This window comes from Longimicrobium sp., from assembly GCA_036387335.1.
In the GTDB taxonomy this organism is placed as follows: domain Bacteria; phylum Gemmatimonadota; class Gemmatimonadetes; order Longimicrobiales; family Longimicrobiaceae; genus Longimicrobium.
Genome location: DASVTZ010000008.1, coordinates 1 through 47,795, shown reverse-complemented (window position 1 = coordinate 47,795; position 47,795 = coordinate 1). Strand labels below are relative to the sequence as shown.

Annotated in this window: 44 protein-coding genes; 21 read left to right on the top strand and 23 right to left on the bottom strand. The window is 70.6% G+C overall.

What is annotated here, in order from left to right; translation table 11 throughout:
* Positions 1-86: 86 nt before the first annotated feature.
* Positions 87-1,718 (bottom strand): cation acetate symporter, encoded by a 1,632-nt coding sequence (locus tag VF647_00890; protein HEX8450614.1) that lies wholly within the window; start codon positions 1,716-1,718, stop codon positions 87-89.
* Positions 1,715-2,065, bottom strand: a complete 351-nt coding sequence (locus VF647_00885; protein ID HEX8450613.1) for a DUF485 domain-containing protein — start codon at positions 2,063-2,065, stop codon at positions 1,715-1,717. The genes VF647_00890 and VF647_00885 overlap by 4 nt, the downstream gene beginning before the upstream one ends.
* 140 nt (positions 2,066-2,205) lie before the next feature.
* Here VF647_00885 and VF647_00880 point away from each other — a divergent pair, with 140 nt between their 5' ends.
* From VF647_00880 to VF647_00870, 3 genes are all read left to right on the top strand, one after another.
* Positions 2,206-2,829, top strand: a complete 624-nt coding sequence (locus VF647_00880; GenBank protein ID HEX8450612.1) for a cytidylate kinase-like family protein — start codon at positions 2,206-2,208, stop codon at positions 2,827-2,829.
* A gap of 121 nt (positions 2,830-2,950) precedes the next feature.
* On the top strand, positions 2,951-3,775 hold the full coding sequence (locus VF647_00875) for a menaquinone biosynthesis protein (protein HEX8450611.1): 825 nt from the start codon (positions 2,951-2,953) through the stop codon (positions 3,773-3,775).
* 110 nt (positions 3,776-3,885) lie between these two features.
* Entirely contained in the window at positions 3,886-4,446 is a 561-nt protein-coding gene (locus VF647_00870) for a hypothetical protein (protein ID HEX8450610.1), read from the top strand.
* Positions 4,447-4,474: 28 nt separating this feature from the next.
* Here the strand turns inward: VF647_00870 and VF647_00865 are convergent, their stop codons facing one another.
* From VF647_00865 to VF647_00830, 8 genes are all read right to left on the bottom strand, one after another.
* Positions 4,475-7,666: a PAS domain-containing protein gene (locus VF647_00865; protein HEX8450609.1), complete on the bottom strand. Its 3,192-nt coding sequence runs from the start codon at positions 7,664-7,666 to the stop codon at positions 4,475-4,477.
* Between the two features lie 536 nt (positions 7,667-8,202).
* Positions 8,203-9,126: an MlaD family protein gene (locus VF647_00860; protein HEX8450608.1), complete on the bottom strand. Its 924-nt coding sequence runs from the start codon at positions 9,124-9,126 to the stop codon at positions 8,203-8,205.
* A gap of 71 nt (positions 9,127-9,197) precedes the next feature.
* The gene (locus VF647_00855) at positions 9,198-9,974 is read right to left on the bottom strand and encodes an ATP-binding cassette domain-containing protein (GenBank protein ID HEX8450607.1); all 777 of its coding nucleotides are present in this window, start codon (positions 9,972-9,974) and stop codon (positions 9,198-9,200) included.
* Positions 9,975-9,988: 14 nt separating this feature from the next.
* Complete coding sequence (locus VF647_00850) at positions 9,989-10,843, bottom strand: ABC transporter permease (GenBank protein ID HEX8450606.1); 855 nt, start codon at positions 10,841-10,843, stop codon at positions 9,989-9,991.
* 424 nt (positions 10,844-11,267) lie between these two features.
* Positions 11,268-14,639, bottom strand: a complete 3,372-nt coding sequence (locus VF647_00845) for an efflux RND transporter permease subunit (GenBank protein HEX8450605.1) — start codon at positions 14,637-14,639, stop codon at positions 11,268-11,270.
* Between the two features lie 12 nt (positions 14,640-14,651).
* Positions 14,652-15,746, bottom strand: coding sequence for an efflux RND transporter periplasmic adaptor subunit (locus VF647_00840; GenBank protein HEX8450604.1), 1,095 nt, complete (start codon positions 15,744-15,746; stop codon positions 14,652-14,654).
* 11 nt (positions 15,747-15,757) lie between these two features.
* Entirely contained in the window at positions 15,758-17,401 is a 1,644-nt protein-coding gene (locus VF647_00835) for a TolC family protein (GenBank protein ID HEX8450603.1), read from the bottom strand.
* A gap of 27 nt (positions 17,402-17,428) precedes the next feature.
* Positions 17,429-17,908, bottom strand: coding sequence for a MarR family transcriptional regulator (locus VF647_00830; protein ID HEX8450602.1), 480 nt, complete (start codon positions 17,906-17,908; stop codon positions 17,429-17,431).
* A 308-nt stretch (positions 17,909-18,216) separates the two neighbouring features.
* Here VF647_00830 and VF647_00825 point away from each other — a divergent pair, with 308 nt between their 5' ends.
* From VF647_00825 to VF647_00800, 6 genes are all read left to right on the top strand, one after another.
* Positions 18,217-21,132 (top strand): PAS domain-containing protein, encoded by a 2,916-nt coding sequence (locus VF647_00825; protein ID HEX8450601.1) that lies wholly within the window; start codon positions 18,217-18,219, stop codon positions 21,130-21,132.
* Between the two features lie 218 nt (positions 21,133-21,350).
* A complete protein-coding gene (locus VF647_00820) occupies positions 21,351-22,157 on the top strand; it encodes an FtsX-like permease family protein (protein ID HEX8450600.1) in 807 nt (268 codons plus the stop codon).
* Positions 22,154-23,326 carry an FtsX-like permease family protein gene (locus VF647_00815; protein ID HEX8450599.1) on the top strand — a complete coding sequence of 391 codons (1,173 nt, stop codon included), beginning with the start codon at positions 22,154-22,156 and terminating at the stop codon, positions 23,324-23,326. The genes VF647_00820 and VF647_00815 overlap by 4 nt, the downstream gene beginning before the upstream one ends.
* 223 nt (positions 23,327-23,549) lie before the next feature.
* Entirely contained in the window at positions 23,550-24,248 is a 699-nt protein-coding gene (locus tag VF647_00810; GenBank protein ID HEX8450598.1) for an ABC transporter ATP-binding protein, read from the top strand.
* Positions 24,245-25,663 (top strand): hypothetical protein, encoded by a 1,419-nt coding sequence (locus tag VF647_00805; protein HEX8450597.1) that lies wholly within the window; start codon positions 24,245-24,247, stop codon positions 25,661-25,663. The genes VF647_00810 and VF647_00805 overlap by 4 nt, the downstream gene beginning before the upstream one ends.
* 399 nt (positions 25,664-26,062) lie before the next feature.
* Positions 26,063-26,251, top strand: coding sequence for a hypothetical protein (locus tag VF647_00800; GenBank protein HEX8450596.1), 189 nt, complete (start codon positions 26,063-26,065; stop codon positions 26,249-26,251).
* Between the two features lie 83 nt (positions 26,252-26,334).
* Here the strand turns inward: VF647_00800 and VF647_00795 are convergent, their stop codons facing one another.
* The 5 genes from VF647_00795 to VF647_00775 form a co-directional block, all read right to left on the bottom strand.
* Entirely contained in the window at positions 26,335-26,715 is a 381-nt protein-coding gene (locus VF647_00795; GenBank protein ID HEX8450595.1) for a DUF3221 domain-containing protein, read from the bottom strand.
* A 7-nt stretch (positions 26,716-26,722) separates the two neighbouring features.
* Positions 26,723-27,349, bottom strand: coding sequence for a YIP1 family protein (locus VF647_00790; GenBank protein ID HEX8450594.1), 627 nt, complete (start codon positions 27,347-27,349; stop codon positions 26,723-26,725).
* 194 nt (positions 27,350-27,543) lie between these two features.
* Positions 27,544-28,818: a DUF445 domain-containing protein gene (locus tag VF647_00785; GenBank protein ID HEX8450593.1), complete on the bottom strand. Its 1,275-nt coding sequence runs from the start codon at positions 28,816-28,818 to the stop codon at positions 27,544-27,546.
* 171 nt (positions 28,819-28,989) lie between these two features.
* Entirely contained in the window at positions 28,990-29,226 is a 237-nt protein-coding gene (locus tag VF647_00780) for a hypothetical protein (protein ID HEX8450592.1), read from the bottom strand.
* Complete coding sequence (locus tag VF647_00775; GenBank protein ID HEX8450591.1) at positions 29,223-30,329, bottom strand: DUF3616 domain-containing protein; 1,107 nt, start codon at positions 30,327-30,329, stop codon at positions 29,223-29,225. Before VF647_00775 ends, VF647_00780 begins: the two co-directional genes overlap by 4 nt.
* A gap of 135 nt (positions 30,330-30,464) precedes the next feature.
* Between VF647_00775 and VF647_00770 the strand changes: the two genes are divergently transcribed.
* A complete protein-coding gene (locus VF647_00770; GenBank protein HEX8450590.1) occupies positions 30,465-31,130 on the top strand; it encodes an HD domain-containing protein in 666 nt (221 codons plus the stop codon).
* Positions 31,121-32,026 (top strand): MBL fold metallo-hydrolase, encoded by a 906-nt coding sequence (locus tag VF647_00765; protein HEX8450589.1) that lies wholly within the window; start codon positions 31,121-31,123, stop codon positions 32,024-32,026. The genes VF647_00770 and VF647_00765 overlap by 10 nt, the downstream gene beginning before the upstream one ends.
* An 85-nt stretch (positions 32,027-32,111) precedes the next feature.
* Here the strand turns inward: VF647_00765 and VF647_00760 are convergent, their stop codons facing one another.
* Positions 32,112-32,348 (bottom strand): hypothetical protein, encoded by a 237-nt coding sequence (locus tag VF647_00760; GenBank protein ID HEX8450588.1) that lies wholly within the window; start codon positions 32,346-32,348, stop codon positions 32,112-32,114.
* Positions 32,349-32,490: 142 nt separating this feature from the next.
* On the opposite strand from VF647_00760, the gene VF647_00755 reads away from it, so the two are divergent.
* Complete coding sequence (locus tag VF647_00755) at positions 32,491-32,853, top strand: hypothetical protein (protein HEX8450587.1); 363 nt, start codon at positions 32,491-32,493, stop codon at positions 32,851-32,853.
* 119 nt (positions 32,854-32,972) lie between these two features.
* On the top strand, positions 32,973-33,800 hold the full coding sequence (locus VF647_00750; protein ID HEX8450586.1) for a DUF72 domain-containing protein: 828 nt from the start codon (positions 32,973-32,975) through the stop codon (positions 33,798-33,800).
* Positions 33,801-33,969: 169 nt separating this feature from the next.
* Here the strand turns inward: VF647_00750 and VF647_00745 are convergent, their stop codons facing one another.
* From VF647_00745 to VF647_00735, 3 genes are all read right to left on the bottom strand, one after another.
* On the bottom strand, positions 33,970-34,599 hold the full coding sequence (locus VF647_00745; protein ID HEX8450585.1) for a L,D-transpeptidase: 630 nt from the start codon (positions 34,597-34,599) through the stop codon (positions 33,970-33,972).
* Positions 34,600-34,870: 271 nt separating this feature from the next.
* Positions 34,871-36,322 (bottom strand): pitrilysin family protein, encoded by a 1,452-nt coding sequence (locus VF647_00740; GenBank protein HEX8450584.1) that lies wholly within the window; start codon positions 36,320-36,322, stop codon positions 34,871-34,873.
* On the bottom strand, positions 36,319-37,731 hold the full coding sequence (locus tag VF647_00735) for a pitrilysin family protein (protein HEX8450583.1): 1,413 nt from the start codon (positions 37,729-37,731) through the stop codon (positions 36,319-36,321). The genes VF647_00740 and VF647_00735 overlap by 4 nt, the downstream gene beginning before the upstream one ends.
* A gap of 279 nt (positions 37,732-38,010) precedes the next feature.
* Between VF647_00735 and VF647_00730 the strand changes: the two genes are divergently transcribed.
* From VF647_00730 to VF647_00710, 5 genes are all read left to right on the top strand, one after another.
* Positions 38,011-38,394, top strand: a complete 384-nt coding sequence (locus VF647_00730; GenBank protein HEX8450582.1) for an endonuclease domain-containing protein — start codon at positions 38,011-38,013, stop codon at positions 38,392-38,394.
* A gap of 81 nt (positions 38,395-38,475) precedes the next feature.
* On the top strand, positions 38,476-39,366 hold the full coding sequence (locus VF647_00725) for a deoxyribonuclease IV (GenBank protein ID HEX8450581.1): 891 nt from the start codon (positions 38,476-38,478) through the stop codon (positions 39,364-39,366).
* Positions 39,363-39,860 (top strand): CAP domain-containing protein, encoded by a 498-nt coding sequence (locus tag VF647_00720; protein ID HEX8450580.1) that lies wholly within the window; start codon positions 39,363-39,365, stop codon positions 39,858-39,860. Before VF647_00725 ends, VF647_00720 begins: the two co-directional genes overlap by 4 nt.
* Positions 39,857-40,111 (top strand): hypothetical protein, encoded by a 255-nt coding sequence (locus tag VF647_00715; GenBank protein HEX8450579.1) that lies wholly within the window; start codon positions 39,857-39,859, stop codon positions 40,109-40,111. The genes VF647_00720 and VF647_00715 overlap by 4 nt, the downstream gene beginning before the upstream one ends.
* A complete protein-coding gene (locus VF647_00710) occupies positions 40,108-40,569 on the top strand; it encodes a YhcH/YjgK/YiaL family protein (protein HEX8450578.1) in 462 nt (153 codons plus the stop codon). The genes VF647_00715 and VF647_00710 overlap by 4 nt, the downstream gene beginning before the upstream one ends.
* A gap of 22 nt (positions 40,570-40,591) precedes the next feature.
* On the opposite strand, the gene nadS is transcribed toward VF647_00710, so the two are convergent.
* Both nadS and VF647_00700 read right to left on the bottom strand, forming a co-directional pair.
* On the bottom strand, positions 40,592-40,876 hold the full coding sequence (gene nadS, locus VF647_00705; GenBank protein ID HEX8450577.1) for a NadS family protein: 285 nt from the start codon (positions 40,874-40,876) through the stop codon (positions 40,592-40,594).
* Between the two features lie 9 nt (positions 40,877-40,885).
* Entirely contained in the window at positions 40,886-41,215 is a 330-nt protein-coding gene (locus VF647_00700) for a hypothetical protein (GenBank protein ID HEX8450576.1), read from the bottom strand.
* A 321-nt stretch (positions 41,216-41,536) separates the two neighbouring features.
* On the opposite strand from VF647_00700, the gene VF647_00695 reads away from it, so the two are divergent.
* The 3 genes from VF647_00695 to VF647_00685 all read left to right on the top strand — a co-directional run bounded on the left by VF647_00695 (position 41,537) and on the right by VF647_00685 (position 44,628).
* Positions 41,537-42,529 (top strand): hypothetical protein, encoded by a 993-nt coding sequence (locus VF647_00695; protein ID HEX8450575.1) that lies wholly within the window; start codon positions 41,537-41,539, stop codon positions 42,527-42,529.
* Positions 42,526-43,566 (top strand): LLM class flavin-dependent oxidoreductase, encoded by a 1,041-nt coding sequence (locus VF647_00690; protein ID HEX8450574.1) that lies wholly within the window; start codon positions 42,526-42,528, stop codon positions 43,564-43,566. Before VF647_00695 ends, VF647_00690 begins: the two co-directional genes overlap by 4 nt.
* A 261-nt stretch (positions 43,567-43,827) precedes the next feature.
* On the top strand, positions 43,828-44,628 hold the full coding sequence (locus VF647_00685; protein HEX8450573.1) for a discoidin domain-containing protein: 801 nt from the start codon (positions 43,828-43,830) through the stop codon (positions 44,626-44,628).
* 443 nt (positions 44,629-45,071) lie between these two features.
* Here the strand turns inward: VF647_00685 and VF647_00680 are convergent, their stop codons facing one another.
* Together VF647_00680 and VF647_00675 are read right to left on the bottom strand one after the other, a co-directional pair.
* On the bottom strand, positions 45,072-46,166 hold the full coding sequence (locus tag VF647_00680) for a tail fiber domain-containing protein (protein HEX8450572.1): 1,095 nt from the start codon (positions 46,164-46,166) through the stop codon (positions 45,072-45,074).
* Positions 46,167-46,270: 104 nt separating this feature from the next.
* Positions 46,271-47,795, bottom strand: a 1,525-nt coding sequence (locus VF647_00675; GenBank protein HEX8450571.1) for a hypothetical protein, incomplete at its 5' end; no start/stop codon positions are given.

The following is a 47,795-nucleotide window of genomic DNA, read 5'->3' as shown; positions in this document are numbered from 1 at the left end:
CCCCCCCCCCCCCCCCCCCCCCCCCCCCCCCCCCCCCCCCCCCCCCCCCCCCCCCCCCCCCCCCCCCCCCCCCCCCCGCCCGCCCCCTACACCGCCCCCAGCCCCGTATTCGCCCGCACGTTCAGCTCGCTGTACGCGGCTTCGGACACCGGGTCGCGCGACAGGAGCGAGCCGAGGATGGCGGCCAGGAAGCCCAGCGGCACCGAGACCACGGCCGGGTTGTCCAGCGGGAAGATGGCGGCGGCCTGGATCAGGTGGCGGGTGGCGGCGGCCGGCGGGTCGACGCCCATGACGGCGGGGCTCAGGACGATCAGCACCACCGACGAGATCAGCCCCACCAGCATCCCCGTCACCATCCCCGTGGTGTTGAAGCGCCGCCAGTACAGCGTCAGCAGGATGGCGGGGACGTTGGCGCTGGCGGCCACCGCGAAGGCGAGCCCCACCAGGAACGCCACGTTCAGCGACCGCAGCGCGATCGCCATCCCGATCGACACGATTCCGATGAGGGCGGCGGCGATGCGGGCCACGCGTACCTGCTCCTTTTCGTCGTGCCCCTCGCCGCGCTTCACCACGCTGAACCAGATGTCGTGCGCGAAGGCGGATGACGAGGCAATGGTCAGCCCCGCGACCACCGCCAGGATCGTGGCGAAGGCGATGGCCGCCACGAACGACAGAAAGATCTCGCCCCCCACCTCCTGCGCCAGCAGCGGCGCGGCCAGGTTCTGGTTGGGGATGAGCTTTCCATCCTTCATCAGCCCGATGTTCGCCTTCCCCACCAGCGTGGCGGCGCCGAAGCCGAGAAAGGTGGTCATGATGTAAAAGGTGCCGATCAGGATCATCGCCCACACCACCGAGGTGCGCGCGGCGATGGCGGAGGGCACCGTGTAGAAGCGCACCAGGATGTGCGGCAGCCCCGCCGTGCCGAAGATCAGCGCCACGCCCAGCGAGATCAGCGAGAGCGGGCCCCACTTGCCGTGGTAGTACAGGCCGGGCTGCGTGAAGTCCTTTGTGATCGGCGCCCCTCCGCCGGGGCAGATGCCATTCTTCACCGCCCCGTCCGCGCACACCTGCCCCGTCACGCCCGCGACCGCGTCGAAGAACTGGATGAAGGAGAAGTTGAAGCGGTACATCACCAGCAGCGACAGCAGGATGGTGCCCATCATCAGGAGCACGGCCTTCACGATCTGCACCCACGTCGTCGCCAGCATCCCGCCAAAGATCACGTACACCAGCATCAGCGCGCCCACCATCACGATGGCGAGGTTGAAGGAGATCTGCGGGATCAGCAGGCTCACCAGCGAGCCGGCGCCCACCATCTGCGCGATCATGTAGAAGAGCGAGACGGTGAGCGTGGAGATGGCCGCGACGGTGCGCACCTTGGGGCTCCTGAGGCGGAAGGCCAGCACGTCCGCCATGGTGAACTTGCCCGTATTGCGCAGCGGCTCGGCGACCAGGAGCAGCACCGTGAGGTACGCCACCAGCCATCCCACCGAGTACATGAAGCCGTCGTAGCCGTAGAAGGCGATCAGCCCCGCGATCCCCAGGAACGAGGCGGCGCTCATGTAGTCGCCCGCCACGGCCCACCCGTTCTGGAAGCCGGTGATGCTGCGTCCCGCGCTGTAGAACTCCGCCGTGGTCTGCGTGCGGCGCGATGCCCAGAAGGTGATCCCCAGCGTCAGGAGCACGAAGCCCACGAACATCAGGAGCGAAGTGGTCACCTGGCACCTCCCGCGTGGGCGCGCGACGCGATCCGCTCGGCCTGGGCGTCGAAGTCGCGGGCACGGCGCACGTACATCACCATGAGGATCCACGCCATGAAGAACTGCGACAGGGCGAAGAGGTAGGCGACGTTCACGTTCCCCACCACGTCGCGTCCCATCGCCCGGGGGAAGTAGCCCACGAGCACCGGCAGGGCGAAGTAGTAGACCACGAAGAAGAGCGTGGCGGGGATGATGAAGCGGCGCTTGGCGGCCACCAGGGCGCGGAACTCGGGGTCGTTCTCCAGCCGCGCCCAGGCATCGGCGGTGAGCGGTTCAGGCGGCGGCGGTGTGGACGGACCTGACATGGAGGACCCCGGGTGGAGGGAACGGCGGGCACTTTCGCGAATCGGGATGGGTCGTGGGACGTTAGGCCGGTGCGCGCGCGTTGACAAGGGGACGCGGCGGGGGGCATTCTCAGCGCGCACCTTCGGCGGAGGCGTGACGGATGACGGTGGTCACGATTGCGAGGCAGTTCGGCGCCCGCGGCGAGGCGGTGGCCAACCGGCTGGCCGAGGCGCTCGGCTGGCGCCTGCTGGACCGCGCGCTGGTGGAGCGGATCGCCGCCGAGCTGGAGGTGGCGCCTGAGCAGGTGGAGGCCAACACCGAGCGCGTGGAGCGCTTCGTGGAGCGGCTGGGGCTGTATCTCTCCGAGAGCTTCCCGGAGTCGCTCGCCGGCGTCCCCGCCGCCCTCTCGCCCGAGGCGACGGCGAAGGCGGCGCGGCGCATCGTGGCCCAGGCCGCGGCGGAGGAGCCGGCGGTGATCGTGGGGCACGGGGCGCAGTGCATCCTGCGCGGCAACGCGGACACCTTTCACGTGCTGCTACATGCCCCGTTCGCGGCGCGGGTGGCGCGGGTGAGGGAGCACTTCGGCATCGACGAGCGCGTCGCCACAGAGCGCGTGCGCCGCTCGGACGCGGACCGGCGCGCGTACGTCCGCGAGCACTTCGGGCAGGACTGGCTCGATCCCGCCCTCTACCACCTCAGCGTCGACACCGCACGCTTCGGCGTGGAGGGGACGGCGGAGCTGATCTGGGAGGCCACCAACCGCGTGCTCCAGCGTCCGGGTTGAACCGGCTTCTACTGCGGCCTCACGCGGAGGCGCGGAGACGCAGAGGAGAGCACGCGAAGTTCTCTCAGCGCCTCCGCGTCTCCGCGTGAGACTGCTGTTTTCTTTTTGGATGGAGGGGGCGATGGAGGAGGAGAGGGCGCTCAGGCTGGGGCACATCACGTACAGCAACTGCTTTCCGGTGCACGCCGGGATCCTGGATGGCGGGCTGGGGGCGGGGCTCTCGGTGGTGGAGGGGGTGCCGTCGGAGCTGAACGGGATGCTGGACCGCGGCGAGATCGACGTGGCGCCGTCGTCCAGCATCGAGTTCGCGCGGCATGCGGATGAGTACGGCATCATGCCGGAGCTGGTGATCGGGTCGCGGGGGCCGGTGAGGAGCATCCTCTTCCTGGCGCGCCGCCCGCCCGAGTCGCTCGACCGCGCGCGCGTGGCGATCCCCACCGCGTCGGCGACTTCGGTGGTGCTGCTCAAGGTGCTGCTGCGCACGCGCTGGGGCGTGGAGCCCGCCTTCCACTGGTTCGACCAGGCCCGCGACGACCCCTTCGCCGCCGGCGCGGACGCGGCGCTCTTCATCGGCGACGTGGCGCTGCGCGGAGGGCTGCACCCCGGCCTTCCCTTTCGCTTCGACCTGGGCCAGGTCTGGTGGGAGCAGACGGGGCTCCCCTTCGCCTTCGCCGTATGGCAGGTGGCGGGGGGCAGCCCGGACGCGCTGCGCCGCCTGCACCGCACCCTGCTGGCCTCGCGCGAGTACGGCGCGCGCAACCGCGCGGAGCTGGCGGTGCGCTGGGGGCCGCACTTCGGTTTCGAGCCCCCGTTCCTCGAGCGCTACTGGGGCGACCTGTCGTTCGAGCTGGACCCGTCCATGATCGAGGGGCTTCGGGCGTTCTATGCCCTTGCCGCCGAGATCGGCGAGATCCCGCGGGTTCCGGAGCTGCGCTGGGCCGTGTAGGCCCGGCTTCGTCAGAACCGCCCGCGCTCGCGCATTCGCCTGCAGATGCACCATCGGGAGCCGCTCCCGGCTTCCGATCCCAGCACTCTTCCACACACGGTCCCGTATCCATGAAGAAGCGATTCATCGCCGCCGTAGCAGCCGCCGCCCTGGTCTCCGCCGCCCCGGCGCGCGCCCAGACCGACTCCGTGCCCGCGTACCAGCAGGTCATCTCCGCGAATCCGCTGGGCCTCCTCTTCGGCTACTTCAACGGCGAGTACGAGCGGGCGGTCAGCACCACCACCACCGTGGGCGTGGCGGGGGCGTACTTCTCGCCCGACAACGACGCGCTGGCCACCGTCGAGGCCAAGTTCCGCTACTATCCGCAGGCGCGCCCCCTCTCCGGCTTCTCCATCGGCGGATCGCTGGGGTACGGCCAGGTGACCGACGAGAACGATTTCGAGGAGTTCGTCGTGGATTCGCAGGTGCGGCAGGATGACGGCACGACCTCATCCGCGTTCATCGTGGGTGTGGAGCTGAACTACAACTGGCTGGTGGGGCGCGACCGCCGCTTCTTCATCGGCACCGGCATCGGCGCCCGCCGCCTGATCGGCGGCGACATCGACGACGCCTCCGACCTCCCGGTAGTGATCCCCACCATCCGCCTGGTGAACATCGGCTTCGCGTTCTGACCGGATTGTCTCACTTTCGTTTTGAAGCTCAGCGGGCGGCGTGCTGGTCCAGCGTGGCGCGGATGATCTCCAGGAGGGACCAGGGGGTGAAAGGCTTCTGCAGAAAGAGCGCGGCGGAGGTCAGCACGCCGCGCCGCAGCACCTCGTCGTCCGTGTAGCCGGACATGAAGACCAGCGGAACGCCAGGCAGGATGTCCCCCAGCCGCTGGGCGGCGGCGTGGCCGCCCATGTGCGGCATCACCACGTCCATCAGCACCAGGTCGATGACGCCGCCGTGCCGCTCCGCCATCTCGATGGCCTCCACGCCGTTGCGGCACTCCAGAACGGCATAGCCGGAGCGGGTGAGCGCGCGGCGCGCCACCATCCGCACCGCGTCCTCGTCCTCCACCAGCAGGATGGTCTCCGTGCCCCCCGCCGCCGCCGGGTCGGCCGGGGTGCGCGCGGGGCGCCCGGCCGCCGCGGCGGAGAGGTAGATCTTGAAGACGCTCCCCACGCCCACCTCCGAGTACACCCAGAGGTGCCCCCCGCTCTGCCGCACGATTCCGTACACCGTCGACAGCCCGAGCCCCGTGCCGCGCCCCACCTCCTTGGTGGTGAAGAAGGGCTCGAAGATGTGCCCCATCACCTCCGGCGGCATCCCGCTCCCCGTGTCGCTCACCGCCAGCATCACGTAGCGCCCCGCCGGGATCAGCGACCCGTCCCACGCCCGCTGCGAGCCGTCGAACTCCGCCTCCGCCGTCTCGATGGAGATGCGCCCGCCGTGTGGCATGGCGTCGCGCGCGTTCACCGTCAGGTTCATCAGCACCTGCTCCAGCTGCCCCGGGTCGGCCTCCACGCTCACCGCCTGGTCGCGGGCGTTGAAGTGGAGATCCACGTCCTCGCCGATCAGGCGCCGCAGCATGGGGAGCATGTCGGAGACCAGCGAGCCCACCTGCAGGCTCTGCGGCTTCAGGATCTGGCGGCGGCTGAACGCCAGGAGCTGGCGCGTGAGCGAGGCGGCGCGCTCCGCCGCCTGGCGGATCTCGCGCAGGTCCTCCTGGCGCGGGTCGTCCGCCGGAGTGTCGGACAGCAGGAGGCTCACGTTGCCGCCGATGACGGTGAGCACGTTGTTGAAGTCGTGCGCCACCCCGCCCGCCAGCATCCCCACCGCCTCCATCTTCTGCGACTGGCGGAGCTGCTCCTGCAGGTTGCGCTGCTCGGTGAGGTCGGTGGAGACGCCCACCACGCCGATGGTGCGCCCCGTGGAGTCCTGCACCGGCGAGCGGGTGGCGATCACCGTCAGGGGGCGGCCGTCGCGCCGCGTCAGCGTCAGCTCCCCCGTCCAGCTCTCGCCGCTGGCCAGCGCCTCCGCGGCCTCGGCGTCCGCCTCGTCGATGTCGGCGCCGAACAGCTCGCGCCGCGTGAGCCCGAGCACCTCGTCCGCGCGCCAGCCGTAGAGCTGCTCGGCGTACGGGTTCCACGAGGTGATGGCGCCGTCCAGGTCGGTGGCGATCACGGCCTGCTGCACCGTGTCCAGCAGGAGCGCCTGCAGGCGCACGGCGTCTTCCACGCGGTCACGCTCCGAGAGGTCCAGCATGGAGCCGATCATCCGCACCGGGCGGCCGTCCGCCTCGCGCAGGAGGTAGGCGCGGTCCAGGATGCGCACGTAGCTCCCGTCCCCGCGCGCGAAGCGGTACTCGTCGGACCAGGTGAGGTCGCTCCCGTCCAGGGCCGACCGCAGCCTGGCGACGACGCGCGCGCGCTCTTCGGGGTGGATGCGCTCCTCCCACCAGGCGAGGTTCGTGATGCCGCTGCCGCGCGGGTGGCGGAGGACGGCGGTGAGCGCCTCGTTCCACTCCAGCGTGTCGCTCGCCAGCTCCCAGTCCCACAGCACGTCGTTTGTGGCGCTGAACACCAGGCGGTAGCGCTCCTCGCTGGCCCGCACGGCGCGCGCGGCGGCCGCCTCGGCGGTGATGTCGGCCGCGATCACCACTCCGGCCACGATGTCGCCCCGCGCGTCCGCCACGGGCGTGGCGCTCAGCCGGGCCGTGCCGCGCACCCCGTCCGGCCGCACGATCTCGTACGTCTCGTCCACCACGCTGCGCCCCGTGCGCAGCGCGCGGGCCAGCGGCCACTCCTCCGCCCGCACGCGCCGCCCGTCCGGGTGGTACCCCTCCCAGTCCCCGTACTCGCTCACCGAGCCGGACGACATGTAGCCGTGGCTCCAGATCTCGTCGATCTTGCGGTTCCCCAGGATCAGGCGCCCCGACGGCGCCTCGGCGATGATGACCCCCACCGGGAGCTGCTGCACCACGGCGTTCAGCAGGCTCCGCTCCTCGGCGAGCCGCTCGGTGAACTTCGCGGCCTCCTCGTCGCGCTGCCGGCGGCGGGTGACGTCGCGGAAGTAAACGGACACCCCGCCGTCGTTGGGGTGGGCGTTCACCTCGAACCACCCCTCCAGCGGGGCGAAGTAGGTCTCGAAGGTCCTGGGCAGGCCCGTCTCCACCACGGCGCGGTACTCCGTTTCGAACACCGTCCCCACCGCCTCGGGAAACTCGTCCCAGATGCGGCGCCCCAGCAGCTCATCGCGCCGCCGGCGCAGGAGCGGCTCGGCCTGTGGGTTCAGGTAGCGGAAGCGCCAGTCCTCGTCGAGCGCAAAGAAGGCGTCGGTCACGCTTTCGAGGATGCGCACGGCGCGGTCGCGTTCGGCCTCGGCCTCGGCGCGGGCGCTCTGCTCGGCGGTCACGTTCTCGTGCGCCACCACGGCGTGCCGCACCCCGTCCGACACGAGCGGCGTCACCCGAAGCTGGAACCAGAGCCGCTCGCGTGGCGTGTGGCAGGGATACTGGAGGGTGAAGAAGTCCGTCTCCCCGGCCAGCACGGCGCGGATCCCTTCGGCGGTGCGCCTGGCCATGTCGCCGTCGCCGCCGCGCACGCGGGCGCAGACGCCGGTGTAGCTCTCGCCCAGGTAGCTGCGTGCGGCCCCGTTCTCCTCGCCGAAGCGGCGCCACGCCTCGTTCACGGCCACGATGGCGCCTTCCCCGTCCACCACGGCCAGGTGCGCGGAGAGCGCGTCGATGGAAGCCTGCAGCACCTCGCTGGCTTCGCGGTCGCGCGGGAACAGCGTGGTGCGCTCGTCGCCGCCGAGCTCGCGCATCTCCGCCCGGAGCGCGTCTATGCGGCGCCGGATCTCGTCGATTCGGAGTACGCGGTCTTGAGGGGTGAGGGTCTGCTGGTTCATTGCTGAAATATATGGCTGCTGCGGGTGCGCGGCGGAACGGCCGCGACACAAGCAAAGGGTCTGGGAGATGGCCGAATGCGGGCTGGAACATCAGAGCGTGAAGGCGGAACATCTAATGTAACATAAAGTGCGGCCCGTGGGTACACATTCGTTCATAGCGACGGGCCAAACCACGCTGACTGTCACGCAAGTACCCGTCGCGGGCGGAAAGCACCGCGGGATCGTTCTTCCTCTAAATCGTGGCGCGCATGGAATCTGTGACCCTCGCGGGCGCCACCCGGTGCCGCACGCACCTAAGAGGGCGGGGCCGGAAGCGCGAGCGATGGTGGTGGGGAGGGCACGGGCAGCCACATGGGCGGCCCCTACGGGTGTCGGCCCCGAATGGCGGGCGTCGCGGTGGGGGCGAGGGCGGGCAGACACGCAGGTCTGCCCCTACCGGTGACGGTGCGGCAAGACCGGCACGGATGCACGCAAACACCCCTCCCCCGCGGTTTGGGGGAGGGGTCGCGAGGAACGAGCGGGGGAGGGGGCCCCCTCTAAAACACCCGCAAATTGATGTACTTCTTCGGGTTCGCCTGGATGTCCTCTGCCAGCGACCCGTAGCGCGTGGCTGTCTGGTTGATGTTGGCGGCGGCGGCGTTGAGGTTGTTGTAGAGCGACTCGTCACGGCTCAGCTTGCCCAGCGTGCCCTCGCCGCGGTCGATGCGGCCGGCGATGCTCGCCATGGATTCGCCGGCGGCGTTGAACGAGCGGGCCGCCGCGTCCATCCGCAGCGAGATGGAGTCGGTGCGGGCGATGGCGCGCGCCAGCTCCGGACGCGTCGCGGCGCCCTCGACGCCCGCGGCCGAGCGGCGCAGCGAGCCGGAGACGCCCTGCAGCTCGCGCCGCTGCTCGGCGGCCAGCGCGCTGAGCTCCGTCAGCATCGCCTGCAACTCGGTGGCGCTCGTCTGCACGGCACCGATCGTCTGCTGGCTCAGAAGGGCCTGTGCCCGGCCAAGAACGGTGTCCGCGCGCGTGCCGACGGCGGTGGCGGTGGCCATGATGTCGCTGGCGCCGGCGCCGGCCGCGTCCGTGGAGGGCAGGATGCCGCCGTCCGCCAGCTTCTGCCGCGAGCGGCCCGGGAGGATGGTGGCGACGACGCCGCCCAGCAGCCCGTTGCTGCTCAGGTACACGCGCGAGTCGGAGGGCACCGGGTACTCGCCCTCCAGCTCCATCCGCACCCGGACGCCGTTGTCCTGGATCTCGAAGGAGCGGATGCGGCCGATGTTCACGCCCCGGAGCTGCACCGGGTCGCCCTTTCGGATCCCGCCCGCCGTCTCCACCAGCGTGGAGATGTAGTACCGGCCGCGGAAGGTGCCCGGGTCGGTGAGCAGGAAGAGGGCGAAGAGCACGGAAAGGATGCCCACCAGCACGAAGATGCCGACCTGCACTTCGCGGCGGGGAGTGCGTGCGACGCTCACGGTGGCGAGGTCCTCGCTAGGGATTCGGTTGCGCGGGGCCGTGGGGGCCCCGCCATCTGCGCGCTGTATCATTATACTGCCTCGAGCAGGTCTGAGTCGGGAACGTCGCGCTCCAGGAACGCCCTCACCAGCGGATCGCGGCTCGCCCGGAACTCGTCCGGCGTGCCCACGAAGCGGATCTCCCCGTGGTCCAGCATCGCCACCCGGTCGGAGATGGGGAGCGCCCCCTCGATGTCGTGCGTCACGATGATGGAGGTCACCCCCAGCTCCCCCGCCAGGCGGGCGATCAGCCGGTGGACCACCGTCGCGTTGACCGGGTCGAGCCCCGTGACCGGCTCGTCGTACAGCAGGATCTGCGGGCGCGACACGATGGCCCGCGCGATCCCCACCCGCTTCCTCATCCCGCCCGAGAGCTCGGAGGGGATCTTACCGAGCACCGCGTTGGGGTCCAGGTTCACCAGCTCCAGCGCGTTCACCACGCGCCGCAGCACCTCCTCCTCCCCCGCCTCGCGCTGCTCCTGGTCGCTGAGCCCCTGCGACACGTTCTCGAACACCGTCATCGAGTCGAACAGGGCCGCGTTCTGGAATACGTAGCCCACCTTGCGGCGGATCTTGTCCAGCGTGCGCTTGGGTGCGTTGACGACCGAATCGCCGTCGATCACCACGTCGCCGCGCTCGGGGTGGATCAGCCCGATGGTGGTCTTGAGCAGCACGCTCTTGCCCGTGCCGGAGTGCCCCACCACCGCCAGCGTCTCGCCGCGCCCGATCTGCAGGTTCACCCCGGCCAGGATGGGCCGGTCGAAGCGCTTGTGCAGGTCGCGGTACTCCACCATCGGCTGGCCGTTCATCGCTCCCTCCATCATCAGTTGAGGAGGAGGGGCGGAAAGAGCGCGTCCAGGAAGAGGACGGCGAGCGTCATCAGCACCACCGCGCTCGTCGTGGCCTTCCCCACGCCCTCGGCGCCGCCGCGGGTGGTGAGCCCCATGTGGCTGGCGATCAGCGGGATCACGAAGCCGAAGACCACGCCCTTGCACAGCGAGTAGAAGAGGTCCCAGCTGTGCCACCAGAGCTGCGCGCCGTACAGGAACGAGTCCGCGCTCAGCCCGATGGTGGCCTGCGCGGAGAACATCCCGCTCAGGATGCCGGCCGTGTTGGCGAGCCCCACCAGGCAGGGCACCACGATGATCCCCGCGATGATGCGGGGCGACACCAGCGTGCGCACCGGGTCGCGCCCCAGCGAGTGGAGCGCGTCGATCTGCTCGGACACCTGCATGGTCCCCAGCTCGGCGGTAATGCGCGCGCCCACGCGGCCGATGAGCACCACGGCCGTCATGATGGGCCCCAGCTCCAGCACCACCGACGAGGTCACGACGCTTCCCAGCACGTACAGCGGCACGGAGCCGGTGAACTGGTAGCCGCCCTGCTGCGAGGTCACCACGCCGGCCAGGATCCCGGTCACCAGCACGATGGGCACCGACGACACGCCCATCCAGTACATCTGCCGCACCACCTCGCGCAGCGGAATGCGCCCGGTGAACAGGTACACGGCCGTCTGCCACACCAGCGACCCGATGTTCCCGAGGTGGGCGAGCAGGTTCTCCGCCCCGCGTCCCAGCCCGCCGAGCCCCTTCTCCACCGGCCGCAGCGGCCGCACCCGGGTGCGCTGCCGTGCCTCGGGGAGCGTGGCGTGCTCCGTGGCCTCTCTCTCCGCCTGCATCGCCTTCCCCCCTGTAAGGCCCGCTCCAACCCCACCGAAGCTAAGCCGCGAATTTACAACAGATTACACCTAAATGCAACCGGAACAACCGTTTAGCTCGCCCTCACCCCCGCTCGTTCCTCGCTGCCCCCTCTCCCGATAACAGGAGAGGGCTGCGCCCTCGCCGTTATCATGAGAGGGGGCGGTTTGCGTCGCCCGGATTCCGGTAGGGGCTGACCTGCGTGTCTGCCCACCCTCTCCCGCGCGCCAAACTCCGGCAACGCACCCCGACCCCCTGTAGGGGCCGCCCCACGTGGCTGCCCGTGCCCTCCCGCGCCCCGTCGCCCGGCCATCGGCCACCGGCCCGCTGTTCTCCCCCTCTCCCGAGAACGAGAGGGGCACCCTCTCCTGTTATCGGGAGAGGGGGCCGGGGGGTGAGGGCCCCTCAATCCCCCGGCACCGCCTCCGGCTCCAGCACCGTCACCCGGCGCGGGCGCTCGTCGCCATGCCCGCCGCCACCGTGCCCGCCGCCATGCGCACCCGCTGCGTGCGTGGACTTGCGCCCAAAGAACGCCATCGTGTTCTCGCGCAGCTCGTCCAGGATCTCGTAGAACGTCGGGATCGCGATCAGGGTGAGCAGGGTGGAGGTGATGGTGCCGCCGATCACGGCCACCCCCAGCGGTGAGCGGAACTGCGCCCCCTCGCCCGACCCCAGCGCCACCGGGATCATGCCGGCGATCAGCGCGAACGTCGTCATCAGGATCGGGCGCAGGCGGATGGCGCCCGCCTCGATCAGCGCCTCGCGCCGCGGCAGCCCCTTCTCCTGCGACCAGATGGCGAAGTCGATCAGCAGGATGGCGTTCTTGGCCACGATCCCCATCAGCAGGATCACGCCGATCATGCTCATGATGTTGAGCGTGTTCCCCGTGATGCGCAGCCCCAGCATCACCCCCACCAGCGAGAGCGGCAGGGAGAACATGATGGGAAGCGGGTCCAGGAACGAGCCGAACTGCACGACCAGGATCAGGTACATCAGCATCACCGCCACGCCCAGCGCGAAGAAGATGCGCCCGAACACCTCGTTCTGGTCCTCCGTCTCGCCGCCCTGCGACACCTGGTAGCCCACCGGGACGTTGACCTTCTCCAGCCGCTGGGTGATGCCGGCGACCACGTCGGTCAGCGGGACGCCCTCCGTGTTAGCCTCCACGTTGATGACGCGCTCGCGGTCCAGGTGGCTGATGACGGCGGGGCCCAGGTTGCGCTGCACGCGGGCCACCTGCCCCAGCGGCACCGAGACCGGCCCGCCCGCGCCCGTCGGCGGGAGCACCAGCGGCACCGCCTCCAGGTTGGCCGTGCGGCTGCGCGCCTCCGCGGAGAAGCGCACGTACACGTCGCGCGTCTCGCCCGAGGGGTCCACCCAGTCGCCCGCATCGATGCCGGCGAAGGCGGGGCGGAGGGCCTGCGCGACCTGGCCCGCCGTCACGCCCAGCGACCCCGCCAGCCCGCGGTTCAGCTCCACCGTGAGCTCCGGGCGCTGGCCTTTGGTGGAGAGGCTGACGTCCACCGCGCCGGGCACCTGCTTCACCTCAGCCATCACCTGCTCGGCGAGGGTGTTGAGGGTGGCCAGGTCCGGCCCGCGAAGCTGGATCTGGATCTGCTTCTGGTTGCCGAAGCCGCCCGTGGCCAGCGCCGCCTCCGCCCCGCCGATGCGCTTGGCCTCTTCGCGAAGCTCGGCCGCGATCTCGTCCTGCCCGCGCGCGCGGTCGCCCTTGGGGGTGAGGCGGATGTAGACCGTCGCCTCGTCCACCGCCCCGCCGCGCCCGCCCACCGTGGTGTAGGTGTAGCGCACCTCGGGCTTGCCGCGGGCCAGCGACGCCACCTCCTCGGCCTTCATCTGCGTGTAGGCCAGGTTGCTGCCCGGCGGAGTGTCGATCTCCACCATGAACTCGCTGCGGTCGTCGGCGGGGAAGAACTCGCCGCCCAGCTTGAAGACGACGGGCACCATCCCTGCCGCCATCATCCCGATCATCAGCGAGCCCAGCACCACCGCCGCTCGCCCGATGCCGCCCAGGATCTTGCCGCGGCGCCTGCGCCCGATGGGTACGAGCGGGGCGACGACGGCGGCCAGCAGCGCCATCCCCAGCACCACGGCGAAGCCCAGGATGCCGGTGGCGGGGATCTGCAGGGCGCCCAGGAACATCCCCAGCGCCAGCATCACGATGAAGAGCCGGTGGTCCAGCGCCCACCCGATCACCCGGCGGTAGCGGTGCGCCTGGTGGTCGAACCAGCGGTTGAAGCGGTCCAGCATCCGCGTGATCCACCACTTCTCGTTCTCGGGCACGTGCGGGTCCGGCCAGTAGGCGGAGAGCATCGGGTCCAGCGAGAACGACACGAAGAGAGACACCAGCACCGAGCAGGCGATGGTGAGCGCGAACGGCGCGAACCACTGCTCCGCCAAACTCCCCATGAAGGCGATGGGCACGAAGACGCAGACGATGGAGAACGTCGTGGCCGCCACGGCCAGTCCGATCTCGTCCGTGCCCTCGCGCGCCGCCGTGTAGTGGTCCTTACCCATCTCCACGTGGCGCACGATGTTTTCTCGCACCACGATGGCGTCGTCGATCAGGATGCCGATGGCCAGCGAGAGGCCCAGCAGCGACATCGTGTTGAGCGTGAAGCCGAAGGCCCACACCGCCGTGAACGAGGCCAGCACCGACACCGGCAGCGCCAGGCCGGTGATGATGGTGCTGCGCCACGAGTTGAGGAAGATGAAGACGACGAGCACCGTGAGGAGCGCGCCCTCGATGAGCGTCTCCTGCACGTTGTTCACCGAGTTCTCCACCCGCTCGCCGGCGTTCTGCACCACGCCCAGCTCCACGCCGGCCGGCAGCGTCTTCTGCAGCTCCGTGATCTCGGCCAGCACCCGCTCGGCGACGGCGGTGGTGCTGTACCCCTGCGACTTCACCACCTCGATCCCCACCGCGGGGCGCCCGTTGAAGAGCGCCACCGACCGCGCCTCCTCGGTGCCGTCGCGGACGGTGGCGACCTCGCCCAGGCGGATGATCTGCCCGCCGCGCTGCGCCACCACGAGCTGCGAGAACTCCGCCGGGTTCGCCAGGCGGCCGCGCAGGCGGATGGTGCGCTCGTCCAGCGCGCCGTTGATGCGCCCCACCGGCGCGGCCAGGTTCTGCGACTGCACCGCCTGCACCACCTGCGGAATGCCGATGCCCGCCGCCTGCATGCGCTGCGGATCGACCTCCACCGTCAGCTCGCGCTCCACGCCGCCCACCACGTTCACCTCGGCCACGCCCTGCAGGCCGCGCAGCTGCCGCGTCACGCCGGGGTCGGCCAGCCGCGTGAGCTCGGGGGAGCGCAGCGCCTGAGACGACAGCGTCAGCGAGACGATCGGCTGGTCGTTCGGGTCGAAGCGGGTGAGGATCGGCTCCTCCATCTCCGGCGGCAGGTCGCCGCGAATCTGCGACACGGCGTCACGGATGTCCTGCGTGGCCTGCTGCAGATCCTTTTCGAAGTTGAACTCCACCAGGATGGTGCCGAAGCCGTCCAGCGACTGCGAGGTCACGCGGTCCACGCCGCTGATCCCGGCGATCGCCTCCTCCATCGGCTCCACCACCTCGCGCTCCACGATGTCGGGCGAGGCGCCGGGGTACGGCACCGCCACGTTCACGATGGGCGGCGAGACCTCAGGGAACTCGTCCGTGTCCAGATTGATGAGCGCAAAGATGCCGAACACCACCAGCGCCAGCATCGTCACCACGGTGACGACGGGCTTCTTGATGGCGAAATCCGAGATGAACATGGTGCCGTCTCCTTACCGTGCCGGGGCGGCGCCGGCGGCGCGCACCCGTACCTTGGCTCCCGGCGTGGTGCCGACCGCCGCCCCCACCAGCACCGTGTCGCCCGGCGCCAAACCCGTGATCACCTCCACGCGGTCCGTGTCCGAGTCGCGCGCGCCGAGCTGCACCGTCACCCGCTCCGCCTTGCCGCCGCGCAGCCGCAGCACGCTGGGCGCCACGCCGCGCTCGTCCACCGCGTCGGCCGGCACCGTCACCGCCTGCCGCGCTTCCGCCTGAACCCGCCCCTCGGCGAAGAGGCCGGAGACCAGCACCCCGTCCTGGTTGGGGATCGTCACCACCACCGGGATCTGCCGCGTGGCCGGGTCGGCCGCGGGGGAGATGCGCTGGATGGTGCCGGTAAAGGTGCGCCCCGGGTACGCGCTGATGGTGAACCTCACCGGTGTGCCCACCCGCAGCGCGCTGAGCTGCTCCGCCGGCACCGCCGCCTCCAGCCGCATGCTGCCGGGGTCGATGATGGTGAAGAGCGGCGTCCCCGGCTGCACCACGTCGCCCGCGCTCACCGGCCGCGCGCTCACGATGCCGCTGATCGGCGCCGAGATGATGGTGTTGGACTGCTGCTTGCGCGCCTGCGCCAGCCGCGTGCGGGCATCGGCGAGCTGCGCCTGCCCCGCAGCCAGCTGGCTGCGCGCCAGCTCCAGGTCGCGGTCCGCCACGGCGCCGGCCTGGTTGAGGGTGGCGGCGCGCTCCGAGTTGCGCTGCGCCGTGCTCACGCTGATCTGCGCCGACCGCACCCCGGACTGGGCGGAGATCACCGCGTCGCGGATCGCGGAGTCGTCGATGCGCCCCAGCGTCTGCCCCGCGCGCACCGGCTGCCCGCGGTCCGCCGTCACCTGCAGCACCGTCCCGCCGAGCTGCGCCGTCACCGCCGCCTCGCGCTCCGCCGCCAGCGTGCCGGAAAGGGTGGGCCCGCTCGACACCTCGCGGGTGGAAACGATCTCAATCGCCTCCGGTCCCAGCACGATCTCCGCCGGCCCCTTGGCCACCGCCGCGTCCGAATCCCGCCCGCAAGCCGCAAGCACCAGCACCGACGCCGCGGCTGCGGCGCGCATTCCTCTATTCCTCATTGACCGCCTCCGGTGAACGCCGCCTGTGTGGGATCCGTCGCGGGCGCCTGCTGCTGTTGCGGCCGCTGCTGCTGCTGCGTGTTCTGCCCCGCCGACGACTGCGTGCGCGCCGCGCCGCCGAGGTTGAACGGAAGGTCGGGAAGGAGCGCCAGCCTCACGCGCGCCACCGCCAGGTCGCGCGCGGCCTGGGCGCGGTTGGCCTCCGCCTGCTGCAGGAGAATGCGCGAGTCCGCCACCTCGATCTGCGTGGAGATCCCCTCCCGGTAGCGGATCTCGGCGATGGAGTACGCGCGCCGCGCCTGCTCCACCGTGCCGGTCGACGCCTGCCACGACGCCTGCGCCGCCTCCAGCTGCTCCAGCGCGGTGCGCGTGTCGAGCGACGCCGCCTCGCGCGTCTGGCGGTACTGGGCCTGCGCCTCGGCGAGGTTGGCCTCGGCCACCAGCCGCTCGCCGCGCAACCGCCCGCCGGTGAAGATGGGCACCGAGAGCCCCGCCCCCACGCTGGCGTTGGTGCGGAAGTCGTCGTACGCGGGAAGCACGTCCTGCGGGAACGCCACCCGCCCGTAGCTGAAGGTCAGCGCGATGTTGGGATACGAGGCAGCCCTCGCGATCCGCCGCTGCTCCTCCTGCACGCGCACCGCCTCCGCCGCCTGCCGTACGGGCGCGCGCAGCGCGGTGGATGTATCGCCCAGCGCCTCCTCGCGGCTGGCGAAGCGCGCCACCGACACCGGCCGCGCGTCGTCCAGCGGCGTGGTGAGGGTGATGGGCACGTCGGCCGGAAGGTCCAGGAGCTGCTTGAGGCGCAGGAACGCCAGGTCGCGCTCGGCCCGGCGCTGGATGAGCAGCGGGCGCAGGTTGTCGCGCGAGACCTGGGCACGCAGCAGGTCGAACTCGGGCTGGTTCCCCACCTGCCGCGCGAGCGTCGTCTGGCGCAGCGTCGTCTCCGCCTGTGCCAGCGTCGCCTCCGCGATGTCCACAAGCTGGTTGGCGAGCCCCGCGTCGAAGTACGCCTGCGTCACGTCCAGGGCGAGCTGCGCGCGCTGGGTGCTCAGCGTCACCTCGGCCACGCGCCGCCCCGCGTCCGCGATGCGGTTCTGCGCGTTGAGGGCGCCGCCGTTGAACAGGTTCTGCTGCGCCGTCACCCCGTAGCGCCAGGTGTTCTCGCTTCCGAAGCCGGCGCTGCTGAGCCCCGCGAAGGGGTTCGTCCCCTGCCCCGCGCAGCGCAGCCGCTGCTCCAGCGAGTCCACCCGCTGCTCGATGGGGAGCGCCGGGTTGGGCGTGTACGGCCCGGTGGGCGGCGGTACGGGACACCCGGCGGGCGGCCCGGTTCCGGTGGTGTCCGCCCCGCTGAACCCCGAGAACTGCGACGCCAGCGTGCGCGAGTACGACAGGTTCCCGGCGATCTGCGGAAGCCGCTGGCTGCGCGCCTGCAGCACCTGCCCGCGCGCCCGCGTCACCCCTGCCCGCGCCACGGCCACCGTCTCGCTGGCGTCCTCGGCCACGCGCAGCGCGTCCTCCAGCGACAGCGCCGCGCCGGCCGCGGGGCGCGAAGCCACCGGGGTCTGCGCCGCGAGCGGTGCCGCGAATGCAAGCAGGAAGAGGGCGGCCGCCCCGCGGCGATACCCTTTGTGCGATCTCATGTCAGAACGGTCCGTTTCAAGGTTTCGTCACGCCGCGTCGCCGGTCCGGCGGCTGGCGCGGCGGGTCTCCTTCCACTCCTGGATCAGCCCTTCCACCCGGTCCACCAGGAGGCGGTGGAAGCGGGCCGCCCCGCAGAGGCGCTCGCATCCCACGGCGCGGTCGGCCGGGAAGCTCTCGCGGGCCTCGTCGAAGAGCTGGATCATGTCTGTCCAGCGACCCTGCGCCACGCGCAGCATCCTCTCCCACGGGTCGTCGCCCGCGCGGTAGAAGTCGCGCCGGTCCCCCAGCGACGACACCCGCTCGATGAGTCCCAGCGACTCCAGCATGCGCGCGTTGGTGCTGACGGACGCCTTGCTGGCCTGCAGCTTCTCGGTGAGCTCGTCGAGCGAGTACGCCCGGTCGCCCACCAGCAGCAGCCCGAACATGCGTCCGGCCCCGCGCGGCATCCCTTCCCGCTCGCAAAGGAGCCCCATCCGCTCCACGAACTGCTGTACCGATCCTTCCATCTGCTCACCGGGTCAGGGGAATTCGAGGCCGCAAGCTAAAGCGTTCGTTTCGTTCAGTCAATACTGAACGAAGTGAAAACAAATGTAGTGGCGGTTCGGGGGCGAAGAACGGCACAAGCGAACCATCACACAGAGGGCACAGAGACAACTGCAAGCCGCGGAGAACAGCCCCGTGGTCGTTCTCTCTTTTCATCTCTGTGTCTCTGTGTGAGCCATGTAGCTGGGTTTTTACTCGCTCCCGGAGGATGGCCGTCTTCTTGCCACCAGACGACCGATTCCGTCACGTAACGCAACCCTGGCCCCGTGCCATGCCCAGCCCAGAAGCCCGCCACCGCGACCACGAAGCGCGCTACGGCGCTGCCCGTGAAGGCGTGTGCGTGCTGGCGCCGGACTGGCGCTTCCGCTACGTCAACGCCTCGCTGCTGGAGATCCTTCACCTGCTGGGGAGGCGCGAGGGGGTGTCGTCGTTGTGGGATGCGCTCCCGGGGTGGCGCGGCACGCCGGAGGCCGAGGCGCTGGAGCGGGCGATGGAGGACCGCGCCGCCGTCTGCTTCCGCGTGGCGGGCGCGCGCGGGGCCGGGCGCACCTGGGAAGTGGAGGCCGAGCCGCTCCCCACCGGCGACCTGCGCGTGCACGTGCGGCACACCACCCCGCGCACCGCCCCCGCGCCCGGAGCGGCCGCCACGCACGAGGCCCGCCTCGCCTCGATGGTCGCGCACCTCCCCGTCGCCGTGGCGCTGCTGGACGCGGAGACGCTGGAGGTGCGCGAGGCCAACGCCGCGTGCCACACCCTGCTCGCCGATCCGTGGCGCGAGCCGGGCTCGCTGGTGGGGCACACGCCGGCCGAGATCGTCCCGGGGTGGGCGGGGTCGGCGGCGGAGCAGCGGGTGAAGCGGGTGGCGGAGACGGGCGAGGCGTGGGAAGTAGCCGAGCTCCGCGTTCCGCCCACGGGGCCGCGCCCGAAGTGGCTGCGGCTGAGCGTGCGCGCCGTGGACGCCTCGGACGGCCGCCGCCACCTCCTCGTCGTCGCGGTGGAGGTGACGAACCCTGTACGTGCCCGCCGCGCGGCCGAGGCGGAGCGGCGCGCCCTCTTCGACATCCTGGACACGCTGCCGGTCGGCGTGATCGTGGCGTGGGCGCCGGATGGGCGGATCGCGTACGTGAACCCCGCGGGCGCGCGGCTGGGCGGGCGCACGGCGGAAGAGCTGGGCGACCACGATGCGAGCAATTACCTGGCCCACTGGCCGGTCCGCACCCCCGCCGGCGAGCCCTTCGAAGCGGACGAGATCCCCCTGGTGCGCGCCCTCCACGGCGAGGCGACGCCCGAGGTGGAGATGGTCATCCCCCTGCCGGACGGAAAGGAGCGCACCGTGCTGGGGATGGGCGTGCCGCTGCGCGACGCGGCGGGGCAGGTGGACCGCGCGATGGTCGCCTTCTACGACATCACCGAGCGGCTGCGGCTGGAGCGGGCACTGATCGAGCGCCAGGTGGAGGCCGAAGCCGCCGCCGCCGACGCCGCCCTCCGCGCCGAGGAGAGCCGCGCGCTCCGCGAGATCGGGCGGCTCCTGGTGTCCGAGCTGGACCCCGCGCGCGTGCTGGAGCTGGCGACGCGCTCCGCCATGGAGCTTCTGGGTTCGCGCGGCGCCTACGTGAACGCCGCGCGCGGGGATGGCAGGGCGCGCGTGGGGCCGGCGCTCGGCATCATGGCGCAGGTGAACGGGGCCGTCTTTCCGCTGGCCGGCTCGTCGCTGGAGATCGTGCAGCGGGAGGGGCGCACCCTGGTCTACAACACGCCGGGCGAGATCCCAGGCGGCACCGGGACGCTCGCCACCTTTCACCGGCTGGGCGTGCGCAACGTCATCCTGGCGCCGATGCGCGCCTTCGGCGAGTCGTTCGGCGTGCTCGGCGTGGTGGACCGCGCCGAGGATTTCACCGCCGAAGACGTCCGGGTGCTGGAGGCGCTCGCCGACTCCGCCGCCATGGCGATGCACAACGCCCGCCTCCTGGCCGGCGAGCGGCGCCGCGCCGACGAGAGCCGCGCCCTCCTCGCCGCAGCAGAGGTTCTCTCCTCGACCCTCGACCCCACCGAGGTCACGGCGCGCATCGTGGGGATCGCGGAGGAGCTGACCGGCGCCGCGGGTGCGGGGCTGACGCTGGTGACGGGGAAGGAGCAGAACCGCGTGAGGACCGCCGTCGCGACCGGGCCGCTGGTGCCCATCCAGGGGATGGAGGGCGCGCTGGCGGGCTCCCTCACCGAGCAGGTCCTCCGCGGTGGCGCGCCGCTCATCCTGGATACCGGCGATCCCGACGCGCCCGCCCCGCTGCGTCACCTGTCACAGTTCGGCGTGGGCACGCTCGCCGTGGCGCCGCTCCGCGTGGGCGACGAGGGGCTGGGCCTGATCGCGGTGGTGAACCCGCCGGGCGCCCCCGACTTCACCGGCGAGCACCTGCGCCTCCTCTCGCTCCTGGCGAACCACGCCGCCATCGCCGTGCGCAACGCGCGGCTGTACGAGGCGGCGCAGGAGGCCAGCCACGCCAAGAGCAACTTCCTGGCGACGATGAGCCACGAGCTGCGCACCCCGCTGAACGCGCTGGAGGGGTACGCGTCGCTGATGGCGGACGAGATCTACGGCCCCGTGAACCCCCGCCAGGCGCACGCCCTCTCGCGGATGCGCGCGTCGCAGCGCCACCTCCTGGGCCTCATCGAGCAGGTGCTGGACGTGGCGCGCCTCGAAGCCGGCGCCAAGCGCCCCGAGCCTGAGGAGGTGAACGTAGTCTCCCTCTCCGGCTCGGTGGTGGACGCCCTGTGCGGCGCGGCGGAGCGCAAGCATCTCACGCTGCGGCTGGAATCCGAGGCGACACCCCGCATCCGCACGGACCTGGGGATGGTGCGCCAGATCCTCACCAACATGGTCGGCAACGCCCTAAAGTTCACCGAGCAGGGCGGAGTGATCGTGCGCGTTGCCCCCCACGGCGACGGCGTGGCGGTGGAAGTGGAGGACACGGGCCCCGGAATCGCCGCCGAGCACGTGGAGCGCGTCTGGGAGCCCTTCTACCAGGTGGAGCCGACGATGACGCGCCGCGAGGGCGGCACCGGCCTGGGCCTCCCCCTGGCCCGCGAATACGCCCGCATCCTCGGCGGCGACCTCACCGTCCGCAGCACCCCTGGCACCGGCAGCACCTTCACCCTCACCCTTCCCCACCACCTCCCCCCCGACGCGTAACCAGTCACGGGCCGCGCCAACCCCGTAGGGGCAGACCTGCGTGTCTGCCCACCCTCGCCTCCACCCCGCCCCCCGCCCTCGCGCACGAAAAACCCTGTAGGGGCGGCCCCGCGTGGCCGCCCGTGCCCTCCCCCGCCCCGCCCACTGCATCCGCCACACCCCCGCTGGACGTACCTGCTTTTCACCGGCTAGCTTCCCCGCATGACGACGAGGACCCTTTGCTCCTGAGCCTGGCGCTCGCCGCGACGCTTGCGGCCGACCCAATCCCCGGCCTCCTGATCGAGCGCCGCCTGGCCGAAACGGTGCCGCTGCAGGTGGGCGACACCGTGCGCGTGCGCGCCCTCGCCAGCGGCCGTCCACCGCGCCCCTTCGTCGTCGCCGGCGTCTTCGAGCGCGCCGCGGACCCCAACCGCATCGCCCGCAACGACCTCGAGATCCGCTTCCACCTGCCGGACCTGGAAGCCCTCCTCCCCAACCGCGACCGCGTGGACCGCTTCGCCGTGGTCCTTGCGCCCGGCGCGCGGGGCGACTCGGCCGCGCGGTGGATCGAGACGACTGCGCTCGGCACGCGGGCCTACTCCAGCACGGGGCTGGCCGAGCGCACCAGCGCCACCTTTGCCGTGGTCTCGCGCTTCCACGACGCCATCGGCATCGTGACGATCCTGGCGAGCGCCATCTTCCTGCTCTGCGTGATGGTGATCCGCGTGGACGAGCGGCGGCGCGACATGGGGGTGCTGCGGCTGATCGGGGTGAGCCGCGGAACCGTCTTCCGCGCCATCGTGCTGGAGGCGATCGCGATCGCGGTGGTGGGGAGCGCGGCCGGGGCGGTGCTGGGGATGATCGTGGCGCGCGTCGTCAACGCCTACTACGCGCAGGTCTACGACACGACGCTGCGCTTCGCACTTGTAACGCCACGCATCGTCGTCCTGGCGGCGCTGCTGGGGCTGGCGCTGGGCGCGCTGGCCGGCGCGCTCGCCGCGTGGCGCGTGGTGCAGGTGGCGCCGCAGAAGCTGGGGGAGCGGTGATCGTAGCCGCCTCGTTGCGCGCGCTGGGGCGCCGCCGCGGGCGCACGGCGCTGGCGCTGGCGGGGATCGCCGTGTCCGCCGCGCTCCTGCTCGACATGACCATGCTCGCCTCCGGCCTCACCCGCTCCTTCGGGGAGCTGCTGGGGGTGAGCGGCTATGCGTTACGCGTAACGCCAAAGGGAATCCTCCCCTTCGACAGCGAAGCGGGCATTCCCGGCGGCGACGCGGTGGGGGAGCGCATCGCCCGCATATCCGGAGTGAAGTCGGTGGCCCCGGTGCTGGGCGCGCAGTTCCGCGTGGTACGCGGCGACTCCGCCGGTGCGCCGCTCTTCACCATGGGAATTCGGCCCGGCGCGCAGTTCCTCTACCGCATCGTCGAAGGCCGCGAGCCCGGCGCCGGCGAGGTCGTGGTCAGCGAGCCGATGGCGCGGCTGGACGGCATCCGCGTGGGGAGCACGCTGCGGCTCGCGGGCGCGGACGTGTCGCTGGGGCGCCGCGACACGCGCACGGTGCGCGTGAGCGGCGTGGGCGACTTCCTGTACGACTACGCGGAGCAGCGCTCCCTGGCCATGCCCATCGGCGAAGTGCAGCGCGCGACGGGAAGGGCCGGCGAGGTCTCCCTCTTCGGCGTCGCCATGGCCGACGGCGCGGATGGCGACGACCTGGCCCGCCGCATCGCCGCCGCGATCCCGGAAGTCACCGCCCTCTCCACGCGCGAGCTGATGCGCGAGATGGACCGGCGCCTCCTTTACTTCCGCCAGCTCGCCACCATCCTGGGGAGCATCGCGATGGTGGTGACGGCGCTCCTGATCTCCACCATCGTCACCATCGGCGTGCGCGAGCGCTTCGGCGAGATCGCGACGCTGCGGGCGATCGGCGTGGCGCGCGGCCGCATCCTCCTCGCCGTGGTCACGGAGGGTCTGGTCCTCGCTGCGGTCGGGTGCCTGGCGGGCCTGCCGCTGGGCCTCTGGATGGCGCGCCGCCTGGACCGCATCCTCCTTTCCTTTCCCGGCATCCCCGCTCGGATGACCTTTTTCGCCTGGGAAGCCGAGCGCGTCGTCCTCGCCATGGGCCTAGTGATCGCCATCGGAGGGCTCGCCGGGTGCATCCCCGGCCTCGCCGCCGTGCGCTCCGCGCTCTCGCAGGCGCTGCGGGAGGAAGCGGAGTGAGGGGCCCTCACCCCCCCCAACCCCCCTCTCCCGATAACAGGAGAGGCTGGCGCCTCTGTTATCGAGAGAGGGGGGAGCGACGCCGAGACCAGCGCACCCATCTCAGCCCTGTGCCCCCTCTCTCGATGACAGGAGGGCGGAGCCCTCTCCTGTTATCGGGAGAGGGGGCAGGCGAGTGTAACGAGCCGGGGGTGAGGGCCCCCCGCGTGAACCGAGGTTACAGGTGACGGAGCAGCCACGGCGCGTGATCGAGGCGCGCGGGATCATCAAGGAATACCCCTACCAGGGCGACGCCGTGCGCGCGCTGCGCGGCGTCGAGGTGGAGGTGGCCGCCGGCGAGATGGTGGCGATCGTCGGGCCTTCGGGGTGCGGAAAGAGCTCGCTGCTCAACGTGCTGGCCGGCATCGATCCGCCCACCAGCGGGACCGTGCGCCTGCTGGGTGAGGATCTGTACGGGCTGGACGAGGGCGCGCGCTCCCGCCTTCGGCTGCGGAGGGTCGGCTTCATCTTCCAGCGCTTCCACCTCCTGGCCGTCCTCAGCGCCGCGGAAAACGTGGAGCTACCCATGGCCGAGGCCGGCGTCCCCAAGCGCGAGCGCCGCGACCGTGCTCGTGAGCTGCTGGACTACGTGGGCCTCGGGCACCGCACCGGCCATCGCCCGCCGCACCTCTCCGGCGGCGAGCAGCAGCGCGTGGCCATCGCGCGCGCGCTGGCGAACCGGCCGGAGGTGATCTTCGCGGACGAGCCTACGGGTGAGTTGGACCGCCGCACCGGCGCCGAGATCATCGCCCTCTTCGCGCGCCTCAACGGCGAGGGAACCACGCTGGTCGTCGTCACCCACGACGCCAAGGTGGCCGAGAGCGCGCCGCGCGTGGTGGAGATGGCGGACGGGCTGGTGGTGAGCGCGGGAGAGCGCCCGTGATCCTCCGCCTGGCGCTCGCCGAGCTGCGCAACCGCCCTGGTCGCGCCCTCTTCCTGCTGGGCGGCTACGCGCTGGGCGTGGCGGTGATGGTGGTGCTCCTCGCCGTCGGCGAAGCAATGCTGGAGCAGGCGCGTGACAAGGAGCTCGTCGGCGGCGGCGACGTGGTCGTCGTCCCCTCCGGCGTCAGCGCGGAGATGCTGAAGTCGGGCGGCGTCGCGTCGCTCTTCCTTGGAATCGACCACGCGCGCTTCATCCACCGCCAGGTGCTGGAGTCGCCGCGCGCGCGCCGGGAACACGGCGTCCTGGCGGCGTCGCCGCTCCTGGACGGCAAGCAGGTGGAGCTGTTCGCGCGCGGCCGGATCTGGAAGACCGTCGGCACCGGCGAGATCCCCTCCCGTGCCCGGGCGGCGCGCGCGCTCCCCACCCTGCTGGAAGGCGAGTGGAACGATTCGGACGCGGACCGCGCCTGGGCCGCCCCCGCCGCCGGCCAGCTGTTTCGCGAGATCGACCACTTCCACCAGCCCACCGGCGAGGCGGCGCGCGACAGCACCTGGGCGGAGTGGCACTACTTCAACGTCGTGCTGGACGAGCGCCGCTGGGTCTACCTCACGCTGGCTGTAGGCGGGCGCGTGGGGACGCCGGGGCAGTGGGGCGGCCAGATCCTGATGACCGTTCGCGAGCCGGACGGCACTCACCGCTCCCTCACCCGCAAACTCACCGACCGCGAGGTCCGCTTCGACACCGCCTCCGCCGACCTGCGTTTTGGCGACCGCGCGGGGGTGAAGCAGGAGAACGGCGTCTACCACGTGACTGCCGACGCGGGCGGCGCGCGCGTGGACCTGCGCGTCACCCCCGCCCCGCGCCGCTACTTTCCCCCGACCGACTTGGGCGGCGCGGCGCTCGTCTCCGGCTACGTCGCCCCGGCCCTCTTCGCCCGCGCGGAGGGGACGGTGTGCCTTCCGCGCTGCGAGGCGGTGCGCGGGGCGCAGGCGTACCACGACCACAACTGGGGCGTGTGGAGGAACGTGTCGTGGGAGTGGGGCTCCGCCTCCGGCGAGGAGATGTCGCTCCTCTACGGCGTCGTTCGCGGCGACTCCACCACCGCCGAGGGCCTCTTCGCCTACCTGGTGGATGCGCACGGCGTCCGCGGCGTGCACCGCCCCGGCCCCATCCGCTTCACCGAGACGCAGCCCGCCCGCTCCGCCGCCCGCACGATCCAGGTCCCGCGCCGCTTCCACTTCGAGGACCCCTCCACCGCCCTGCGCGTGGACGTCGACGTCGCCTCCGTCCACCTCACCGACCGCGAGCGCCCCCGCCGCCGCTACTTCGTCCAGATGCGCGGCATCGCCACCATCCGCGAGCACGGGCGGATCGTCGCGCGGCTGCCCGGGTTCTTTGAGACGTACGTGGATTGAGGTGGGGGTGGCGAGTGAACTCGCGGCAACAACAGCACAAAGTCCGCCTGCGCGGACTCGCGGGCGAGATCATCCCGCGTACCCTGACATTCACGCGGGCCGAGGCACGGGCGCGATAAATCGGTGGAGCACGCGGCATTCCGCCCCCTCTCTCGATAACAGAGGGCGGAGCCCTCTCCTGTTATCGGGAGAGGGGGCAGCGAGGAACGAGCGGGGGTGAGGGCCGCCTGACCCACGAATGGGCCAATCGGCGTGCGCCGCATGGGACACCGCCCCACCCTCCATCCTTCACGCCTGGCGAAACTCCCAGCAATTCCGCCACGTTTGCATAAAGGAGGTCAGGCACATCGGATGCGAAGTACGGATGTGGGCGAAGTCCATCGCCCAGAGGAGGTTGCCATGGAAGTTGCTCGTCGGTACGTGGAGAGTTGCCCGTCGCGGTTCGCGGCGTACGTGGCACTGCAGTGTGCGCTCATGCGCTGTTTCCTGGCGCGCGGCGGCACGGCCGAAGACTTCTGCGTCCGCCTGGCGCCCGTCTATCACCGGCGGTACGCGCCGGTGCTGCTGGAAGGCGCGTCGACTCGCTGACCGAAAGTCCGCTCCACGAACGTCGGCGGCCGCTCCCTTTCGGGGGCGGCCGCCGCGTTGTTTGTCACAGCAGTAGCTGAGCGCTACGGAGCGGGCTCGGGCACGATCACCACCAGCCGGGCCGTGGCCTGCGCGGGGTACGACCTCATCACCGGCCCGGTGAACCACGCCTGAACGCGCGTGCCCACCCGCAGCTCCTCCGCGGCGGCGGGGGCGAGACCGCCGGCGGTGCGACGCACGACGCGCGCGCCGCTCCCCACCGTCACCCGCGCCACGGGGTAGCCGGCGCTGCGTGCGGAATCCTGCTGGATCAGCAGCGACACCCCGCGCTGCACCTCGCGGCGCTCCGTGATAGTGCCGATGATGTCCGGGGCCTGCTCGGGAAGGGGCTCGGCGCCGGGGCGGGCGCATGCCGCCGCCAGCACCAGCGCCAGGAACGCGCACCGCCCCGTCATACGCCGCATGGGGAGATCAGCTGGCCATCCCCAACATCGCCACGATCACGCCCAGCAGCATCATCGGAATCAGAAGCGCCAGCCAGCCGACGAGGGCGGTGAGCACCGCCTTACCCGTGCTCACGTCCAGCGCCTGGCGAATGGCGACGATCCCCGCCACCAGCACCCAGATCGCGACGGCGAACTTCACCAGGCCGCCCAGGGCGGGGATGATCCCCAGGACGTAGAACACACCCGGCGCCTGTGCGAAGCCGATGGTTCGCAGGAGCTCGCCCCAGTCAGCCGTCCCGCCGAAGAACATCGTCCCGATCAGGTACGTGATGCCGGACCAGATGACCCAGCCGACGATCGCCATGATCAGCCCCGCGACCATCCCGGTCGTCCCTTGGCCCATGCTGCCGATTGCGGAACAGATCGCCGCCACCGCCACCACGACGGCGGCCTGGCCGGTCGCGTCGCGATCCGCCTCGACCTCTTCGTAGGTGGGAATGTCCAGCCGGGCGGCGCCGATGGCGCGCTCCACGAGGGAACGGCGTGCGAAGGGGGCTCCGCTGGTGTAGGACTCGGTCATGGTCTCCTCGGGCGTGGCGCGGCGGGTGCCGCGGTGGGTAAGGGCCTGCGGCTTCACGAGTTGGATCGCCACCTGAGTACGCGGCGCTCCCGCGCGAGTTTCGCGCGGGCGGATCGGCGGGTGCTCGTCGGGCGAAAGTGGACTCGAACGGCGGGCGAAAAAGATGCTGCGGCTCGCGCTGATGCTAATGCCCAGGCCGCTTTGCCGCAACGATTTCGTACGAAGCGGGGCCGGCGCGGAGAGGGATTCTCCGCGCCGGCGCACGTCTACACCCCGAAGACGCGCCCGATGGCGTAGATCGCGAGGCCCGCGAGGCCGCCCACCAGGGTGCCGTTGATGCGGATGAACTGCAGGTCCTTGCCGATCTGGAGCTCGATCTTGCGCGTGGTGTCTTCCGGGTCCCACGCGGCGACGGTGGTGGAGATGAGCCCCGCGATCTCGTGCCGGTACTGCTCCACCACGTAGATCACCGCGTTCTCGATCCACAACTCCACCTTCTCCAGCAGCTCGTCGTCCTCCACCAGCGACTGCCCCACGCGCGTGACGGCGTGGCCGATGCGGCGGCGGAACTCGCTCTCCGGGTCGGCGGCGTTCTTGAGGAGCGATGCCTTGAGGTCGCCCCACAGCGAGGCGGAGTAGTCGCGCACAGCGGGGTGGCTGAGGACCTCTTCCTTGAACGCCTCGCCGCGCTCGATGGTCTGAGGCGACTCCTGCAGGCGCACGATGAACTCCGCGACCGCCTCGTTGAAGCGCCCCCGCAGCGGGTGGCCGGGGTCGGAGGCCACCTCGTGCAGCGTCTTCTCCACGCTCCCCACCAGCTTCTCGAAGATCTTGTCGTCCACCTGCGTCGGCACCCACCACGGAGTCTCGCGGCCGATGCGCTCGCGGATCATCCCGTGGTTCTCGTCCACCAGACGGCCCAGCAGGCGGATGGCGGAGTCCAGCAGCTCCTGGTGCCGGTTGTCCTGCGTGACAAGTGACAACACGCGCGCCACCACGGGAGTGACCTGGGTCCTGCGCACGCGGCCCATCACGTTGTCCTGGATGATCTCCTGCACGTCCTCGTCGCGCAGCACCTGCACCACACCAGACACGGCGGCCGCGGCGTGCCGTCCCACCGACTCGCCGTGCTCGGGGCGCGCGAGCCACTCCGCCCCCTTTCGCGCCGCCCCGGCCGAGCGCAGGCGGGTGCGGATGATGGCCGGGGAGAGGAAGTTGTTCTGGACGAAGTTCCCCAGGCTCCTCCCGATCCGGTCCTTGCGGTTGGGGATGATGGCCGTGTGGGGGATCTTGATCCCCATGGGGTAGCGGAAGAGGGCGGTGACGGCGAACCAGTCCGCCAGTCCGCCGATCATCGCCGCCTCAGCCGTGGCGCGCAGATACCCGAAGCCGGGCCAGCGCGTCTCCAGCACCCGCGACACGATGTACACCGCGAACGCCAGCACCAGCAGCCCCGTGGCGCGGCGCTTCATGGTGGTGAGCTGCGTCTGCTTCAGCGCCTCGTCCTGGACCGGCTGAAGCGCGATCTCTCCCGTCTGCATCGAATCTCCGGAATGTGAAATCGGGTCCGTTACCTGTCACAAGTTGCCCGGCGAGTAAACTCGCGGCAACAACAGCACAAAGTCCGCCTGCGCGGACTCCCGGGTCGAGTATCCGCGCGACCCTGACGCACTAACGCACTCACGCACTAACGCACTTTCTTTCCCGTCACCTCAGCGGTGGTCCCCCGGCTCGCTCCACCCCGTGAGCGCGCGCAGCTCCGCGGCGAGCGGGGCGTCGCGGCTCGCGAGGAAGACGATCGTCTGGTCCGCCTGTGTGGCGAAGAGGTACTTGATGAACCCCGCCGCCGTGCGGTCGAGACCGCGCTCCACGCATCGGGACAGCGCCGCGTCCACTTCGCGCAGCGCGTCGCCCTTTTTGATGAAGATGTGGGCCGGACCCTGGCTCATGCTCCTTCGTCCAGTTCGAAGACGTCCGCCAGCACGCCGCCGGGCACCAGCCTTCCGTCGGAGACGGCATCGTACAGCACCATCACGGACGCGCGCGCGCCGCCGGGGAAGAGCGCGACGGCCTCCGGGTGGTCGTCGTGGCGCGCGCGGTCGTGCGGAAGCTGGAGCGCGGGGTGCAGCTCGTGGCCACGCACCAGCGAGGACCGCTCGGCCTTGGCGCCGCCCGGCCAGCGCCAGAGCGTCGACGGGGCGGAGAGGTCCATCGTGGCGCCGGCCAGCACCAGCAGGTCGTCGCCGTCGCGGCGGATGTCGCGGATCCCCATCCCCTCAAGATCGAGGAAGTGTTTCCTGTAACGCTCCCCGCCATCGCCGATCTTGCGGAGGCGCAGGCGGTCGGGACGTTTGCGGTCGGGCGCGGGCTCCAGCTCCAGGATGATCGCCCACCCGCGCAGCACCGGGCCGCGCAGCCCCACGAAGATCCTGTCCCCCAGCACCGCCAGCCCCTCGACGTCGAAGCCGTTGTCCTTGCCCGGGATGCGCATGAAGGGGCCCAGGTGCGCGTCCTCTTGTAGCTCGCGGAAGATGCCGCCCTTGGACCCCTTCCCCCGCAGCCGCGCGGCGGTCAGCTCCGCCTCCGGATTGCCCGGGTCGGGACACGAGCGCACCGGCACCAGCCCGCCGCCGTCCGGGTCCTGCGCGAGCGGGATGCGGGCGAGGAAGTAGCGGCTGGCGTCGGTCTCCACCTTGGCGAGCCGCGCGATGGCCTCCGCGTCGTCCTCGCCATCCTTGGCCTTGCTCCGCTTGCGGCTGTTGGAGCCCACCACCCACAGGTAGGGCGCGGCGTACGCCAGCCCCTCCACGTCCACCTCTCCGTCCGCGGGGAGGTCGATCAGGTCGGCGAGCGCGTACGTACGGTGCGCTCCGAAGCTGCCATCCGGGCGCAGCCGCAGGCGCTCCAGGGTGGGCGTCTCGTCGCAGGCCACCCACAGGTAGTCGCCCGTGCGCTCCACGGCGGAGATGCCCTGGCGAAGCCGTTCCGGGTCGCTGGCGCCGCCGGGATCGGCGTCGAAGTAGAGCGGTACGGTGAAGACGGGAAAGGGCATCCGCGAGGTCCGGGGCTGGTGGGTTTCGATGGCTCCACACGCGAGCGACGCACACGCGGTGCCGCACGCTTGCAGGGCGCCGCCGCGTGCGTACATTGGCCACGCCTCCACGCCCGCACACCCACCCCGCCGCACATGACGAGCCCGCACGAGATCCTGGCGCGCACCGAGCTCTTCGTCCGCCAGCGCATGCACGGCGACGGCTCCGGCCACGACTGGTGGCACGTGGACCGCGTGCGCCGCACCGCGCTGCGCCTGGCGAGCGAGGAGGGCGCCGATCCGTACGTCGTGGAGCTCGCCGCGCTGCTGCACGACGTCTGGGACCACAAGCTCCACGCCGGCGACGACAGCGTGGCCCCGCGCGAGATCCGCCGCTGGCTGCAAGAGGCCGGCGCGGAGGAGCCTGTCGTCGAGCACGTCTGTGAGATCGTGGCCGGATTGTCGTTCAAGGGAGCCGGCGTCGCCACGCCCATGCGAACCCCGGAGGGCGCGGTGGTGCAGGACGCCGACCGCCTGGACGCCATCGGGGCCGTGGGGATCGCGCGGGCCTTCGCCTTCGGGGGGAGCCGGGGGCGGCCGCTGCACGATCCCGAGACGGAGCCCGAGCCGCACGCCACCTTCGACGCCTATCGCGCCGGCACGGGCGGCACCACGCACCACTTCCACGAGAAGCTCTTCCTGCTGCGCGACCGCATGAACACCGCCGCCGCTCGGCGCCTGGCGGAGGGGCGGCACCGCTTCATGGAGGAGTTCCTGCGGCGCTTCCACGACGAGTGGAACGGGGAGGACGCATGGAGCTGACCTCGCTCGGCGGCGGCGTGCACGTGCTGCGCGGGTCCGTGAACAGCGGGCTGGTGGAGACGGGGCGCGGGCTGCTGGCCATCGACACGGGGCTGGACCGCGGCGCCGCCAACCGGATCGCGCGGGCCGCGGAGGAGCTGGGGCGCCCCCTTGTCGCCATCCTCAACACCCACGCCCACGCGGACCACCATGGCGGCAACGCGCAGCTCGTGCGCCGCTTCGGCATCCCGGTGTACGCCCCCGCCATCGAGGAGGCGACCATCCGCCACCCGCGCCTGGAGCCCGTTTACCTGTTCGGCGGCGCAGAGCCGGTCAGCGTCCTCGCCAACAAATTCCTCCAGGCGGAGCCCTCCCCCGTGGACCACGTCGTCCATGCAGGGGAGAGCGTTACAATCGACGGGCGCACCTTTTCGCTGATCGACCTCGCCGGGCACAGCATGGCGCAGGTCGGCGTGGGTGTCGATCTGGAGACGGCGCAGGGCGTCCTCTTCGCGGCGGACGCGTTCTTTGGAAGCGAGCCGCTCGCCAAGCACGGCGTCCCCTACCTGGTGGATGCGCGCGGGATGCAGAACAGCCTGCGGCGTCTCCAGTCACACCCCGCCGCCTGGTACGTTCCCGGCCACGGCGAGCCGGAGAACGACGCGCGAAACCCCGTGTTCGCCGAGAACTTCGCCGCACTGGAGCGCGCCTTCGACTGGCTGGGCGAGCGGGTGCACCGCGCCCCGGCATCCACCGAGGAGCTGCTCGTGGAGTTCGCAGCCGCGATGGGGATGCGGCTGGACAGCCCGTCGTCGTGGGTGCTGAATCGGGCGGCGCTGCTCGGCTTCCTGGGTGCGATGGAGCGCGAGGGAACGCTGCGGGTGGTGCTGGAGGAGGGGCGGTGGCTGTGGGTGTGACGAGGGGGCCCCTTTTTCTGCCCGGGATGCACGGGTGGGCGGCCCCTGGGTCAGGGGCCGCCCGTCGTTGCTTCCGCCGCGTCTGTTAGAAGCTGGACGGCGGGGGGGTGGGGCTCGTGCTGCCGTTGCCGCGGAAGTACTGCACCGCCTTCATCACCAGCCACGCCAGGATGACCAGCGGCAGGATCTTGGTGATCAGGAACCCGCCCAGGAAAAAGGCGATCCCCAGCACGGTCGCGACGATCTTCAGCGCGAAGATGGCGAGGATGACGATCACGACCCACTTCAGCACGTTCTCGAAATCGGAATTGCGGTTGCTCACGGGGTCCTCCAGGTGAAACGCTGTGGTTTCCGGCGGTCTTGTGCCCGTACGGGGAGGGTTCGCGGATAGTTTCAACGGCATCGGTATCGAAGTTGCCCGCCCTTCCATCGACCGTGAAAACCGGCCCGCGAGCACCCCTGCAATGAGCGAAACGGACGAAGCGCAGCGCGAGTTCATCCGCGCATGGTACACCTGGCGCCACACGCCGCTCCCGGTGGACACGTACCGAGCGAACCGGAGCGGCGAGCCCAGCTACACCGTCGAGTTCGCGCTGGACCACCTGCGCAGCTACGTCTACGCGCTGGGCTCCGCGTTCATGGAGGAGCGCCCGCGCGACTACCCGGCCCTCGTCGCGGACCAGCTCGAGCAGCTCCACAACGCCGAGGCGGACCTGGAGAACGGCCCCATCCTCGAGGATCGCCGCGCGCCCTATCGCGAGTACATCGCCGCCACGCGCATCGTCCTCCACCGTCTCCTCGCACGGGCGACGGCACAGCGCGGGTGAGTACGGCGAATCTCACGCGGAGGCGCGGAGACGCAGAAGTGGGGCGGAGTTCTCTCTGCGTCTCCGCGTCTCCGCGTGAGGCCGCTGTTGCAGTTCCAAATCGTAACCACTAGAGGCGAATGACCGAGCCCGGCCGCATCCGCATCGGCACACAGGGATGGAACTACACCGGGTGGGTGGGCGCCTTCTACCCGGACGGCACGCGCCCGGCCGACTTCCTGGGCCTGTACGCGAAGGCGTTCGACGTGGTGGAGGTCGATTCCACCTTTTACGCCGTCCCCGCGCCGAAAACCGTGCGCGGATGGGCCGAGCGCACGCCGGAAGGGTTCACCTTCGCCCTCAAGATGCCGCAGGAGATCACCCACGAGCGCCGCCTGCAGGACGCCGGCGACGTGGTGGCGGAGTTCATGGACGCGGCGCGCGAGCTGGGGCCCAAGCTGGGGCCGGTCCTGGTGCAGATGGGGCCCGACTTCCAGCCCCACGAGCTGGACGCCCTCCGCCGCTTCCTCCCCGGGCTGCCGCGGGACGTGAGCTTCGCGGTCGAGGTCCGCAACCGGAAGTGGATGAAGCCGGCCATCCTCGCCGAGCTCCTCTCCCTGCTCGCGGAGCACGAGGCGGCGCTGGCACTCAGCGACGGCAAGTGGATCCCGCGCGAAACGATGATGGAGCTGGCGATGCGCCCCACCGCGCCCTTTCACTACGTCCGCTGGATGGGGCCCAACCGCGACGTCGTCGACTACTCGCACGTGCAGTTCCCGCGCGAGGAGGAGCTCGAATCGTGGACGGAGGTGCTCGGGCGCGTGGCGACGAAGGGGGTACAGATCTTCGGCTTCTTCAACAACCACTTCTCCGGCCACAGCCCCGCCACCGCCCGCGAGCTCCAGCGCCGCCTCGGCCTGCGTCCCGTGGACCCCTCGCTGCTTTCCGAGCAGACGTCGCTGTTTTAACGACGAACAGCGGTCTCACGCGGAGACGCGGAGGCGCAGAGAGAACTCCGCGTGCTCCTCTGCGTCTCCGCGCCTCCGCGTGAGGCCCAGCGATGGCTGCAATAAGAGAAAACGAGAGGCATGGAGAAAGATCTCCGTGCCTCTCGTTCTTTGGGGACCCCGGGAGCCGCTACGCGCGGATGCGGACGGGCACGGGCCTGGGGAGGCGCACCTCACGCGAGGTGCCCGCCTCCGCGAGCGTCTGCTGAAACCACGCCGGGTCGCGCGTGGCGCCGCCGTGCTCCATCAGGATGCGCCCCAGCTCCGCCGCGTCGATGTTGCGCATGCGAATGCACCCGTGCGACGCGGGGCGGCCCAGCGAGCTGGTGAGCCCGGTGCCGTGGATGTAGAAGTCCGGCGCGCGGAAGAAGATCTTGATGCGCCCCATCGGGTTGCCCGGGGAGCCGGGCGGCTCGTAGCTCTTGCCGCGCGCCCACCCCGACGGCGGCGGGCGCCAGCTCGGGTTCCAGATCATGTGCCGGATGGTGAAGCTCCCCTGCGGCGTGGGATACCCCGCGGCGCCGATCGACACCGGAAAACGCCGCAGCACCCGCTCCCCGTCCATCACGAAGAGCGTGTGATCGGAAAGGTCCACCGTCACCGTCAGGCGCTCGGCTTTGGCCACCGGCTGCGACACCGCGGCTTCCATCGTGGACACGATCAGCCCCGTGTCCCGAGGCGCCCTGGACTGCGCGCTCGCCATCACGGGTACCACCAGCACCCCCAGCCCTACCAGCAATCCACGACGACAGATTCGCATATACCTTTGCTGCGTAACGAGTTGATTCCCGCGCACGCTCCTCCCGACCGGCCAATATCATGCCACGCGTCGGCGCTCGGCAAGGGGGCGTGTGACTGTCACGCACCCGCGCTGCACCAGGCCGGCGCGTCGAATGTGGACGATCCGGAGGGCTTCGGGGTCACGGACGGCGAGTGGCGGACTGCCAATCCGTGACTTGTGACGGACTGAAAAAAGAGGGGCCGCGGACGAATCCGCGGCCCCTCCCTGCATCACCCGCAGCGAAGCGGGATCAGCGAACCTTGGTGCCCGATGCGTCAAGCACTTCGACGGTGCCCAGGTTCAGGGCGCGGATCGGCGCCTCGATCTTGGACAGGTCGCCGGCCACCACGATGGTCAGCGCGCCCGGCGTGAGGCGCTCGCGGCCCACGCGGCTGATGTCGGCCGGGGTCAGCGCGGACATCTGCTGGAGGTACGTGTTGTAGTAGTTGAGCGGCTGGCCGTTCTGCAGCAGCGTCTGCATCCGCCCGGCCAGGCCCTGCACCGTCTGCACCGAGTTGGGGAAGCTGGAAACCACGTTCGCCAGCGAGCCGCGCAGCTCCTCCTGCGGCACCGCCTCGGTGGCGATGCGCTTGTACTCGCGCACGATCTCCGCGACGGCCGAGTCGGTGGCGTTGGTGCGCACCGACGAGTTCACCGCGAAGTCGCCGGCGTTGGGGAAGGTGGTCATCCCGCTGAACGCGCCGTACGTCCACCCGTGCGACTCGCGCAGGTTCATGTTGACGCGTGCGCGGAACCCGCCGCCCAGCACCTGCGAAAGCGCGCTGAAGGGGATGACGTCCGGGCTGCTGGCCGCGAGGGCGGGCTGCCCCACGAAGACGCCGGACTGCACCGAGCCGGGGCGGTCCACCAGGATGATGCGCGTGCCCGACGACGCCACCGGCGCCGGGGCCGGAAGGGTGGCCTGCACCGCGCCGGGAGCCGTCCAGCGGCCCAGCGCCTGCTCGGCGATGCGGCGGCCCTCTTCCGGCGTCACGTCGCCCACCAGCAGCACCGTGGTGTTGGCCGGCGAGTACATCCGCTGGTGGAAGCCCACCACGTCGGCGCGGCTGATGCCGGGAAGCGTGGCCGCGGTGCCGCTCACCGGGCGCGAGTAGCCGCTCGCGGGGTCGTACACGGCGCGGTTGAAGGCGAGCGCCGCAAGCCCCTGCACTGTGGAGGTGCTGTTCATGTACGCCGCGGCCAGCTGGTTGCGCACCCGGGCCACCTCACCCTCCACGAACGACGGCTCCGTGAGGGTGGTGGCGGCCAGGCTCATCGCCTCGGCGAAGGTGCCCTTGGGCGATGTGACGCTGACGGTGGCGTAGTTGTAGCCGGCGCCCGTGCCGAGCTGCGCACCCAGCGCCTCCACACGCTCCGCGAGCTGCGGGCCGGTGAGGGTGCGGGTCCCCTCGTCCAGCATCTGCGCCGTCAGCGAGGCCAGGCCGTTCTTCTCGGCCGGCTCGTACACGCTCCCCGCCGCCACCAGCACGCGGCCGGTGACGATGGGAAGGGAGTGCTTCTCCACCACCACCACGCGCACGCCGTTGGACAGGCGCATCTCTCGCACGGGCGGCACGGTGAAGGGGCGGAGCGGCCCCGGCGCGGGCGGCTGCTCGGTGGGCGCGGGCTGCTGCTGCGCGCTCGCGGGGAGCGCAAGGGCCATCACTCCCGCACAGGCGGCGGGAAGGAGAAAGCGGTTCATCGGTTCACCTGCGTGGCGGTGGTGGGGGCGGGGGTGGCCGGGCGCGGCTTGGGAACGAACACCAGCACGGCGCGGTTGGCGGGCACCATCCGCTCGCGCACCAGCGCCTGCATCTGCGCCGCGGTCACGGCCTGGATCGCCTGGAGGCGCGTGTTGATCCAGTTGGGGTCGCGGTAGAAGGTGTACCCCTGCGCCAGCACGTCCGCGCGGCCGCCGAAGCCGCCCATCGTCTGCAGCCCGTTGATCAGGGCGAAGCGGGCGTTGACCTTGATGCGGTCCAGCGCCGCCGGGGTGATGGAGGCGGCGATGCGGTCCAGCTCCTCGGTGAGGGCGGCCTCCAGCGAGTCGGGGCGGGCGCCGGGCTTGCCGGTGGCCGTCACGATCATCAGGTCGGCGCCGTCCACGAAGCCGAAGTTGAAGGCGCCGGCGCCGGTCGCCACCTGCCGCCCGCGCACCAGTGACTGGAAGAGCGGCCCGGTGCGCGACGACAGCATCCCGGTCAGAAGCTGCACCGCGTCGCCCTGGCGGTCGCGCGCGGCGGGCATGCGGAAGCCGATGTACACGGCCGGTGCCGGGGCGTTGGCGTCCTCGATCACCTCGCGCGAGCCCTGCCCGATGATGGCCGGCAGCGTCATGCTGCGCAGCGGCGGCGGGGCGGGGCCGCGGCGGATGTCGCCGAAGTGCTTGCGCACCATCGCCTTGGTGCGCTCCACTTCGATGTCGCCCGCCACCACCAGCACGGCATTGTTGGGCGCGTAGTAGGTGCGGAAGAAGCTGGTGACGTCGTCCACCGTGGCGGCCGAGAGGTCTTCCATCGAGCCGATCACGGAGTGGTGGTACGGGTGCCCGGCGGGAAAGACCTTTGCGAGCATCCGCTCCTGCCACACGCCGTACGGCTGGTTCTCGTAAGACTGGCGGCGCTCGTTCTTCACCACCTCGCGCTGGTTCTCCAGCTTGCCGGGGTTGAGCGTCTCGGTCAGCGTCCCCATCCGGTCGCTCTCCAGCCACAGCGCCAGCTCCACCTGGTTGGAGGGCACCGTCTCGAAGTAGTTGGTGCGGTCCGTGTTGGTGGTGCCGTTGATGTCCGACCCGGCGCGGGCGCCGGCATCCTCCAGCAGCGCGAAGTGCCTGCCGTCCGGCACGTTGCGGCTCCCCTTGAACATCATGTGCTCGAAGAGGTGCGCGAAGCCGGTGCGGCCCGGCTGCTCGTGCTTGGAGCCCACGTTGTACCACACCGCCACCGCCGCCACCGGCGCCGAGCGGTCCACGTGGTACAGCACCTTGAGGCCGTTGGGCAGCGTCTCTTCGGTGTAGGCGATGCGGACGGACTCGCCCGCGGGGGCGCGCTGGGCGGCGGCCATTCCCGGCGCGAGCGCCAGCAGGGGCGCGACGAACAGGAGTCGTTTCATAGATCCCTCGTGCGGATGACGGATGCGATCGGGAGGCCTCCCGACCGCTGGGTGCTGCGTGCTCCGGGGAGGAGCCTTCGCGCGGAATGAACTCCGCGACGGCCTGCTAGTTTAGTAGCACCGGCCGCAAATGGCAACCGGTGTTTACGCGCCACCGCGCGTACCAGATTGTTTTGGGGGGTTGCGGCGCGGGGGTCAAGTGCGGAGCTTCCCCCCTCCCCCAGCCCCTCCCCCGCAAGCGGGAGAGGGGAGCACATCTGCGCACCTCCCGGAGACGGTGTGGACCGCAAGCACACGGGCAGGCGCATCCCGCAGGTGTTGCAAGCGGCGCGGGCCATGCGGAAGAACTCGACACCGGCCGAGCGGGTGCTCTGGAACGAGCTGCGCGACCACCGCTTCTGCGACGTGCCTTTTCGGCGACAGCACCCCCTCGACCGCTTCGTACTGGATTTCTACTGCCCCTCGCGCAAGCTGGCCATCGAGGTAGACGGCGAGATCCACGACCACCAGCGCGAGCATGACGAAGAACGCACAAAGGCCCTCGCGGCACGCGGCATCCGCGTGATCCGCTTCCGAAACGAGGACGTGCTCGAGCGCCTCGACGAGGTGCTCCAAACCTTGCGTTCCGAGATCCTAACACCCGGCGCGGACCCCCGCCGATAGTCACCCCCTCCCCCGCTTGCGGGGGAAGGGGGCCGGGGGGTGGGGGAACCGCCCGCAACCGACCCTTCAGCCCAGCCGCACATGCCCCACTTCATCGGCGCGCACACCATCGACAACGGCGGCATCCACATGGCCGCGCTGCGGGCCGGCAACTCCGGCGCGCGGGCGCTGCAGATCTTCACGGCGCCGCCGCGCTTCTACGGCGAAAAGGCGGGGATGAAGCCGGAGAAGGCGCGCCGCTTCCACGCCGCGCTCTCCGAGGTGGGGATCAGGCCGGAGCACGTGGTGGTGCACGGCGCGTACGTGCTGGGCGTCGCCACGCCGGACGAGGCGAAGTGGGTGCGCGCCAGCGCGGGCCTCACGAAAGAGCTGGAGCGCTCGACCGCGCTGGGGGTGGGCGCGATCTGCTTCCACCCGGGCTCCGCCAGCGACGGCGACACGGCGGCCGCGGCGGAGCGCGTCGCCCGCGCCATCACCGCGGCGCTGCGCGCGGTGCAGGGCTCCACGCGCGTGCTGGTGGAGAACACGGCCGGCGCCGGCAAGACGCTCGGCCGCACCGCCGCCGAGGTGGGCGACATCCTGCGCCACGTGCCCGACGAGCTGCGCGAGCGCACGGGGTACGGGCTGGACACCTGCCACCTCTTCGCGTCCGGCTACCCGCTCAACGAGTCGAAGAAGCGGGTCGGCGAGATCCTGGACGAGTGGGAGGAGGCCACGGGCGAGCACCCCGGCTTCATCCACCTCAACGACAGCGAGGGGACGCTGGGGAGCAACAAGGACCGCCACCTGCTGATCGGCGAGGGCGAGATCGGCGCGGACGCGTTCGGGTGGCTCCTGGCCGACCCCCGCAGCCGCGACATCCCGCTGATCCTGGAGACGCCGCAGGAGAATCCCGAGATCGCCGACGACGACCCCACGGGCGATCCCTGGGACGTGCGCATGATCGAGCTGCTGAACGGGATGAAGAAATGAGGACGTGGATGATGTGGGTGGCGCTCGCGCTCCAGGCCGCGTGCGTTCCCCCCGCTGCGATGACCCCGCCCGCGCGCGGCGGCGGATCGGCGCCGGTCGCGAGCGCTGCATCACCGGCGAACGACGCGCAGGCCGTCCACGCCGCGGTCAACCGGCACCGGCAGAGCCGCGGGTGTGCGCCGCTGGTGTGGAGCGAGGCGGCGGCGCGCGCGGCCCAGCGCCACAGCGAAGACATGGTGCGCCGCCGCTACTTCAGCCACACCTCGCCGGACGGCACGCAGCCGTGGGACCGCATGCGCGCGCAGGGGCTCAGCTTTACGCGCGCCGCGGAGAACATCGCCATGAACGGCGGCGGCGCCGAGGCCACGGTGCGCGGTTGGATCAACAGCCCTGGGCACCGCGCCAACATCGAGAACTGCGCGCTGACCCACACGGGCGTGGGCGTGGCGGGCGATTACTGGACCCAGGTCTTCTTCACCGCGACGGGCGGATGAACGACGACGTCCGCGCGCGCCGCGAGAACCGCCGCCGCTTCCTGGAGCGCCTGTACGACGCCAGCGAGCACGGCGACAGCGAATACCTGGACGGCTACGACCTCGCCGACGCGCTCCAGCTCACGCGGCAGGACGCGGAGCGCATCGTCCGCTACCACGAGGACCACGGCTTCGTGACGACGACCGGGCGCCACGGCCTCACCGTCCGCATCACCGCGCGCGGCATCGACCACGTGGAGCGCGGCGAGTGATCCACACCCCCCTCCACCACGCGGACCGCTACCTCCCCGCCCTGCCCGGAATGGCGGAGGCGCTCGCCTGGCTCCGCGCCTTCGACCCCGCCCTCCCTGACGGCCGCCACGCCATCGACGGCGACCGCGTGTTCGCGCTGGTCTCGTCGTACGCCACGGGCCCGTCCACCGAGAAGCGCTTCGAGGCCCACCGCCGCCACGCCGACGTGCAGTGGATCGCCTCCGGCGCCGAGCGCATCCTCTACCTCCCCGCGGATGGCCTCACCGTCGCCGAGCCGTACAGCGACGAGAACGACATCCTCTTCTTCGAGGAGCCGAAGGTGAGCTCCTCCCTCCTCCTCAACCCCGGCGACGCGGCGCTCTTCTTCCCCGAAGACGCGCACAAGCCTGGATGCATGGCCGGCGCCCGCCACGACGTCCGCAAGGTGGTGGTAAAGATCCGGCTCGCGGAACGTTAGAGCGCGGAGGAGCGAACCCAGGCTACGCGTGTTCGAGAATTACTTCCGGGTGCTTGGCCGCGATCTGGAGGAGCCGCATGGCCGGGCCGCTGGGTTCGCGACGCCCCTGCTCCCAGTCCTGGAGTGTCGCCACGCTGATGCAGAGCGCGGCGGCAAACCGATCCTGCGTCAGCCCGAGCCGCTCGCGGATCGCGCGCGGGTCCGGCTCCCCCACGAAGCTCACCGCGGCAGGCGCCTGCTCGCCTCGCAGGTACGCGCCTGCCTCTTCGACGCTTCCAATCAGTTCATCGAACAACTCGTTCTTCATGGCTCCTCCTTAGAGTTGGCGGGCTCGCGCGGACTCGTCGGTCCACTTGGCTTTGCGGAAGGCGATGGGGCGGGCGCCGGCGGCGGCGAGCAGGTCGAGCGCCTCCTCGGTGAAGACGGTGCCGACGGCGAGGATGCCGTCGGGCGCGGGGGTGTCCAGGCGGCCGAGCGCTTTGCGGACCGGCGGCGAGGGGACCACGTCGCGCGGCGTGTGGGCGAAGAGGAGGAGCGAATACTCGCCCTCCGGCCGCGTGTCGGCGGTGACGGCGTCCTGGTATGCCGGGGGCACCAGGTGGCGGAGCTTGGCGCCCGTGACGCGGGCGTAGATGGTCGCTTTCATGGCGGCACACGGCTGCAAGGATGGGGCTACCCTCGCCCACAGGCGGGCAGCGGCGCGCGTCGCTGGACCGGCACCCCCTTGCCCGTTCCGGCGCAACCGTTTACACTCGAACGCATGGCGAACCACGCTTCCATGCGCATGTGCTGCTGTCCCTGCCGGCATCGCCGGCAGAGGGGCGCGGCGCGCGTGCGTGGGAACCGGGTCGGCATGAACTGACCGACGAAGGGGTGAGACAACCCCGTCCCACGAAACGACGAGGCCGCGACCCCCGCACGGGAGTTGCGGCTTTTCAACATACTCCAGAGCACGACAGGAGCCCGCATGTCCGCTACGCCTGAACGCCCGATCGCCATCTTCTACGAGCACCCCGAGTGGTTCCGCCCCCTCTTCGCGGAGCTGGACCGCCGCGGCACGCCGTACGTCAAGATCCACGCGGGCGAGCACGGCTTCGACCCGGCCGAGGAGCCGGAGTACTCGCTGGTGTTCAACCGGATGAGCCCTTCCGCGTTCAACCGCGGCAACGCGAACGCCATCTTCTACACCACCTCGTACCTGGGCTTCCTGCGCGAGAAGGGGATCCGCGTCATCAACGGCTACGACGCGTGGCTCACCGAGATCTCCAAGGCGCACCAACTCGCGCTCCTGCACCGGCTGGGGCTGCCGTATCCGAAGGCGCGCGCCATCAACCACGCCTCGCAGGCGGTTGGCGCGGCGGAGGGGCTGCGCTTCCCCATCGTCATCAAGCCCAACATCGGCGGGAGCGGCGCGGGGGTGCGGCGCTTCGACTCGCCCGCGGAGCTTGCGGCCGCCGCGGAGGCCGGCCAGCTGGAGCTGGGGATCGACTCGGTGGCGCTGGTGCAGGAGTTCATCCCGCAGGAGGAGAGCCGCATCGTGCGCGTGGAGGTGCTGGGCGGCGAGTACCTGTACGGCATCCGCATCTACACCCCCGGCAACTCCTTCGACCTCTGCCCCGCCGACGTCTGCCAGCGGGTGGACGGCGCCGCGCTCGACGCGCAGATCTGCGCCGTGGACGCGCCCAAGCGGGGGCTGCGCGTGGAAGGCTATGAGCCCCCCGCCGAGATCCGCGAGCAGGTGGAGGCGATCATGCGCGCCGCGCGCATCGACGTCGGCGGCATCGAGTACATGATCGACGCGCGTGACGGGCAGCTCTACTTCTACGACATCAACGCCCTCTCCAACTTCGTGGCCGATGCACCCAACGTGATCGGCTTCGACCCATTCGCGCGGCTGGCGGACTACCTGGAGGAGCAGGCGGGGATCGAGGCGCCGGTGCTGCAGGAGGTGGGGGCATGAGGTTCGGCTTCTGGCTCCCCGTCTTCGGCGGTTGGCTGCGCAACGTCCCCGACGAGGGGATGACGGCGTCTTGGGAGTACGCCAGGCGCCTGACGCAGCGCGCCGAGCAGATCGGCTTCGACCTGACGCTGGTGGCGGAGCTCAACCTGAACGACATCAAGGGGATGGACGCCCCGTCGCTGGACGCCTGGTCCACGGCGGCGGCGCTGGCGGCGGTCACGGAGCGGCTGGAGATCATGGTGGCGGTGCGCCCCACCTTCCATCAGCCCGCCCTCCTCGCCAAGCAGGCGGCCAACATCGACCACATCAGCAACGGACGGCTGTCACTCAACGTCGTGTCGTCGTGGTGGGCGACCGAGGCGAAGAAGTACGGCATCCAGTTCGACCAGCACGACGACCGCTACGCCCGCACCAGCGAGTGGCTGGACGTGGTGGACGGGATGTGGAAGGAGCCGCGCTTCGACTACCAGGGGAAGTACTACGGCGTAGATGACGCCATCCTTGAGCCGAAGCCGGTGCAGCGCCCGCGCCCCACCATCTACGCGGGTGGCGAGTCGCCGGCCGCCAAGGCGCTGATCTCACAGAAGTGCGACGCCTGGCTCACCCATGGCGACCCGCCCGAGACGATCGCCGCCAAGGTGGCCGACCTGCGCGAGCGCCGCGAGCGGCTGGAGCTCCCGCCGATGAAGTTCGGCGCCGCCGGCTACGCAATCGTGCGCGGCACGGAGGCCGATGCGCAACGCGAGGTGGCGCGCATCACCGAGGTGCGCGAGGGGACGGCGGGGTACGCCAACTACCAGGACTGGCTCAACAACACGCAGCTCGAGCAGCGCGTCTCCCTGGAGGACTACTCCGTCTCCAACCGCGGCCTGCGCTCGGGGCTCGTCGGCACGCCGGAGCAGGTGGCGGAGCGTATCATCGAGTTCGAGCGCGCCGGGCTGGACCTGCTCCTCCTCCAGTTCTCTCCGCAGCTGGAGGAGATGGAGCGTTTCGCCGAAGAGGTGATCCCGCTGGTGAACGGGGTACATGTGAGCTAGAGCAGCACCTGGCGGGAGCCGCGAACCGGGGTGGAAGCAGGGCACGCGCAGGTAGAGCGGGGCAGCGCGGGTCAGGCGCCTCGCGGCCGCTGAGGGAACCAACACTATCTTCCAGCCTCAGTTGTATCACAGAAACTCGCCTTGCTCCGAAAGCGCAGTGATTGGCTGCGTCACGGAGGAGGCGCTGGTCTGCAGCCAAATTCCACGCGTTGGGTGTATAAAATAAAACCTGGTCAGGGGAACTCCTAAACAGAGGTTTAGATGTCAAATCGAGCTTTGGGGAAACTGGTCGAAGAGGATGTCGGAAACCCTGAATGCACTACGGATGGCATAATTACTGGCTACACAGGGAACCACGGATTCACGCATGTGAACTGGCCGGGGACACTAACCGTCGATCTTGGGGCAACTTTTCAGATAATCTGCATACGATTTCTTTTATGGGATCAACGGGGGATTCGGGGCGGCCAGAGAGCAACCCGCCGCTACCTGTACCGCTTACTCACCTCCGTTGATCACGAAACCTGGACGGTGCATTACGACACAGGTTATCAGGGTTCTAATGGCTGGCAGGTTTTTGACTTTGCCTCACCGTTCACAGCACGCTATGTCCGACTACATGGCCTCTGGAACTCCGACAATGATGGCTTCCATGTTGTGGAACTGGAAGCTCATGACGATGTCCCGCCGCCAACGGAGCACGAGGTCGTGTTTCAGAAGACTCTGAATCGCGCCCTTGAAACAGAGGCAGGCGATGGGCTCCCGTTAGAAGTAGGTATGAGCAGGGTAATCCGGTCACTCGAGAGACTGGTGCGCGAGAATCAGCAAGTGCTTAACCCAGGCCCTTTCAATGAACTGATTTCTCAACTGAGGACGCAGGCGCGCGACATCGCCGCTATTGAGCAAAGCATGTTCGCAGTCCGACGTGAAATTATTGAACCTGTGAAACGTGAGCTTGAGGGCTCATCGAGACTGGGCCGAACCTCACTTTTCATTACGATTGTTTGCGGCTTGCTTGCCGTTGTGTCCTTAGTGTTCACATTGTGGCAAACATTCAAGTAACCATTATTCCTGCTCGGGAGACTGGACGGCAGACTGCGACCATCGCGCGTAGGAAAGGGAGAGGATTGCCGCCAAGTTGGCCGATCTCCGCGCACGCCGCGAGCCGCTGGAGCTGCAATCGATGAAGTTTGGCGCGGCTCGTACGCCATCGTGCGCAGTTCCGAGGCCGACGCGCAGCGCGAGGTGGCGCGCTCACTGAGGTGCGCGAGGAGACGCCGGGTTACGCCAACCACCAGAACCTGCCTCAACAACACCCCCCTGCGCTTCGGGCTCCTCGGCACCCCGGAGCGGAGCGCATCCTGTAGTTCGAGCGAGCGGGCTGGACTTGCTCCTGCTCCGGTTCTCTCCGCAACTCGAGGAGACGGAGCGACTCGCCGAAAAGTTGATCCCGCTGGCCAAAGGCGCGGCGGCGTAGCGAAAGCCTTGATGGAGCCCCCTTCCGTTCAGTCCTGCTTCGGAGACGAGAGTAGCGCTTCGATCCGGGCCAGCCGCGCGGCAAGGTCGCGGTTCTCGGCGCGCAGCTTCTCGATCTCGGCGCGCGCGGCGGCGAGGTCGGCCTGCTGCTGCGTGGTGCGCCGGTCCAGCGCCTGCACGCCAGCCAGCGCCACGCCGTCCGCGTCCACCGTGCCGATCACCTTCTCGTCGTTCCCCAGGCCGAACGCGGCGCGGAAGTCCTGCGCCGTGGGCCCAAGGTGGCGGATGGAGGAGTCCTCCACCCGGTAGCTCCACGTCTGGATCGGCATGGAGCGAAGGCGCGTGAGCACGTCCTCGCCGGCCAGCGCCCGGAACAGGTGCTTGCGGTTCACGTCCGAGGTGTTGGTCCAGATCCCGGCGTTGCTGAGGTAGGCGCCGGTGCTGGTGGAGATCATCGCGTCGCTCTGGCCGAAGTACGGGTTGGCGGATCCACAGACCGCGGAATTCACGGACGGGCCGCCGAACGCGACGCCGCTGGTGGCGGCCTGGTTGGTGTTGATGCGCATTCCGCAGCTCACGCGCCACACGGCCTGGCCGGGGAACTCGGCCCGCACCGAGTCCTGCGTGCCCCCGGTGACGTTGTCCCCGAAGACGAACGAACCGCGTCTCGCGTTGGTGTGTGCGTGGTAGCCCAGCGCCACGGAAGCGTATCCGGAGGCGGTGTTGTCCTCACCCACGGCGAAGCTGGAGCCGTTGGCCGCGGTGGTCCGCAGGCCGAGTGCGACACCGTGGTCCCCGCTGGCGCGCACGCTCTCGCCCAGCGCCACCGAGCCAAGCCCGATGTTCGCGTTGTCCCACTGCGTACCGTTGACGTAGCCCGCGCGGAACGCCGCTTTCTCCGGGTGCCACATCATGCGCGTGCCGGAGCCCTCCGTCGGGATCCCCGTGGCGCTGTTGCCGGCGTAGGTGCCGCCGAAGATGGCGCCGCCGTTGATGTTGACGCGGAAGAGGCTCGCGCCGGCGCGCGACACCGCGAGCGCGGAGTCGGGGGTCTGCGCGTGCAGCGCGGCGCCCGGGAGCAGCAGGAGAGCGGCGGCGATGGCCAAAGTGCGGGGGGTCGTCATCTGGATAACGGTTCGTCTGGTGTAAGTGGAAGCCGGCACGTGCGGATGGCGGCGGGTCCGGTGCGGCATGATGGATCGAAGGTTCCGCGCGATGCGTCGCGGCATCACGGAATCGCGATGGTGAGGGGCTGCCCGTTCGTGTAGAGGCTGCCGGTGATGTTGACCGCGCCCGTCGCCTTCACGGCCCCCTGGAGCTTGATCCCTCCGCTCACCTTGACCGCGTTGGCCGTGCCCTGCACCTGCGCGCCGCTCCCGCTCACCAGCAGCGTGCCGTTGCTCACCGTGCCCGTGGGCGCGTTCACGTTGCCAGTCACGGTAAGGGTGAAGCCGCCGAGCCCCAGCGTGGTGGCGGAGCCCGCGTTCATCACCAGGCTCAGCACCGTCTTGTCGCCGTCGGTGATCTGCGGCTGCTGCGCGGTCGCGGCGATCACGGCGGTGTCGCCGGCCGCGGGCACCCTGAGCGCGTCCCAGTTGCCCGCGTTCGACCATTCGGTGGAGACCGCGCCCGTCCACGTGACGTAGGTGGGAGAGGGCTGCACCTGGAACGAGTTGCTGGTGCCGCTCTCCGTGCCTCCCTTGTGCGTGGCCGTCAGCGTGAACGTCCCCGAGGTTCCCATGGTGATGCTGTGCGCGCTCAGCACGCCGGCCGTGAAGGCGCCGGAGGTCGCCCCTGACGTGATCCCGCCAGCGGGGGTGGAGGTGAAGACCACCGTGTCGGCGAAGGAGGTGACGGTGTTGTCGTACTGGTCCTGCGCGGTGACCGTCACGTTGAACGGCAGATTCGCCGTCTGGGCGCCGATGCTGTCGATGCGGAAGTGGTGGAGCGCGCCTGGGGTCACGTCGAACGTCCCGCTCGTCGCCGCCGTCAGCGTGCCGGAGCTGGCGATCAGCGTGTAGCCGGTCCCGACTTTGTCGATGCTGAGGTCGGCGAAAGTCGCGATTCCGCCCACCGCCGCCACCGCGACCGTGCCCGTCAGAGAGCCCGCGGAGGGGTTGGTGCCGATTGCGATCCGCACCGTGTCGGCCGCAGTGGCGACCACGTTGCTGTCCGCGTCGATGATCGCCACCTGCACGGCGGGAGCGATGGCGGACCCCGCGGCCACGCTCGACGGCTGGACCGTGAAGGCCAGCGCCGCCGGGGCGCCCGGAGTGATGTCGAAGGGGCCGCTCGTCGTGCCCGTGAGGCTGCCGGAGCTGGCGGCCAGCGTGTAGCCGGCCCCCGCCTTGTTGATCGACAGGTCGGAGAAGGTCGCGACGCCGTTCACCGCCGCCACCGTCGCCGTGCCGGAGAGCGTGCCGCTCGCCGGGTTGTTGCCGATGGCGATGGTCACGTTGTCCGTGGCCGTCGTGACCGTGTTGCCGTTGGCGTCCTGGATCGCCACCGTCACGGCGGGCGTGATCGACGCGCCCGCCACCGTGTTCGACGGCTGCTGCACGAAGCCCAGCTTGGCCGACGCGCCCACCCTGGTGGTGATGTCGCCGCTCGTCCCGGACACGGTGCCGTCGTTCGCCGTCACCGTGTGCACCGTGCCGGCCGTCGTGCTCGTGGTGAACGACACCGTCGCCACCCCGCTCGCGTTCGTCTGGCTGGTGGGAGTGGCGAAGGAGCCGCCGTTGGTGCTGCTCCAC

Coding starts and splice junctions, on each gene's coding strand:
- VF647_00885 (HEX8450613.1), bottom strand. CDS start 2,065: ATGTCAGGTCCGTCCACACCGCCGCCGCCTGAACCGCTCACCGCCGAT.
- VF647_00880 (HEX8450612.1), top strand. CDS start 2,206: ATGACGGTGGTCACGATTGCGAGGCAGTTCGGCGCCCGCGGCGAGGCG.
- VF647_00875 (HEX8450611.1), top strand. CDS start 2,951: ATGGAGGAGGAGAGGGCGCTCAGGCTGGGGCACATCACGTACAGCAAC.
- VF647_00870 (HEX8450610.1), top strand. CDS start 3,886: ATGAAGAAGCGATTCATCGCCGCCGTAGCAGCCGCCGCCCTGGTCTCC.
- VF647_00865 (HEX8450609.1), bottom strand. CDS start 7,666: ATGAACCAGCAGACCCTCACCCCTCAAGACCGCGTACTCCGAATCGAC.
- VF647_00855 (HEX8450607.1), bottom strand. CDS start 9,974: ATGAACGGCCAGCCGATGGTGGAGTACCGCGACCTGCACAAGCGCTTC.
- VF647_00850 (HEX8450606.1), bottom strand. CDS start 10,843: ATGCAGGCGGAGAGAGAGGCCACGGAGCACGCCACGCTCCCCGAGGCA.
- VF647_00845 (HEX8450605.1), bottom strand. CDS start 14,639: ATGTTCATCTCGGATTTCGCCATCAAGAAGCCCGTCGTCACCGTGGTG.
- VF647_00840 (HEX8450604.1), bottom strand. CDS start 15,746: ATGCGCGCCGCAGCCGCGGCGTCGGTGCTGGTGCTTGCGGCTTGCGGG.
- VF647_00835 (HEX8450603.1), bottom strand. CDS start 17,401: ATGAGATCGCACAAAGGGTATCGCCGCGGGGCGGCCGCCCTCTTCCTG.
- VF647_00830 (HEX8450602.1), bottom strand. CDS start 17,908: ATGGAAGGATCGGTACAGCAGTTCGTGGAGCGGATGGGGCTCCTTTGC.
- VF647_00825 (HEX8450601.1), top strand. CDS start 18,217: ATGCCCAGCCCAGAAGCCCGCCACCGCGACCACGAAGCGCGCTACGGC.
- VF647_00800 (HEX8450596.1), top strand. CDS start 26,063: ATGGAAGTTGCTCGTCGGTACGTGGAGAGTTGCCCGTCGCGGTTCGCG.
- VF647_00795 (HEX8450595.1), bottom strand. CDS start 26,715: ATGCGGCGTATGACGGGGCGGTGCGCGTTCCTGGCGCTGGTGCTGGCG.
- VF647_00785 (HEX8450593.1), bottom strand. CDS start 28,818: ATGCAGACGGGAGAGATCGCGCTTCAGCCGGTCCAGGACGAGGCGCTG.
- VF647_00780 (HEX8450592.1), bottom strand. CDS start 29,226: ATGAGCCAGGGTCCGGCCCACATCTTCATCAAAAAGGGCGACGCGCTG.
- VF647_00775 (HEX8450591.1), bottom strand. CDS start 30,329: ATGCCCTTTCCCGTCTTCACCGTACCGCTCTACTTCGACGCCGATCCC.
- VF647_00770 (HEX8450590.1), top strand. CDS start 30,465: ATGACGAGCCCGCACGAGATCCTGGCGCGCACCGAGCTCTTCGTCCGC.
- VF647_00765 (HEX8450589.1), top strand. CDS start 31,121: ATGGAGCTGACCTCGCTCGGCGGCGGCGTGCACGTGCTGCGCGGGTCC.
- VF647_00755 (HEX8450587.1), top strand. CDS start 32,491: ATGAGCGAAACGGACGAAGCGCAGCGCGAGTTCATCCGCGCATGGTAC.
- VF647_00750 (HEX8450586.1), top strand. CDS start 32,973: ATGACCGAGCCCGGCCGCATCCGCATCGGCACACAGGGATGGAACTAC.
- VF647_00745 (HEX8450585.1), bottom strand. CDS start 34,599: ATGCGAATCTGTCGTCGTGGATTGCTGGTAGGGCTGGGGGTGCTGGTG.
- VF647_00740 (HEX8450584.1), bottom strand. CDS start 36,322: ATGAACCGCTTTCTCCTTCCCGCCGCCTGTGCGGGAGTGATGGCCCTT.
- VF647_00735 (HEX8450583.1), bottom strand. CDS start 37,731: ATGAAACGACTCCTGTTCGTCGCGCCCCTGCTGGCGCTCGCGCCGGGA.
- VF647_00725 (HEX8450581.1), top strand. CDS start 38,476: ATGCCCCACTTCATCGGCGCGCACACCATCGACAACGGCGGCATCCAC.
- VF647_00720 (HEX8450580.1), top strand. CDS start 39,363: ATGAGGACGTGGATGATGTGGGTGGCGCTCGCGCTCCAGGCCGCGTGC.
- VF647_00715 (HEX8450579.1), top strand. CDS start 39,857: ATGAACGACGACGTCCGCGCGCGCCGCGAGAACCGCCGCCGCTTCCTG.
- nadS (HEX8450577.1), bottom strand. CDS start 40,876: ATGAAGAACGAGTTGTTCGATGAACTGATTGGAAGCGTCGAAGAGGCA.
- VF647_00700 (HEX8450576.1), bottom strand. CDS start 41,215: ATGAAAGCGACCATCTACGCCCGCGTCACGGGCGCCAAGCTCCGCCAC.
- VF647_00695 (HEX8450575.1), top strand. CDS start 41,537: ATGTCCGCTACGCCTGAACGCCCGATCGCCATCTTCTACGAGCACCCC.
- VF647_00690 (HEX8450574.1), top strand. CDS start 42,526: ATGAGGTTCGGCTTCTGGCTCCCCGTCTTCGGCGGTTGGCTGCGCAAC.
- VF647_00685 (HEX8450573.1), top strand. CDS start 43,828: ATGTCAAATCGAGCTTTGGGGAAACTGGTCGAAGAGGATGTCGGAAAC.
- VF647_00680 (HEX8450572.1), bottom strand. CDS start 46,166: ATGACGACCCCCCGCACTTTGGCCATCGCCGCCGCTCTCCTGCTGCTC.